This window comes from Cupriavidus sp. 05N38 (assembly GCF_056397345.1).
Map to the genome: position 1 here is coordinate 1 of NZ_JBFTNF010000043.1, position 56,812 is coordinate 56,812.

The 56,812-nt window shown below is 65.8% G+C and carries 51 protein-coding genes (1 of these 51 cut by a window edge); 19 read left to right on the top strand and 32 right to left on the bottom strand.

The genetic code is table 11. From position 1 onward, the window contains the following. From AC1DK4_RS26755 to AC1DK4_RS26770, 4 genes are all read left to right on the top strand, one after another. Positions 1-251 (top strand): glycine zipper family protein (locus tag AC1DK4_RS26755; RefSeq protein WP_477131880.1); only part of this gene is annotated, 251 nt, incomplete at its 5' end. 34 nt (positions 252-285) lie between these two features. Beyond that, the gene (locus tag AC1DK4_RS26760; RefSeq protein WP_441614454.1) at positions 286-1,998 is read left to right on the top strand and encodes a SulP family inorganic anion transporter; all 1,713 of its coding nucleotides are present in this window, start codon (positions 286-288) and stop codon (positions 1,996-1,998) included. 219 nt (positions 1,999-2,217) lie between these two features. Further along, on the top strand, positions 2,218-2,469 hold the full coding sequence (locus AC1DK4_RS26765; protein WP_441614452.1) for a hypothetical protein: 252 nt from the start codon (positions 2,218-2,220) through the stop codon (positions 2,467-2,469). A 153-nt stretch (positions 2,470-2,622) separates the two neighbouring features. Beyond that, positions 2,623-4,407, top strand: a complete 1,785-nt coding sequence (locus AC1DK4_RS26770; RefSeq protein ID WP_477131884.1) for a SulP family inorganic anion transporter — start codon at positions 2,623-2,625, stop codon at positions 4,405-4,407. Positions 4,408-4,553: 146 nt separating this feature from the next. On the opposite strand, the gene AC1DK4_RS26775 is transcribed toward AC1DK4_RS26770, so the two are convergent. The 9 genes from AC1DK4_RS26775 to AC1DK4_RS26815 form a co-directional block, all read right to left on the bottom strand. Continuing rightward, on the bottom strand, positions 4,554-4,772 hold the full coding sequence (locus AC1DK4_RS26775) for a YMGG-like glycine zipper-containing protein (RefSeq protein WP_441614450.1): 219 nt from the start codon (positions 4,770-4,772) through the stop codon (positions 4,554-4,556). Between the two features lie 9 nt (positions 4,773-4,781). Further along, positions 4,782-5,135: a hypothetical protein gene (locus AC1DK4_RS26780; RefSeq protein WP_441614739.1), complete on the bottom strand. Its 354-nt coding sequence runs from the start codon at positions 5,133-5,135 to the stop codon at positions 4,782-4,784. Positions 5,136-5,303: 168 nt separating this feature from the next. Continuing rightward, the gene (locus AC1DK4_RS26785) at positions 5,304-5,654 is read right to left on the bottom strand and encodes a hypothetical protein (protein ID WP_441614448.1); all 351 of its coding nucleotides are present in this window, start codon (positions 5,652-5,654) and stop codon (positions 5,304-5,306) included. Positions 5,655-5,853: 199 nt separating this feature from the next. Further along, positions 5,854-6,294 (bottom strand): ion channel, encoded by a 441-nt coding sequence (locus AC1DK4_RS26790; protein WP_441614447.1) that lies wholly within the window; start codon positions 6,292-6,294, stop codon positions 5,854-5,856. A 14-nt stretch (positions 6,295-6,308) separates the two neighbouring features. After that, the gene (locus AC1DK4_RS26795; protein ID WP_441614445.1) at positions 6,309-7,352 is read right to left on the bottom strand and encodes a DUF2955 domain-containing protein; all 1,044 of its coding nucleotides are present in this window, start codon (positions 7,350-7,352) and stop codon (positions 6,309-6,311) included. Further along, positions 7,342-8,550: an HlyD family secretion protein gene (locus AC1DK4_RS26800; RefSeq protein WP_441614443.1), complete on the bottom strand. Its 1,209-nt coding sequence runs from the start codon at positions 8,548-8,550 to the stop codon at positions 7,342-7,344. The genes AC1DK4_RS26795 and AC1DK4_RS26800 overlap by 11 nt, the downstream gene beginning before the upstream one ends. Beyond that, the gene (locus AC1DK4_RS26805) at positions 8,543-10,099 is read right to left on the bottom strand and encodes an efflux transporter outer membrane subunit (protein WP_441614441.1); all 1,557 of its coding nucleotides are present in this window, start codon (positions 10,097-10,099) and stop codon (positions 8,543-8,545) included. The genes AC1DK4_RS26800 and AC1DK4_RS26805 overlap by 8 nt, the downstream gene beginning before the upstream one ends. Next, on the bottom strand, positions 10,087-10,236 hold the full coding sequence (locus tag AC1DK4_RS26810) for a hypothetical protein (RefSeq protein WP_441614439.1): 150 nt from the start codon (positions 10,234-10,236) through the stop codon (positions 10,087-10,089). Before AC1DK4_RS26810 ends, AC1DK4_RS26805 begins: the two co-directional genes overlap by 13 nt. 231 nt (positions 10,237-10,467) lie before the next feature. Beyond that, a complete protein-coding gene (locus tag AC1DK4_RS26815; protein WP_441614437.1) occupies positions 10,468-11,526 on the bottom strand; it encodes an AraC family transcriptional regulator in 1,059 nt (352 codons plus the stop codon). A gap of 206 nt (positions 11,527-11,732) precedes the next feature. Between AC1DK4_RS26815 and AC1DK4_RS26820 the strand changes: the two genes are divergently transcribed. Genes AC1DK4_RS26820 through AC1DK4_RS26830 form a run of 3 tightly spaced genes read left to right on the top strand, consistent with a single transcriptional unit; the run spans position 11,733 to position 15,244 of the window. Further along, positions 11,733-12,713, top strand: a complete 981-nt coding sequence (locus AC1DK4_RS26820) for a quinone oxidoreductase family protein (protein ID WP_477131881.1) — start codon at positions 11,733-11,735, stop codon at positions 12,711-12,713. A gap of 12 nt (positions 12,714-12,725) precedes the next feature. Then, positions 12,726-13,574, top strand: a complete 849-nt coding sequence (locus AC1DK4_RS26825) for a TauD/TfdA dioxygenase family protein (RefSeq protein WP_441614433.1) — start codon at positions 12,726-12,728, stop codon at positions 13,572-13,574. Positions 13,575-13,597: 23 nt separating this feature from the next. After that, complete coding sequence (locus AC1DK4_RS26830) at positions 13,598-15,244, top strand: fatty acid--CoA ligase (RefSeq protein WP_441614431.1); 1,647 nt, start codon at positions 13,598-13,600, stop codon at positions 15,242-15,244. Positions 15,245-15,496: 252 nt separating this feature from the next. Here the strand turns inward: AC1DK4_RS26830 and AC1DK4_RS26835 are convergent, their stop codons facing one another. From AC1DK4_RS26835 to AC1DK4_RS26850, 4 genes are all read right to left on the bottom strand, one after another. After that, the gene (locus tag AC1DK4_RS26835; protein WP_441614430.1) at positions 15,497-16,474 is read right to left on the bottom strand and encodes a Bug family tripartite tricarboxylate transporter substrate binding protein; all 978 of its coding nucleotides are present in this window, start codon (positions 16,472-16,474) and stop codon (positions 15,497-15,499) included. 132 nt (positions 16,475-16,606) lie between these two features. Then, positions 16,607-17,305 carry a DsbA family oxidoreductase gene (locus AC1DK4_RS26840; RefSeq protein ID WP_441614428.1) on the bottom strand — a complete coding sequence of 233 codons (699 nt, stop codon included), beginning with the start codon at positions 17,303-17,305 and terminating at the stop codon, positions 16,607-16,609. Positions 17,306-17,366: 61 nt separating this feature from the next. Further along, entirely contained in the window at positions 17,367-17,570 is a 204-nt protein-coding gene (locus tag AC1DK4_RS26845) for a DUF1289 domain-containing protein (RefSeq protein ID WP_441614426.1), read from the bottom strand. An 85-nt stretch (positions 17,571-17,655) separates the two neighbouring features. Beyond that, complete coding sequence (locus AC1DK4_RS26850) at positions 17,656-18,711, bottom strand: beta-keto acid cleavage family enzyme (RefSeq protein WP_477131882.1); 1,056 nt, start codon at positions 18,709-18,711, stop codon at positions 17,656-17,658. Between the two features lie 833 nt (positions 18,712-19,544). Between AC1DK4_RS26850 and AC1DK4_RS26855 the strand changes: the two genes are divergently transcribed. Beyond that, entirely contained in the window at positions 19,545-20,648 is a 1,104-nt protein-coding gene (locus AC1DK4_RS26855; RefSeq protein ID WP_441614422.1) for an AI-2E family transporter, read from the top strand. 136 nt (positions 20,649-20,784) lie between these two features. Further along, positions 20,785-21,831: an AraC family transcriptional regulator gene (locus tag AC1DK4_RS26860; protein WP_441614420.1), complete on the top strand. Its 1,047-nt coding sequence runs from the start codon at positions 20,785-20,787 to the stop codon at positions 21,829-21,831. Here AC1DK4_RS26860 and AC1DK4_RS26865 read toward each other — a convergent pair. Then, complete coding sequence (locus AC1DK4_RS26865) at positions 21,813-22,223, bottom strand: hypothetical protein (RefSeq protein ID WP_441614418.1); 411 nt, start codon at positions 22,221-22,223, stop codon at positions 21,813-21,815. The genes AC1DK4_RS26860 and AC1DK4_RS26865 overlap by 19 nt on opposite strands. 104 nt (positions 22,224-22,327) lie before the next feature. Between AC1DK4_RS26865 and AC1DK4_RS26870 the strand changes: the two genes are divergently transcribed. The 4 genes from AC1DK4_RS26870 to phaZ all read left to right on the top strand — a co-directional run bounded on the left by AC1DK4_RS26870 (position 22,328) and on the right by phaZ (position 25,921). Next, a complete protein-coding gene (locus AC1DK4_RS26870; protein WP_441614737.1) occupies positions 22,328-22,792 on the top strand; it encodes a MaoC family dehydratase in 465 nt (154 codons plus the stop codon). 11 nt (positions 22,793-22,803) lie between these two features. Next, positions 22,804-24,522 (top strand): alpha/beta fold hydrolase, encoded by a 1,719-nt coding sequence (locus AC1DK4_RS26875; protein ID WP_441614416.1) that lies wholly within the window; start codon positions 22,804-22,806, stop codon positions 24,520-24,522. A 58-nt stretch (positions 24,523-24,580) separates the two neighbouring features. Beyond that, positions 24,581-25,006 (top strand): phasin family protein, encoded by a 426-nt coding sequence (locus tag AC1DK4_RS26880; protein WP_441643527.1) that lies wholly within the window; start codon positions 24,581-24,583, stop codon positions 25,004-25,006. 72 nt (positions 25,007-25,078) lie between these two features. Beyond that, a complete protein-coding gene (gene phaZ, locus AC1DK4_RS26885) occupies positions 25,079-25,921 on the top strand; it encodes a poly(3-hydroxyalkanoate) depolymerase (RefSeq protein ID WP_441643528.1) in 843 nt (280 codons plus the stop codon). Positions 25,922-26,239: 318 nt separating this feature from the next. Here phaZ and AC1DK4_RS26890 read toward each other — a convergent pair whose 3' ends face one another. The 11 genes from AC1DK4_RS26890 to AC1DK4_RS26940 all read right to left on the bottom strand — a co-directional run bounded on the left by AC1DK4_RS26890 (position 26,240) and on the right by AC1DK4_RS26940 (position 39,976). After that, positions 26,240-27,400, bottom strand: a complete 1,161-nt coding sequence (locus tag AC1DK4_RS26890; RefSeq protein ID WP_441614414.1) for a porin — start codon at positions 27,398-27,400, stop codon at positions 26,240-26,242. A 133-nt stretch (positions 27,401-27,533) separates the two neighbouring features. Next, a complete protein-coding gene (locus AC1DK4_RS26895) occupies positions 27,534-28,100 on the bottom strand; it encodes an RBBP9/YdeN family alpha/beta hydrolase (protein ID WP_441614412.1) in 567 nt (188 codons plus the stop codon). Between the two features lie 25 nt (positions 28,101-28,125). Further along, positions 28,126-29,457, bottom strand: coding sequence for an MFS transporter (locus AC1DK4_RS26900; protein ID WP_441614410.1), 1,332 nt, complete (start codon positions 29,455-29,457; stop codon positions 28,126-28,128). 584 nt (positions 29,458-30,041) lie between these two features. Further along, positions 30,042-31,658, bottom strand: coding sequence for a bifunctional aspartate transaminase/aspartate 4-decarboxylase (locus AC1DK4_RS26905; RefSeq protein WP_441614408.1), 1,617 nt, complete (start codon positions 31,656-31,658; stop codon positions 30,042-30,044). A gap of 62 nt (positions 31,659-31,720) precedes the next feature. Continuing rightward, on the bottom strand, positions 31,721-32,053 hold the full coding sequence (locus AC1DK4_RS26910) for a hypothetical protein (protein WP_441614406.1): 333 nt from the start codon (positions 32,051-32,053) through the stop codon (positions 31,721-31,723). 7 nt (positions 32,054-32,060) lie between these two features. After that, positions 32,061-33,749, bottom strand: coding sequence for an aspartate-alanine antiporter (gene aspT / locus AC1DK4_RS26915; RefSeq protein WP_441614404.1), 1,689 nt, complete (start codon positions 33,747-33,749; stop codon positions 32,061-32,063). Between the two features lie 104 nt (positions 33,750-33,853). Then, the gene (locus AC1DK4_RS26920) at positions 33,854-36,607 is read right to left on the bottom strand and encodes a decarboxylase (protein WP_441614403.1); all 2,754 of its coding nucleotides are present in this window, start codon (positions 36,605-36,607) and stop codon (positions 33,854-33,856) included. Positions 36,608-36,749: 142 nt separating this feature from the next. Next, positions 36,750-37,337, bottom strand: a complete 588-nt coding sequence (locus AC1DK4_RS26925; RefSeq protein WP_441614401.1) for a hypothetical protein — start codon at positions 37,335-37,337, stop codon at positions 36,750-36,752. A 56-nt stretch (positions 37,338-37,393) separates the two neighbouring features. After that, positions 37,394-37,537 (bottom strand): hypothetical protein, encoded by a 144-nt coding sequence (locus AC1DK4_RS26930; protein ID WP_441614399.1) that lies wholly within the window; start codon positions 37,535-37,537, stop codon positions 37,394-37,396. An 11-nt stretch (positions 37,538-37,548) separates the two neighbouring features. Next, entirely contained in the window at positions 37,549-38,466 is a 918-nt protein-coding gene (locus tag AC1DK4_RS26935; RefSeq protein ID WP_441614735.1) for a DUF2950 domain-containing protein, read from the bottom strand. Between the two features lie 16 nt (positions 38,467-38,482). Next, complete coding sequence (locus tag AC1DK4_RS26940) at positions 38,483-39,976, bottom strand: DUF3300 domain-containing protein (RefSeq protein ID WP_441614397.1); 1,494 nt, start codon at positions 39,974-39,976, stop codon at positions 38,483-38,485. A gap of 617 nt (positions 39,977-40,593) precedes the next feature. Between AC1DK4_RS26940 and AC1DK4_RS26945 the strand changes: the two genes are divergently transcribed. The 6 genes from AC1DK4_RS26945 (at position 40,594) to AC1DK4_RS26970 (ending at position 49,693) form a co-directional block, all read left to right on the top strand. Beyond that, on the top strand, positions 40,594-41,751 hold the full coding sequence (locus AC1DK4_RS26945) for a hypothetical protein (RefSeq protein ID WP_441614395.1): 1,158 nt from the start codon (positions 40,594-40,596) through the stop codon (positions 41,749-41,751). A gap of 601 nt (positions 41,752-42,352) precedes the next feature. Continuing rightward, entirely contained in the window at positions 42,353-44,701 is a 2,349-nt protein-coding gene (locus AC1DK4_RS26950) for a DUF3141 domain-containing protein (RefSeq protein WP_441643531.1), read from the top strand. Positions 44,702-44,751: 50 nt separating this feature from the next. Further along, on the top strand, positions 44,752-45,690 hold the full coding sequence (locus tag AC1DK4_RS26955) for a phosphate acetyltransferase (protein WP_477131883.1): 939 nt from the start codon (positions 44,752-44,754) through the stop codon (positions 45,688-45,690). A 4-nt stretch (positions 45,691-45,694) separates the two neighbouring features. Beyond that, positions 45,695-46,885: an acetate/propionate family kinase gene (locus tag AC1DK4_RS26960; RefSeq protein WP_441614391.1), complete on the top strand. Its 1,191-nt coding sequence runs from the start codon at positions 45,695-45,697 to the stop codon at positions 46,883-46,885. A gap of 162 nt (positions 46,886-47,047) precedes the next feature. Continuing rightward, positions 47,048-48,640, top strand: coding sequence for an aspartate:alanine exchanger family transporter (locus tag AC1DK4_RS26965; protein WP_441614389.1), 1,593 nt, complete (start codon positions 47,048-47,050; stop codon positions 48,638-48,640). A 60-nt stretch (positions 48,641-48,700) separates the two neighbouring features. Next, complete coding sequence (locus AC1DK4_RS26970; RefSeq protein WP_477116471.1) at positions 48,701-49,693, top strand: 2-hydroxyacid dehydrogenase; 993 nt, start codon at positions 48,701-48,703, stop codon at positions 49,691-49,693. Between the two features lie 63 nt (positions 49,694-49,756). On the opposite strand, the gene AC1DK4_RS26975 is transcribed toward AC1DK4_RS26970, so the two are convergent. From AC1DK4_RS26975 to AC1DK4_RS27005, 7 genes are all read right to left on the bottom strand, one after another. Beyond that, positions 49,757-50,953, bottom strand: coding sequence for an aminotransferase class V-fold PLP-dependent enzyme (locus AC1DK4_RS26975; RefSeq protein ID WP_441614386.1), 1,197 nt, complete (start codon positions 50,951-50,953; stop codon positions 49,757-49,759). A 27-nt stretch (positions 50,954-50,980) separates the two neighbouring features. Then, a complete protein-coding gene (locus AC1DK4_RS26980) occupies positions 50,981-51,454 on the bottom strand; it encodes a RidA family protein (protein ID WP_441614384.1) in 474 nt (157 codons plus the stop codon). 121 nt (positions 51,455-51,575) lie between these two features. After that, positions 51,576-52,496 carry a transcriptional regulator GcvA gene (gene gcvA, locus AC1DK4_RS26985; RefSeq protein WP_441614382.1) on the bottom strand — a complete coding sequence of 307 codons (921 nt, stop codon included), beginning with the start codon at positions 52,494-52,496 and terminating at the stop codon, positions 51,576-51,578. Positions 52,497-52,586: 90 nt separating this feature from the next. Beyond that, a complete protein-coding gene (pdxR, locus tag AC1DK4_RS26990; RefSeq protein ID WP_441614380.1) occupies positions 52,587-54,134 on the bottom strand; it encodes a MocR-like pyridoxine biosynthesis transcription factor PdxR in 1,548 nt (515 codons plus the stop codon). 149 nt (positions 54,135-54,283) lie between these two features. After that, a complete protein-coding gene (sorB, locus tag AC1DK4_RS26995) occupies positions 54,284-54,937 on the bottom strand; it encodes a SorB family sulfite dehydrogenase c-type cytochrome subunit (protein ID WP_441614378.1) in 654 nt (217 codons plus the stop codon). An 11-nt stretch (positions 54,938-54,948) separates the two neighbouring features. Then, positions 54,949-56,205: a SorA family sulfite dehydrogenase catalytic subunit gene (gene sorA, locus AC1DK4_RS27000; protein ID WP_441614376.1), complete on the bottom strand. Its 1,257-nt coding sequence runs from the start codon at positions 56,203-56,205 to the stop codon at positions 54,949-54,951. A 54-nt stretch (positions 56,206-56,259) separates the two neighbouring features. Further along, on the bottom strand, positions 56,260-56,812 hold the 3' portion of the coding sequence (locus tag AC1DK4_RS27005) for an NAD(P)/FAD-dependent oxidoreductase (RefSeq protein WP_441614374.1). The gene runs 887 nt beyond the window's last position; the window shows 553 of its 1,440 coding nt (coding positions 888-1,440); its start codon lies off the right edge, out of view; its stop codon occupies positions 56,260-56,262.

Sequence of the window (56,812 nt, forward strand, 5' to 3'; positions counted from 1 at the left end):
GCGGAGGGGAGCGCGTGCGGGGTGCGGCGCGCGGCGCGGCGGGTGGCGCGGCCATCGGGGCCATTGCGGGCGATGCCGGCAAGGGCGCGGCCGCGGGTGCTGCCGTCGGGACCATGGCCGGCGGGGCGCGGGCACGGCAGAACCAGCGCTCGGCCCAGGCCTCTGCGCAGTCCCAGAGTCAAGGCGCGATGGATACCTACTATCGGGCCTACGCGGCCTGCATGGAAGGGCGCGGCTATTCGATCAAGTAAGTAGCGATGTCCAGGGCGCGAAGGCAAGGTTCGCATGGAACATGAGTCATCGAAGCACTCGTCCGGCGGCTTTCCCTTGCCGGTGCCGGAGTGGATCCGCGAGTACCGCAAAGACTGGATCAAGCCGGATGTCGTGGCCGGCCTGACGGCGGGCGCAGTGGTGATTCCCAAGGCGCTGGCCTACGCGACCGTCGCCGGATTGCCGGTCGAGGTGGGGCTCTATACCGCGTTCCTGCCGATGGTGGTGTACGCGCTGCTCGGCACGTCGCGGCCGCTCAGCGTGAGTTCGACGGCAACGCTTGCCATCCTCGCGGCGACCGCGCTCGGGCGGGTGGCCCCTGGCGGCGACGCTGGCACCTTGCTGACCGCTTGCGCGACCCTGACCGTGCTGGTGGGCGTCATCCTCGTGCTGGCCGCGCTGCTGCGGCTCGGCTTTGTCGCCAACTTCATTTCCGACCCGGTGCTGACCGGATTCAAGGCGGGGATCGCGATCGTGATCGTGGTGGACCAGATCCCGAAGCTGCTGGGCATACATTTTACGAAGGGCACGTTTTTCCACAATGTGCTGGCCATCGGCACCGGGCTTGGGCACACGTCGGTGTACACCGTGGCGGTGGCGGCCGTCACCGTTGTCATGCTCCTGGCGATCGAGCGGGTGTTCCCGCGCGCGCCGGCCCCGCTGATTGCCGTGGCCGCCGGGATAGCGGGTGTTGGTCTGCTCGGCTTGCAAGGCCACGGGGTCGAAGTGGTCGGCCACGTACCCACCGGCTTGCCCACGCTTGTCATGCCGGACTTCGCTCTGGTTGCCGACCTCTGGCCCGCAGCGGCGGGCATCGCGCTGATGAGCTTTACCGAGTCGATCGCGGCAGGCCGCGCGTTTGCGCAGCGAGGCGAGCGCACGCCGACAGCAAACCGGGAACTGCTGGCGACGGGCCTGGCCAATGTCGCAGGCGCGTTATCGGGCGCCATGCCGGCCGGTGGCGGCACGTCGCAGACCGCGGTGAACCGGGTCGCCGGGGCGCGCACGCAGTTGTCGACGCTGGTGACCGCGGCCATGACCCTGGGCACGATGCTGCTGCTTGCGCCGTTTATCGGGAAGATGCCGCAAGCCACCCTCGCCGCGGTGGTGATCGTGTACTCGGTCGGCCTGATCCAGCCGGCGGAGTTCCGCGCGATCCTCGATGTGCGCCGCACCGAGTTCCTGTGGGCGCTGATCGCCATGGTCGGCGTCGTGCTGCTGGGCACGCTGCAAGGGATCGTCGTCGCCATTGTCGTCTCGCTCGTGGCGCTTGCCCATCAGGTGTCCGACCCTCCGCTCCATGTGCTCGGGCGCAAGCCGGGCACCAACGTGTTCCGGCCGGCCTGCGCCGAGCACCCGGAGGATGAAAGCTTCCCGGGCCTGCTGATGCTGCGGCCGGAAGGCCGTATCTTCTTCGCCAATGCCGAGCGGCTTGGCCAGAAGCTGCGCCTGCAGATCGTCGCCACGAAGCCGCAGGTCATCGCGCTGGATCTCGGTGCCGTGTTCGATCTCGAATACACGGCGCTCAAGATGCTGACGGAGGCGGAGGCGAGGTGGCGCGAGGACGGCGGGGCGTTGTGGCTGGTCGGGCTGAACCCGGGGGTGCTCGCACTGGTGCAGCGCGCGCCCCTGGGCGCTGCACTGGGGCGCGAACGGATGTTCTTCGATCTGGAGCAGGCAGTCGACAGCTATCAGGCCTCGGTCGTGGCGCAGGCCAGCCGGCCATGAAACCGCCACCGGGGCGCGGCAGGTGGAACGGCGTTGCATGAAGGATTCCTGCCTGGTGCTCCAGGCACCGTGAGCGTGGTGCTTCTCGATGCTCCTTTGATTCTCGTGAACCGGGCACTATATTAGCGCTTGGTTTGAGGCGCCGATGTGGCGAGGTGGCGGCAGGCTTCAATGCTGCCGCGATGAAGATAAACGAAGCGGGAGAGGATCATGGTAAAGATGGCAACATCCATCATGCTTGCGATGGCGTTCAGTGCTTCACCGGCTTGGGTCCACGCCGCTTCGGCCGCGGCCGCGCAAGGTCAAAATGACGAAATCGTGAAGATGCGCGAGGAAATCGCCGCCGCCAGGAAGGAATACAAGCGCAAGGTCGGCGAAGCGCAAAAGGTCTTCGACGAGCAGAAATCTGCCGCGGCCAAGGAGCGTGACACGGCGATCTCTGCCGCACGCGCCAAGGCCGGGCAGAAATGATTGGCAGGCCGGTTGGCCCGCCTGTTCCTGCGTTCAGGCGTTAGCGAGGACCGGCGCCAGGGAGCGCTCCGTTCCTGGCGGTGACGATGCCGTCGCCAAGATCCGGGTCGGACCCTTGCTGTGCCGTACAACAGGCTGAACAGCCGCGGCCTCATGAGCCCTCCGGATTCTCCACCCCCGCACCCCGAACCTGGCCGGATTCCGCGCCGGGTCACCGATCATGCCGGCTGGGGCCGGTGGCTGCCGGGACTGCGCACGCTCCGCGCGTACCAGGCGGCGTGGCTGCGGCACGATATCGTGGCGGGGCTCGTGCTCACCACGATGATGGTACCCGTGGGCATCGCCTACGCGGTGGCGTCGGGCCTGCCTGGCATCCATGGTCTCTATGCGACCATTGTTCCGCTGTTCGTCTATGCCTTGTTCGGGCCCAGCCGCATTCTGGTGCTGGGCCCGGATTCCTCGCTGGCCGCCGTCATCCTCGCTGTCATCCTGCCACTGTCCGGGGGCGATGCGCATCGCGCGGTCGCCCTTGCGGGCATGATGGCGGTCGTGTCGGGTGCGGTGTGTATCCTGGCCGGCATAGCGCGCCTTGGCTTCATCACCGAGCTTCTTTCCAAACCGATTCRCTATGGGTACATGAACGGAATCGCGCTGACGGTATTGATCAGCCAGTTGCCCAAGCTTTTCGGCTTTTCGATCAAGTCCGACGGACCGCTGAGAGATTCGTGGGCTATCACCACAGCGGTGATCGATGGAAAGACCAACTGGGTCGCGTTCATGGTCGGCGCATCCACCCTGGTGGTGATCCTGCTGCTCAAGGGAAACAAGCGCGTGCCGGCCATCCTGGTCGCCGTGGTGGGAGCGACCGTCGCCGTCGGCATGCTGGACCTTGCCGCGCGCTTCGGGGTGTCGGTCCTGGGTCCTCTTCCGCAAGGCCTGCCAGCATTCGCCATCCCGTGGATCACCACCGGCGATATCGTCCCCGTCCTGACCGGCGGTTTCGCCGTTGCCCTTGTCTCGTTCGCGGACACCAGCGTGCTCTCTCGTGTCTATGCGGCGCGGACTCGTACCTATGTCGACCCGAACCAGGAGATGGTGGGGCTCGGCGTCGCCAATCTGGCCGCCGGATTTTTTCAGGGCTTCGCCATCAGCAGCAGTTCGTCCCGTACGCCCGTGGCCGAGGCCGCCGGTGCCAGGACCCAGCTGTCCGGCGTAGTCGGCGCGCTTGCCGTTGCCCTGCTGCTGCTGGTGGCRCCGGACCTGCTGCAGGATCTGCCCACCAGCGCACTGGCCGCGGTGGTGATCGCATCGGCCATCGGGCTGATCGAGGTCGCCGACCTGCGACGGATCTATCGCATCCAGCGCTGGGAGTTCTGGCTATCGATCGTCTGTACGGTCGGCGTGGCTGTGCTGGGTGCGATTCAAGGCATTGGCCTGGCCATCGTGATTGCCGTCATCGAATTCCTCTGGGACGGCTGGCGCCCTTACTCTGCGGTGCTGGGTCGCGCCGAGGGCGTCAAGGGCTACCATGACATCAAGCGCTACCCCGAAGCGCGCCTGATCCCCGGCCTGGTCCTGTTTCGCTGGGATGCGCCCTTGTTCTTTGCCAACGCCGAACTGTTCCATGACCGCGTGCTGGATGCGGTGGCGGCATCGCCCACGCCGGTACGCTGGCTGGTCGTTTCGGCGGAGCCGGTCACCAGCGTGGACGTCACCTCCGCGGACATGCTTGCCGAGCTGGACGGAACCTTGCACGCGGCTGGCATCGAGCTGTGCGTGGCCGAGATGAAGGATCCCGTCAAGGACAAGCTGAAACGATTCGGGCTGTTCGCGCGGATAGGCGAGACGGCATTCTTCCCGACACTGGGCGCCGCCGTCAGCAGCTATCTCGCGACCTATCCCGTGGATTGGGTGGACCGGGAGGAGACCGATGGCTGAGTGGAGAGGCAAATCCTGGCACGCCTCGCTGGCTGGCGGGCATCGGGCCTGGCAGTCGGCGCGTTGAAGCCTGGACGACTGCTTCGGTGCGTCCATCTTCACCCCCCCCAGCCGGGTTGAGGTCCCCGAGGCTCGCTCTCTCAGCGCTATTTGCTTCCCTTGATATTGCCCGCGACGCCGCCGGCGACCGCACCTATGGCGGCCCCCGTCCAGCCACTGCCTCCCGCGATGGCCGCAATGCCTGCGCCCGCCAGGGCTCCCACGCCCGCGCCGGTCACCGTCCCTTGTTGCTGCGGCGTCATGTTCGTGCAGCCAACAACGCCGGCGAGGGCGAGCGTCACGCCAATTCGTTCGAGTCGTTTCATCTGATTCTCCTACTTGGTGCGCTGAAGCCCGGGCACAACCATTTCGAACCAAATCGTTTCGAGGACGGGTCGCTGCAACTGGTCCGGATGCGCGGCGTACCAGCGGTCGAGTCCTTCGCGCACCGTGTCGAGGGTCTGGCCCTTCAGCCCTTTCGCAAGGCGTGGGACGATGCTCTGGGAGTCGGTCGGCGGCTTGCCAGCCTGATAGGCGATATCGACCAGGGCCAGATTGGCGATACCGACGAGGTAAGCCTTTTTCATTTGTTCCGATGACTCGGTCCAATGCCTGCCGGTGACCAACGGGATGTCTTCCGCGCGGGGAGTACCCGATACCAGCGCCAGCGTCATGCATCCCACGGCCATCGCCACGCGTAATTTGTGTTTCATCGCCATCGCATTCTCCTCGGGAATCCGCGTTTTCATGGTACTCCGGAACACCGCAACATCCTTGACGCACATGGTCGAGACACGGTGTCGTGCTTCGCACGCGGCAAGGCAGTCCCACAAGGGCAGCCCCGCGTTGCCGCCTCGCTACGTGCAGTTGGCGCGGTAGGTCTCCTGCAATTGCTTGCGCGTCTGGTCGCGCTCGATCTTGGGAATGGTGCGCCCCTGCGCGTTTTGCGTGGCCGGGCCGGATGACTGGTAAGACCGCTGGCTCGAGGTGGCGTTGAATTGCTCCTTGAGCTCCTCGCACCTGGCGCGCCTGGCGTCATCCGGACTCAGTGCGTCGGCCGACGGAGGGCGATAGGGACTGGCGCCGCTCTGTACGGCCTCGGATATGGCATTGGCGGCACCCTGGCCCGGCGCGGGCTGGGCCAGGCCAGCGGTGGCAATTCCCAGCGCCATCAGGCTGGCCAGCATGGATTTCCGGGACATCCGCATACGCTCTCCATTGAGTGACGATGACGCTGGCGTGCTCGAACCGACTGGTCTGGCCCTGAGGTGCAGACCAGACTAAGCGTAGTCATGCCCGGACGTATGTCAAATCCGAAGGCGCGCGGTGTCGCGCAATGACTACTGGCGGCGCCCGCGTCTGCGGCGCCAACGCCAGTCCGGGCAGGCAGGGCCGGACCGCACCCGATCAAGGCGATCCGCCCTCGGTCTTGCCATACCTGATCACATCCAGCACCGCAGCCGTCATCAACGAGGTAGAGACACCGAACATCAGGATGCCGTTGGCCGCTTCCAGTGGCCCGAGCAGGCGCCAGCGTTCGGACATCACGATATCGCCATAGCCAAGGGTGGAGAAGTTGACCCCAGAGTGATACAGCGCCGTGGAGAAATCACGGAACTCGCCGAGCATCAGGAACAAGGTAGCCCATATGGCAATCTGCGCGATATTGCAGAGCAAGGTCAGCAGCATCACGCCAGACAGCAGCACGATATCCGCCCATAGGGATTCATGTCCTTGCCGGGTCCGCCTGAAGCGCGCATAACGGCGCAGGCAGATGGCAACGACGACGGCCTGCAGCGGCAGGCATAGCAACATGACGGGGGCTGCAGCCAGGAATTGGAGGAGCATGGTCGATATGTTGGTCAGGCGCCGCGCGGTCGATCGCGGCGGCGATGGTCGAGGAGCTGGAGCACCAGGCAGGCATACAGGGTGACGGCAATGAAAAGCCCCATCCGTATCGCAAAGGCCGTGTAGACGTCCTTGCCGGCACGGCTGTCCTGGACCGACTGGCCGAGCAGGATGATCAGGGTCACGAAGGTGTTCACCCAGAAGCCGGGCGGCTGGCGTGTCGGGCTGGTCGCATAGAGCTTGCGCCCCAGCAGCAGGCCGAACAGCAGCATCCACAGGTAAAACATCCACAGGTGCACGAACAGTTTGAGTGCGCACCAGAACAGGACCGCCAGCAGCCCGCCGAGCAAGGTGGATCCCAGCAGCTCGCGGGCGGCACCGTGAGCCTTGGTGGTGCAGCTTTGCCTGCCGAGGGTGACGGATTTCATGATGATCGGCATGTAGCTGTCCGGCGCGGTCAGTGCCAGCAGGAAGGCCGGCAACACCACCAGCGCGGCGCGCAGGGCCAGCCGGTCGGCGTCGCCGGCCGGCACGGCCGGGGCGGCGGGCCCGGGACGCCTGCGGGCGGGTTCGGGAAACAGCCAGTGACTGAGCGCCAGCACCAGCACGCCGAGCAGAAGCCCCTTGGCCAGGGCGCCGATGACCGTCAGGGCCAGCCCGAAATCAGCAAATCCGGCGGCGGAGATCATGGTGAGGCCAGCCACCAGGAAGGTGGCGACCAGGTTGTTTCCGCCGCGCAGGCCGAAGCGAAAGGCCAGGTAGAGGCATAGCGCGACCAGCAACACGCCGCTGAACGGGTAATAGCGCAGCACGGGGATGAGCAGCAGGCCGCTGCCGGTGGTGAGCGTCACCATCAGGGCCAGCCCCAACCCTGCCTTGAGCGGGAGCGGGCGGTCGAGCGTGGCGAGCAGGAACACGGCGAGCACCGGCGCGACCATGGGGATGGAAAAGTCCAGGCCGAAGCTGATTGCCAGGCATAACGCCGTGCCGCTGGCCAGGCGCAGCGGACCCCGGGACGGCGGCGCGGCTACGTTGGCATGAACGCAATCAGTAGACATAGGAAAGCCAGCTCATCAAGCGCAGGAACAGGCGGCCGGGCGGATGGAGCGGATTGCCCTCGCCGGGAAAGGCCATGACTTCGGCCTGCCCGCCCACGCGGATGCCCCGAAGCGCGGCCAGTTGGCCGGGCGCGAACTCGACAACCACCGGGAAGCGCTGGGCCGGGCGCAGCCAGTCGCGGCTGTTCTGTACTGTCGGCAGGCTGCCGGGCGGGGTGCTCTGGCCCGTGCTGATGCCGTAGCCGATGCTGCGCACGCGGCCTTCGAAGACCCTGCCTGGAAAGGCATCGAGCACGATGCCAACCGGTGTGCCGACGTCGACGTGGCCCAGGTTGTTTTCGGTCAGGTCCGCGCTCACCCACACATCGTGGATGGCGATCAGTGTCATGACTGGCGCGCCGGCCGCGGCATACAGCCCGGCTTCGGTGCGCAGATCCGTGATCAGGCCGGCGGTGCGCGCACGTACCTGGGTATTGGCCAGGTCCAGTTCGGCTTTTTCCAGGGCCGTGGCGGCGCTGCGCAGCTTGGCGTTCTCTTCCTCGCTGCCGCCCTGCAGTTCTTTCGCGCGCTCCACTTCGGCGCGGGCCGCGGCGACCTGGCCCGCGGCCTGTTCGTGGGTGGCGCGGGCCACCTCCAGGCGGCGCAGCGAGACGGTACCCTGGTCCTCGCTGTAGAGGCGTTCGAGGCGCTCGCTGTCCTGGCGTGCCTTGGTTTCGTTGGCGATGGCGGCGCGCAGGGATGCCCGCGCCGAATCGATGCCGGCAGTGTTGGCGCCGATCTGGCGGCGCGTGGATTCGAGGTCGGCACGGGCGCGGTCTACCGCGATCCGGTAGTGCACCGGATCGACTTCAAACAGTAGCGCGCCGGCCGCGACATCCTGGTTGTTGCGCACATGCACGCGCGTCACCCGCCCGGACACTTCCGCGGCGACCGGTACCACGAAGGCTTGCACCCGGGCCTGCTGGGTGTAAGGGGTAAACCGGTCGGCCAGCAGATACCAGGCCAGGCTCAGCACAATCAGGCCGATGACAAGCCTGAGCGCCTTCCTGCCGGGGTCGGCCTGTGGTTGTGTGCTGGCCGGCGTATTGGACGACGACGCGGCCGACGCATCGGCTGGCGCATTGGCTGGCGCATCGGCTGGCGCACTGGCCGGCACTTCGGGCGGGGTGGATGCCAGGGGTCGCTGGGTATCACTCATCGGAGTCGGGCCTCTGCGAGGGGAGCTTCGCGCTGGTGTGCTGGCGGTCCGCCTCATCCAGCAGATCGCCCCAGTCGGTCCGTTGCCGCATTTGTTCGCGGGTGGCCGGGTCGACCAGCGGTTGCCCGCTGTACCAGCCCCCGCCCAGTGCCTTGTAGAGGGCAATCAGGTCGCTCACGGCATTGCTGCGGTTGACCAGGTAGGCGTCCTGCTGGGCAAACAGCGCGCGCTGGGCATCCAGCACGCGCTGGAAGTCCGAGTAGCCCTCGCGGAAAAGCGCGCTGGCCAGCGTCAGCGAGCGGTCGGCGGCCAGCGACGCCTCGCGCAGGATGTCCTCGCGCTCCAGTGCCCTGACCAGGCTGCTGGCGGCATCGTCGGCTTCGCGCGCCGCCTGCCGCACGCTGTCCTGGTAGGCGACAATCAGTTGCTGCAGACGCGCATCCTGCACGCGCACATTGTTCTTGATGCGGCCATAGTCGAACACGTTCCAGCGCAGGCTGGGACCACCGATCAGGGCGAGGTTATTCGGCGTGCCCGCCAGAGAGCTGGCGGACCAGGAGATGCTGCCGAGCAGCGACAGCGAAGGATAGAGATCTGCCTTCGCCACGCCGATGAGCGCCGATTGCGCCGCGACCTGCAGTTCGGCGGCGCGGATATCCGGACGGCGCAGCAGCAGATTGGCTGGCACGTCTTGCAGTACCGCGCGGTCAATCAGCGGGATCACTCCCTCCCTCTGCGCCAGCTCCGGCAGTTCAGGCAACTGCCCGGGGGGGCGGCCGATCAGGATAGCCAGGGCATTGCGGGTAAGCACGATCTGGTTTTCCAGTTCGGGGATGCTGCTCAGGGTGCCAAGGTACTGCGTCTTGGCCTGCTGGAGATCCAGCTCATCACTTTCGCCGCCCTTGAACAGGCGCTCGGTGATCTCATAGCTGCGCTTCTGCAGGCGGGCGTTCTCGCGGGCGATGCGCAGGCGCGCTTCGGCGGTGCGCAGGGCGAAGTAGGTCTCGGCCATCTGCGCATGCAGCAAGACCAGCACGTCCTCATGGTTGGCCATGGCGGCGAAATAAGCGGCATCGGCCGACTCGATGGCGCGGCTGAAGCGTCCCCAGAAATCCAGCTCCCAGCCGATGTCGAAGCCCGCGCTGTACTGCCAGAAGCGGCTATTCTGGGCGTTGCGGCCGCCGGACTGCCGGCGATCCATGTACAGGGCGTCGGCACTGACCTGTTGGCGTTGCGGATAGCGCCCGCTCAGGGCAATGCCCAACTGGGCGCGGGCTTCCAGCACGCGCAGCCCGGCAATCCTCAAGCCGGCATTGTGCGCATCGGCTTCGGCGATCAGGCGTTCCAGGGTCGGGTCGGCGAAGACCTGCCACCACTGCCGCAAATCGGGTTGCAACCGTTGCTCGCTGGCCTGTCCGACAGCCGGGCTGTTCCACTGGCTGGTCCAGTTCTCGCGCTGCGCCTGGAAGTCCGGACCCACGCGCGCGCAGCCGCTCAACGCGAGCAGGCCGGCCAACAGTGCGCGCCGTGGACGGATCAGGGCCGGCATATGGCGCACGCGCCCGCATCAGGCCTGCTTGTCTTCGCCATGCGTGCATCGACGCCGGGTCCAGGCGGCAGGGGCTGGAACACGTCATCGGCGTTGTCGGCAATGCCGGCAACGAAGACACAGATGTAGAAGACCATGGCACCCGTCTCCCCTGACGATCCTGGTGACCTGCGCAACTTCGGGAAAGCCGTCTACGTATTTAAGGAGCGCATTCTGCCGCGCGGGTCTTCGCCAGCGTCCCGCAAGTCCGGGGCGCGCCGCTGGCGGGATGCCGCTTGACCCACTTGCTCGAATATAGCTGAAGCGTGGCGTCTTACCGGTCCGGGATGCAAGAAGGCAACACGCCGACTGTGCTCAATGGAACACAGCTATGGGGGATCGCTCTGCGTCACCTCTGTGGCTGCGCCTTCGCTTTGCCTGGATGCCGGCGTGCTGGCGGCATGCCTGCGGCGCCAGGCCACCGGCGATTCACCGAACTGGGCGGAGAACCAGCGCGTGAACGAGCTAGCGCAGCCGTAGCCGAGCAGTTCGGACACCCGCAGCAGGGAATACTGCGGGTTCCCCACATAGCGTCGTGCCAGCTGGCTACGGACTTCATTGAGGATGTCCGTGAAGGTCTCGCCCGCTTCATCAAGCTGGCGCTGCATGGTTCGCAGGCTCAGGCCCAGGCCTTGGGCGACGCCCTCGCAGGTGGCGCGGCCCATCGGCAACATCAGGTAGACGGCATTGCGCACGTCACGGCCGATGGACGGCTCATTGACGCGAGGCAGCATCTCGACGAAGCGCTGCGCATGGCGAGCCATGGCCGGATCCCCGGTTGGATTCGGCGCGTCCAGGTCTGCCGCCAGGCAGACGATGCCGTTGAACTCGCTGTCGAACTCCAGCGGGCAGCCGAACAGCCTCCGGTGGACACCCAGGTCGGCGGGTGCCGGGTGCGTGAAGTTGACGCTGTGCGGTCGCCAGTGCGGGCCCAGCAGCGCCCTGCACATGCGGAAAACCACGCCGATGGCAAGTTCGGTGGCCTGCCGCGAGGGCGCGTTCAGCACGAGTTCCTGCCGGATGATGACGGCCTTGCCAGCGTTCTCCAGCACGATTGCCACCGACTCGTTGACCAGGTGCCGGTAGCGGATGGTGGTAACCAGCGCATCCCGCAGCGTGGGTTGCTGGCTGATCAGCAGGCTCATCACGCCAAAGTCCGACAACTGGCGCGATTCGGCCATGCGCAGGCCGAAGGTCGGGCAATCGGCCGCCAGCGCGGCGGACTCCAGCAGCGTGGCACAGGCATTGACGGGAATGCGCTGGTCCGGATCGGCCAGCAGCATACGGCTCAGTTTCGCCGCGCGCAGCAGCGACTGCGGGTTGATGCCAAGGTCTCCTGCCACTTCAAAGAAGTTGGTCAGTGCAGCCGCACGCACCAGCGTCTCCAATTCAGTCTCCTCTTTGCTCTTTTGCCTGCTCCGGGTTTGCCCTTGGCGGGTTGCCCGTCTTGTCTTCGCAAGCCGGATGATAGGCGCGCGTGGCATGAAATGCAAAGTCCGCGGGGGCAAATGCAAAGCGCCGCGGCCAGCCAGGGCCTACATTCTCTGCATGCGCGGCGCACTCTGCGCCGCAGCGACAGATCAAGGAGATAAGCATGGCAAAGGTAGTCCGCATGTACGAGGCCGGAGCGCCGGAAGTTCTTCGCTACGAGGACATGGAAGTCGGCGATCCCGGCCCCGGCCAGGTGCGCATCCGCCACGTGGCGGCCGGCMTGAACTACGCCGACACCTATTTCCGCAATGGCACTTACCCGGTACCGCTGCCCGCGGGCATGGGCGTGGAAGCCGCCGGCGTGGTGCAGGCCATTGGCCCGGGCGTGACCAACGTGGCCGTCGGCGATCGCGTGACCTACACCGGTTTCATCAACACGCTGGGTGCCTACAGCACCGAGCGGCTGGTGCCGGCCGCGCCGCTGATCCGCCTGCCGGAAACCATCGGCTTCGAGACCGCCGCGGCCATGACCATGCGCGGCCTGACCTCGGCCTACCTGATGCGCCGGATCCATCCCTTCAAGGCGGGCGACACCATCCTGCTGCATGCCGCGGCCGGCGGCGTCGGGTTGATCGTTTCGCAATGGGCCAAGCTGCTGGGCCTGACCGTGATCGGCACCGTCTCCACCGAAGCCAAGGCCGAAGTGGCCCGCGCCCACGGCTGCGACCACATCATCAACTACAGCCATGAGGACGTGGCAAAGCGGGTGCGCGAACTGACCGACGGCGTGGGTGTGTCCGTGGTGTTCGACAGCGTGGGCAAGACGACCTTCATGGCGTCGCTGGATTCGCTCAAGCGCCGCGGCACCATGGTGTGCGTCGGCACGGCCTCGGGCCCGATCCCGCCGTTCGACCCCGTGCTGCTGGCCATGAAGGGGTCCGTGTTCCTGACCCGGCCGGCACTGGCCGACTACATTTTCGATCCGGCGGAGAAGACGGCACTGGCCTCGGAACTGTTCGATCACGTCGGCGCCGGCCGTATCAAGATCGAAATCAACCAGCGCTACGCCCTGGAGGATGCGGTGCAGGCCCATCGTGACCTGGAATCGCGCAAGACGACGGGCTCGTCGATCTTCGTCATCTGAGGAGGGATGCACATGCAAGTCCATCAACTCACCTGCGCACTGGGCGCGGAACTGGCCGGTGTCAATCTTGCCGACGCCGTTGGCGACGCTGGCCTGTTCGCCGAAATCCGCTCACTGCTGCTCAAGCATCGCGTGCTGTTCCTGCGCAACCAGCATTTCAGCCGTGATGAGCATGTCGCCTTTGCGCGCCGCTTTGGCGAGCTCGAGGATCACCCCGTTGCCGGCAGCGATCCCGAGCACCCGGGCCTGGTGCGCATCTACAAGACCCCGGACCAGCCCAACGACCGTTACGAGAACGCCTGGCATTCGGATACCACCTGGCGCGAAGCGCCGCAGTTCGGCGCCGTGCTGCGCTGCGTGGAGTGCCCGCCGGTGGGCGGCGACACCATGTGGGCAAACATGGCGCTTGCCTATGAAAGGCTCCCGGCGCACATCAAGGAGCAGATTGCCGACCTTCGTGCGCGCCACAGCATCGAGGCCTCCTTCGGCGCGGCCATGCCGATCGAAAAGCGGCTGTCGCTCAAGGCCCAGTTTCCCGATGCGGAGCACCCGGTGGTGCGCACGCACCCGGAGACCGGCGAAAAGATCCTCTACGTGAATGCCTTCACCACGCATTTCACCAACTACCACACGGCCGCCCGCGTACGTTTTGGCCAGGACGCCAATCCCGGCGCGGCCGATCTGCTGCGCTACCTCGTCAGCCAGGCATATGTCCCTGAGTACCAGGTGCGCTGGCGCTGGCAACCCGACAGCGTGGCCATCTGGGACAACAGTGCTACCCAGCACTATGCGGTGATGGACTATGCGCCGTGCCACCGCAAGATGGAGCGCGCGGGTATCATCGGCAGCAAGCCGTTCTGAGCGCGCGTGGAGGCAACACAATCATGCAAGACAACCTGGTTATTCCCACGCAGTCCGCGTACGCCTACCCGCTGCTGGTCAAGCAGCTGCTGATCAATTCCCTGAGTCTCCATGGCGACCAGGAAATCAGCTACCGCGGCCAGATGCGCTACACCTTCCGCGATTTCCGCCGCCGCATCGGCCAGCTGGCCTCGGCGCTGACCTCGCTCGGCGCCGGGCACGGCACCACGGTCGCGGTGATGGACTGGGACAGCCATCGCTACCTGGAATGCTACTTCGGCGTGCCGATGATGGGCGCGACGCTGTTTACGGTAAACGTGCGGCTTTCGCCCCAGCAGATCCTGTACACGCTGAACGACGCCGGCGCGGACGTCATCCTGTTTCACCCCGACTTCGCGCCGGTGCTCGAAGAGATCCGCGGGCAGCTCACAGGCAACCCGCGCCTGGTCCTGATGGCGGACGGCGAGGCCGCACCGGCGCTGACGCTGCCGCTGGCGGGCGAGTACGAGGCCCTGGTGGATGCGGCCTCGCCCGATTTCGCCTTCCCGGATTTCGACGAGAACACCAAGGCCGCCACCTTCTACACCACCGGCACCACCGGCGACCCCAAGGGCGTCTGCTACAGCCACCGCGACATCGTGCTGCACACGCTGGCAACCTCTGCGAGCCTGTGCTCGCCCCGCGAGGGCCAGCGCATGCACCGCGAGGATGTCTACATGCCGATCACGCCGATGTTCCACGTGCTGGCATGGGGCATCCCGTACATCGCCGTCATGCTGGGCCTGCGCACCGTGTTGCCGGGCCGCTACGCGCCCGACATGCTGCTGAAGCTGCGTGAGACGGAGAAGGTCACCTTCTCGCACTGCGTGCCGACCATCTTGCAGATGCTGCTGCAGTCCTCGCAGGACGGCGCCCAGGATCTTTCGGGCTGGAAGATCATCATCGGTGGCTCGGCGCTGCCGCCGGTCCTGTGCGAAGCGGCACTGGCGCGAGGCATCGACATCTTCGCCGGCTATGGCATGTCGGAGACCGGCCCGATCGTCTCGCTGGCCCAGTTGCCGCCAGGGTGCAAGCCGAGCGACCGTGCGGAAGAAGTCCGCATGCGCTGCTCGACAGGCCGCCCGGTGACGCTGGTGGACTACCGTATCGTCAGCGAAGACATGCAGGACCTGCCGCGCGACGGCAAGAGCCGCGGCGAGATCGTGCTGCGCGCACCGTTCCTGACCAAGGGCTATTTCGGGAAGCCGGCAGCCTCGGAGGAACTGTGGGCGGGCGGCTACCTGCATACCCAGGATGTCGCGGTGATGGGCGCGGACGGCTTCGTGCAGATCGTGGACCGCATCAAGGACGTGATCAAGACGGGCGGAGAATGGGTTTCCTCCATCGAGGTGGAGCACCTGATCACGGAGATACCCGGCGTGCTGGAGTGCGCGGTGATTGGTGTGCCGGATGCCAAGTGGGGCGAACGCCCGATGGCCTTCGTGGTGCGCGAGGCAGGGGCGGAAGTGGGCCCCGCGCAGATCCGCGATCAGCTGATGGGGCACGTGGCGTCCCGCCGCATCAGCAAGTACGCGGTGCCCGAGGCGGAACGCATCGTCTTTGTCGAGGCGATCCCGAAGACCAGCGTAGGCAAGATCAATAAAAAGCAGCTGCGTGAAAAAGCGGTCTGAAGGGAAGTAAGGGAAGTAAGGGAAGTAAGGGAAGTAAGGGAAGTAAGTGAAGTAAGGAAAACTATGCGCCAGTCCTCAGGCGGGGGCTGGCGCTTTTTCTTGCCGGAAGGGCGAGCCGCGCGAAATGCGCAGCAACCACCTCCATCGTTCCCGCTACCCGGCGAAGGACCATCCTTGCCACCACGACAGGCGCAAAGCAAAGCGCCTCCCGAAGGAGGCGCGTCGTACAAGCGAGCCGGAGGGCTGCCGCAGTCAGGGCTGGATATTGAAGGCCTTCACAATCCCCGCATTGCGCTCGAACTCTTCATGCAGCGACTGGCTGAGCTGCGGCAGCGTCTGCGCAGCCATCGGCTCATAGCTCAGGGCCTGCATCCGTTCCTGCAGCTTTGGCGTGGCGGCCGCCTTGTAGGTGGCTGCCTGGATCTTTTGCGCCATCTCGGCCGGAACGCGGGCCGAGGCAATCACGCCCACCCAGTTGCTGAACTCCACATCCGGATAACCCAGTTCGGCGAAGGTGGGCACTTGCGGCAGCAGTGGCGAGCGGCTCTTGGAGGCAACCGCATAGGCCTGCAGTTTGCCGGCCTTGATCATCGGCAACGACGTCACCATGCCGTCGTACATGAGCGGGATCTGGCCGCCCATCACCTGGACCAGCGCCGGCCCGGAGCCCGCAAAAGGCACATGCTGCAGGTCCAGCCCGGCCTTCTGGTTCATGATCACGCCGGCATAGTGAGACGCCGTGCCGGCGCTGTAGGAGGCAAAGCTCAGCTTGCCGGGGTTGGCATGCACGTAGCCGACCAGGCTCTTGAAGTCCCTGGCAGGCAGGGATGGCGCGCCAACCAGCAGCAGGCGCGATCTTGCGACCGCGGCCAGCGGCTGGATGTCCTTCATGGTGTTGTACGGCGTCTTGAGCACATGCGGCACTTCGGTCAGCACGTTGGTGGCCGTCACCATGATGGTCTGGCCGTCGGGTGGCGCCGCCAGCAAGGCGTTGATGGCGATGCCGCCGCCGGCGCCTGGCTTGTTGTCGACCACCACGGGCTGGCCCAGGTCCGCCGAGAGCTGGTCGGCCAGCAGGCGGGCGATCACGTCCATGGTGCCGCCGGCCGGGGCCGGCACCAGCATGCGCACAGGCTTGTTGGTCCACGCCATCGCCGCCGGCACGGACAGGGCCAGCACGGCGGCTACGGCGGCGTGGCGCACGCGAAAGAGGGCGGGGCGGTTGGGCATGTCTGTCTCCGTTATGGATATGGGATATGGAATATGGAAAGCCGTGCCAGTCTTCCCTTGTCGGGGGCGGTACACGGGATCATGCGGGAAAGCGAGGCGCCGGCGGATGAAATTCCGCCTTCGCGAAGGGGTTCAGGTGGCAGCCAGGGTGGCGCGTTGCTTCGCGCGCGCCAGCGCCCGCAGCATGGCTTCCAGCAACGCGTCGGGAAGCCGCGAGCCAGACACGCTGTGGGTGCCGTTGAAGACAAAGTGCGGAACGCCGAGCCCGCTGCGCAAGGGCGGATCCGCCGGGGCGTGCAGTGACGGCAGCCAGTCCAGGTCATGGTGCCCGGGGGCAGCGCCCTGGTCCGGCATGCGGATGCCGCATTCTGTCGCGGCCTGTCGCAGCACGACGGGATCACCGATGTTCGCCGCGCGGATGAAGTAGCGCGTGAACAGGTTATCGATCAGGGCGGATGCCGCTTCGGCACCTGCCTGCTGCCTGGCAAGGCGTACCAGGCGATGGGCCAGCAAGGTGTTCGGGAAGATCTCGATACGGTCCAGCGCCAGCGTGAGGCCGGCCTCGCGCGCGGCGGCACGGACCTGCGCCTGCCGTGACGCCACGGCCTCGGGGCTGCCCAGGCGGTTCACGTAGAAATCACGGTAGGGCAAGCCGGCCGGAGGCGTGGCGGGGATCAGCGGGTAGGAGCGCCATTCCACGTGCACGGTAACGTCCGGGCGCTCACGCCCGAGCAGGCCAATGGCGTTTTCCAGGTGCTTTTTTCCGATCAGGCACCAGGGGCAGATCAGGTCGAAATAGGCCTCGACCGAGAGCGTGGACGGATTGTTCATGGCGGCGGCTTGATGACGCCGGCCGGCGTGCCCGATGCAGGCCGCGGCAGGCAGTTCAGGATCAGGGGGTGGGCAAGGCCTGCCCGCTGCGCCAGGGCAGGCGCGCCGGCAGCAAGGCCATCACTTCGGCGCGCTGGGCTTCGGTCATCCGCTCCCAGCAGCCGATTTCCAGCGGCGTCCTGCCGCAACCCTGGCAGTGCCTGCCCGCATGGTCCATGCGGCAGATGTTGATGCACGGATTCGCGACGGATGGGGACGGGTTCATGATTTCGATGAGGCTAGGTGGGGCGCGCCGGGCGCGGGCAACGGACTGGCCGCAGGCTTTGCGCCTGCGGCCAGTGCTTCGCGCGTCAGGCCGCGCGCAGGGGCAGGTTCTTCTGGCCGGCCTTGCGGTTCGGCGCCATGCCGTGGGCGGCCAGGGTTTCCTCGGCGCTGTCGTACCAGGTGCCGATGCGATAGATCTCGCGGGCTTCCTTGCCCGAGGCGATCTCGCGGCCCAGCTCCTTGGCCACGCGCACGCATTGCTCGATCTGCTGCACCGAGGTCATGCGGTTGCCGTGCTGGTCGATGATGGTGTCTTCGATGCCGCAACGCGGATGCAGGCCCATGCTCATGGCCATCATGTTGAACGGCAGCACGTTCTTCAGCAGCGATTCCGCGGTCAGGGTGCAACCGTCCGGCGCGCGGTGGACGAAGTTGAAGAAGTTGAACGGGTTGGGGCCGTCAAAGCCGCCGCCGATGCCGATCCAGGTCAGGTTCAGCGGGCCCTTGTAGAGGCCGGCGCGCACCATGCGCTCCAGCGTTTCCATGGCGTGGATGCCGGTGAGCTGGAAGTGCGGCTGGATCCCGGAGGCGCTCAGGCGGCGCAGGTGCTCTTCCACCCAGCCCGGGCCGGCCGGCACCGTCATTTCGCGGTAGGCCTGCTGGTAGGCCGGGTGCTCGAGCGACGTACCCTTCAGGTATGCGGGGTACAGCAACTCCATGATGTTCATCTGCGTGGTGTTGATCGCCACGGTCACCTGGTCCGGCTTCGGGTCCAGGTCAGCCAGCATGTGGCGGGTGTCGTCCGACAGCCACTTGGCGGCCTGGCCGTCGTCTTCCGGCGCGAAGGAGATCGAGCCGCCCACCTGGATGATCATGTCGGGCACCGCGGCGCGCACGCCGGCGATCAGTTCGTTGAACTTGGACAGGCGCTTGGAGCCCTTGCCGTCCAGTTCGCGCACGTGCAGGTGCAGCACGGTGGCGCCGGCGTTGTAGCAATCGACGGCCTTCTGGACCTGTTCTTCCATCGTCACCGGAATGTCATCCGGGAAATCCGCCGGCATCCACTCGGGACCGTACGGGGCCACGGTGATGACTACTTTGTCCATGTTTTYGGGGTGCAGGGAATCGTCGAGGAATTGCATGAGTGTGCTCCTGGTATCTGGTGTCTGCCGGCGCTGCTGCGCAGCGGCGGAACTGATTCATATGAAATGGCCTTCGGTAACGGAAGTATCGGACAACGGCCGGGAACAATTTGACAATATGGGACACTCAATTTACATCTCGGGACAGTCAGGGAAAACGCGATATCCGCTGGCCTGCTCCCCTTCGCCGTGCCAGTCTTGCCCGCTACTTCCGGGCCACTTCAGTGAAATCGTGCCAGCCGGAGAATCTCGCGACCGGCGAGGTGTTTGCGATAGCGTGAAGCACAACCGCGCCGCGTTCGAACAGCCATTCCACGATGTCGCGCCGGCGCATCGCACCACTGGTGACTACGGCACGAACGCCGTTGACCGCGCCAGAGCGCGTTCATTTCTTTAATCGCGAATTCTCACGTGATCGCCCCGCCGACGTGGCATCGAACCGGGAGCAAGCCTTGGCGAGCGGCACGGACCCGGACCGCGGCTACCACAAGGGGGCGCCGGTAAGCGGCGCCATGGGGCCGTGGCTATGTCTTTGGGGCGTACCCTTCGAGGTTGTCCCTGCTTTCCTGCTGGCCTAGACTGGAATTCACCGAATATAGGACCTATCTTTAACATCGTCTGGCGAACGCACTGGCATCAGGATTGAGCGTGGCGTGCGTTGCGTGGATGGACATCACCGTAGTCCGGGCGTCATGCCTCGATCCGTCGTGGCTCCCCGGTGCACGAACCTGGACGTATCGGGCTGCCTGGACATGCCCCGGCGGCGCGGACAAGAAGCCGTGGCACGGCTTACCCATGCGATACCTTTGCAGCGACCTGCAAGGAGACAGCGGATGTTGCCCACGCCCATTTCCGAGAAGGCCCTGTCCCGTGGCTTGCTCGATGTACTGATCCGTGCCGGGATGATCGCCGTTCTGGCGATCTTCTGCTTCCAGATATTCCGCCCGTTCCTGAATCTCATCGTCTGGTCACTGATCCTGGCGGTCACCCTTTATCCGCTGCAGATAAGCCTCAGGCGCAAGCTCGGCAACAAAGACGGCCGCACCGCCACGCTGATCGTCCTGGTTGCCATCGGCATCATCATGGTTCCCACCTACATGCTGGGCACGACCATGGCCGATTCGGTGAGCCATGCCATGGACATCGTCAAGAGCGGGAAATTCCATATTCCGCCGCCGGCCGAGTCGGTCGCGGGCTGGCCGGTGGTGGGGGAGCGACTCTATGCCCTCTGGCAGCACGCCGCCACCGACCTGACCGGTCTGTTGCAGAAGGTCGCGCCTCAGCTCAAGGACGTCAGCCTCGCGCTGCTGGGCATGCTTGCAGGCCTCGGCGAGGGTTTCCTGATCTTTGTCTTCGCCCTGATCATCGCGGGCATTTTCATGGCGCATGGCGAGCAGGGTAGCCGCAGCGCCGTGCAGATTGCCTCGCGCATCTTCGGCCCGGACCGGGGCTCGCGCATCGCCGTGCTGTGCACCGCCACCATTCGCGCGGTAGCCCAGGGCGTGGTAGGCATTGCCTTCGTTCAGATGCTGCTGATTGGCGTGGCCTTCGTGATCAAGGGTATTCCCGCCGCCGGCCTGCTGGCCCTGGCGGTGCTGCTGCTCGCGACCATGCAGTTGCCGGTCACGCTGATTACCATCCCCGTGATCCTCTACGTTTTTTCCACCGAGGGTCCCACCGTGGCCGCCATTACCTTCTCCGTCTATGTCTTCATCGCGGGCCTGGTCGACAACGTGCTCAAGCCCCTGCTGCTGGGCCGCGGCGTCGACGCGCCGATGGCGGTGGTGCTGATCGGCGCGCTGGGCGGCATGGTTACCGGCGGCATCATCGGCCTGTTTATTGGCCCGGTGGTGCTCGCGGTGGGCTACCAGCTGTTCTGGCAATGGGTCGAGGACCAGCCGCATACCGGCGAGCCGGGCGACCAGAAGCCGGTCTGAGGCGGCCAGGCACGCCCATTTCGCCCTGGATTGGTCTCGTGGCTCGCGCGGTGTCGCGCAATGGCGGGCGTGGTGCAGCGGGCAGGCGAAGGCCTGGCACCGGGCCACGCTCTCATTGCAGCGCACCTGTGCCAGAATGTACCGTCACCATCCCCGACCGGCATTCACTGCCTGCGCCCCCCATTTGACAGGCCTGTCCGCTACCGTCCCCATTTCCGTCGTCAACGCCTTCCTGTCGGGCGCGGATCCGGCCGCTATCGGGCGGCTTGCCGAGCAGTCCGGGATCGCGCACGAGCTGCTGCGCGAACCCGGCGCACGGGTGACCCAGGAACAGTTCGCCACGCTCTATCGCAGGCTGGCGATGGAACTCGACGATGAAATGCCGGGCATTTTCAGCCGCCCACTGCGCAACGGCGTGCTGAAGTTTCTCGGTCTCAGCCTGCTCGACGCGCCAAGGCTGGAGGTGGCGCTGCATCGCTTTGGCCAGTTCCTCCATCTGGTCCTGGACGAATTCCGCCTGGCGTCGCGGCGCGAAGGCGCGGCTGGATATGTCGAGCTGGTGGCGAACCCGGCTGGCCCCGGCGTCAGCGTGATTGGCTGCGAACTGATGCTGAAACTGGTGCATGGAATGGCCTCGTGGCTCATCCGCCAGCGGATCCCGCTCAACGGTGCGGAGTTCGCTTTTCCGATTCCGCCGCAGAGCAGCGATCACCTCTACCTGTTTCCGGGCCCGGTGCGCTTTGACTGCGCGCACACGCAGATCAGCTTCGATGCGGCTTACCTTGACCTGCCGGTCAGGCAACGCAAGCCGGACCTCGAGACATTTCTCGCGCGCGCGCCCGAAGACTGGATTTTCGTCGCCTTCGCTGAGCAGCTGACCTGTCACCGCGTGCGTCAGCACCTGGCCGAATGCCTGCCCGCGTCGCCCACCGTCGACGCTGTCGCGCAGGCGCTCCACCACTCGGTGCGCACCTTGTGCCGGCGCCTGTCGGCCGAGGGCACGACGTTCCAGGCCATCAAGGATGAGGTGCGGCGCGATATTGCGATCCAGCGCCTGACGCGCTCCGAAGACACCATCGCCGAAATTGCCTACGACGTAGGCTTCGACAATCCCACCGCCTTCCATCGCGCCTTCCGGCACTGGACTGGCAGCACGCCAAACGCCTACCGCCGCACCCTCTGACCCGCCCATTGCCGGCCACTTTCGGTCACTTTCTCGGTCACTTTCTCGGCCACTTTCTCGGCCACTTTCTCGGCCACTGTCGGCCACTGTCGGCCATTGGCGCCGATTGGCAAGGCTGGCCGTCGACTGACAAATCCTGCCACCTCGGGAGGCGCTAGCGGCATCTGGCGCCCGGGCGCCGCGCATTGCGGCTGAAAACGGCGGGATTTGTCAGTGAAAGGGCCGGTTCCGGTAATCGCCTTCGCGCTGCCCGATATTACGATCACCCCATCGATGTCGCAGTGCAGCAAACCAACCAGCCGCGGGCGCACATCGCTGCAGTTGAGATGCACGGCGAAGACGAGGCGTTCTACGGCGCCAGGGTCGCAACCGCAGAATTCCTTGCCGGCCATGTCCTGGCGCCTGGCGCGCCCCGCGGGCATGGATTCGTGGCCCCGAAACGATGCAACGTTCTGACGAAGTCAGGGCAGATTTAGAGAAGGTGGAGAGAGACAACATGGCAATCGATGGTTACAGCATGGCGACGCTTGGCGCGTTCGTCGGCCAGGAGTTGGGCGTATCGGAGTGGGTCGAAGTGGATCAGGCGCGCATTGATGCATTTGCGGACTGCACGGAAGACCGCCAGTGGATTCACGTGGACGTGGACCGGGCGGGCCGGGAGAGCCCCTTTGGCGGCACCGTCGCGCACGGCTTCCTCACGCTCTCCCTGCTGGGCGGCCAGATCACCCGCATGGGTATCGTCCCCGGCGATGCCAAGGCCGCGGTGAACTGCGGGCTGGAGAAGACGCGCTTCCTGGCGCCGGTGAAGGCGGGTGCCCGCGTGCGCAATCGCGTGAGGCTGCTGGCGGCGGAGGACAAAGGCGAGGGCCGCGTCATGCTGCGCACGGAAAACACGATGGAGATCGAAGGCCAGGCCAAGCCGGCCCTGGTCGCCGAATCGCTGGCACTGCTGGTTGCCTGAGGAGAGATGCGATGACAACGACGAAAGCGCGCACAAGCAAAGCCAGGAAGCCGGCGAAGGTCACCCCGCAGGTCCTGCCCGACAACGGCGGCCTGGCTGTGGCCAGCCCCAATCCTTTCGTGGGCTTGCGCCCGGAGGACCTGGTCTCCACCGCCCAGCAGATCGGCGCGCAATGCGTCCAGGAGCCCGCGCTGCTGCTGGAACAGCAGACGCAGCTGGCGCATGACCTGCTGAGCGTGCTGGACGGCACGGCTTCTCCCCCGCCAGCGCGCGACCGTCGATTCGCGGATTCGGAATGGCACGACAACCCGCTGTACCGTATGCCGTTGCAGGGCTATCTTGCCTGGCGCGATGCCATGACCGGCTTTGTCAGCCGCTCCGTCATGGACGCGCGCAGCAAGGAGAGGGCGCAGTTCTTCACGTCGCTCGTGTTCGACGCGCTGGCGCCGACCAATACGGTGCTGGGCAACCCGGCTGCGCTGAGGGAGACGTTCGAGTCGGGCGGTCTCAGCCTGCTGTCCGGCATGACCAACCTGCTGACCGACACCCTGACCAACCAGGGCATGCCGTCCCAGGTCGACAAGAGCGCGTTTCGTGTTGGCCGGGACCTGGCGACGACGCCGGGCACGGTGGTCTTTCGCAATGAAGTGCTCGAACTGATCCAGTACACACCAGTCACGGCCAAGGTGCACGCGCGCCCGCAGCTCATCGTGCCGCCGCAGGTCAACAAGTTCTATGTGTTCGACCTCGCTCCGGGCAAGAGCATCGTCGAGTACCTGCTCAAGCAGGAATTCCAGGTCTTCATGGTGAGCTGGCGCAACCCGACCGTGGCGCAGCGTGAATGGGACCTCGACACCTACGTGACGGCGCTGATCGAAGCCATCCATGCGATCCGCGATATCACCGGTAGCGACGATGTGAACCTGCATGGCGCCTGCGCCGGCGCGATGACGATGGCGGCGCTGATGGGCTATTGCGCCAGCCGTGGCGAGAAACTGGTGAATGCCGCCACGCTGATGGTGTCCGTCTTCGGCCTGGACGAGCAGTCACAGCTCGGCCTGTTCGCCACGCCGGAAGCTGTCACGATGGCACGGCAAAGCAGCCGGGCCAGCGGCGTGCTCGACGGCGAGGAACTGGGGCGGGTGTTCGCATGGATGCGGCCCAACGATCTGGTGTGGAACTACTGGGTGAACAACTACCTGCTGGGCAAGGCTCCGCCGGCGTTCGACGTCCTGTACTGGAACAACGACACCACGCGACTGCCGGCGGGGTTTCACTGCCAGTTGCTCGACATCCTCTCTGACAACCTGCTCGCGACGCCAGGGGCGCTGAATGTGCTGGGCGCCCCCATCGACCTGTCCGAGGTCGAGTGCGACAAATTCGTGGTGGCCGGTGTAACCGACCATATCACCCCGTGGCAGGGCGTGTTCCGGTCGGCGCGCGCCTTCGGCGGACAGACCGAATTCGTTCTCAGTTCGAGCGGCCACATTCAAAGCCTGATCAACCCGCCCGGCAACCCGAAGGCGAAGTTCTTCGCGAACAGCGACAGTACGACCGATCCCGAGGCCTGGCTGGCCGGCGCCGAATCCACGCCCGATTCGTGGTGGAGCCACTGGAGCCAGTGGCTGAAGCAGCGGTCCGGGCCGAAGTGCAAGGCACCCGCGGCGCCGGGTAACGCACGCCATGCGCCGTGCGGCGCAGCGCCCGGACGCTATGTGATGGAAGCCTGACGCGCGGCACGCCGCAGTCCATGAGTTTTTTAACGCAACCTGAATGGAGACCATGACAATGGAATCGACCAACACCGCGAACACGTTCGCCCCGCACAAGAAGCTGCTCGAATTCGTCAAGCAGAACCGCCTCAACCCGGTGGCGATCCTGGAGTCCCGTCGCAAGGACATCGAGGCGCTGGCCAGCGTCAATCTCACGGTGCTGTCGGGCCTGCAGTCGCTGGTCCGCCTGCAGGCGGAGTACCTGTGCGGGACCGCGGCCGATCTGCAGTCGCTCGGCACGACGAAGCAGGCCGATGGCGCCGAGGCCTCCGCGGTCCGCGTGACCGAGCTGCTGCCGCGCACCGTGAACAAGGCGGTGAGCGGCCTGCGCGGCCTGACCGACACCGTGTACAAGACACAGGCCGACAGCTTCGCCGTGGTCGGCAAGCGCCTCGCGGAGAACGTGGAAGAAGTGAAGGGCATCCTGCGCCCCAGGCAGTAAGCCTCGCCGGGCACGGCCTCGCAAGGCCGTGCCATCCCGCCCGTTTCAGGGAAGTGCCTCCAGGATGACTTGATGACAATAGACGGTGCCAGCGTTGAATCTGGCCACAAGATGCAAATCCGGACCGTAGACCTGGATGGACAGGTGCTTCGGGTCGGCGTGCGGCCCGGCAGCGATGCCGGGCCGCCGCTGCTTATTTTCAACGGCATCGGCGCCAACCTCGAACTCGTCGAGCCGTTCGTGGACGCGCTCGACGGTACCGAAGTGATCATCTTCGACGTGCCCGGCGCGGGCGGTTCCCCCGCGCCCTTGCTTCCCTATCGCCTTTCCAGCCTGTGCGTGATCGCCGACAAGCTCCTCAGCCATCTCGGCTACGAAGGACAGGTCGATACGCTCGGTGTCTCCTGGGGCGGGGCGCTTGCGCAGGAGTTCGCGCATCTCTATCCGCAGCGTTGCCGGCGCCTTGTGCTGGCGGCGACCTCGCCGGGCGTGATCATGGTGCCGGGAAGCGTGTCGGTCCTCTCGAAGATGATCGGGGTACGCCGCTACTCTGATCCGGACTACCTGCGCCGCGTGGGCGCCGATATCTATGGCGGCGCCTTCCGCGACGACCCCGGCTTGCTGGAAGAGCACGGCCGCCATATGCAACCGCCGCGCGGCCGCGGCTATGTCTACCAGTTGCTGGCGGCCTGGGGATGGAGCAGCCTGTTGTGGCTCGGTGCCCTGGAACAGCCCACGCTGGTCATGCACGGCTCCGACGACCCGATCGTGCCCCTGGTCAATGCCAGGATCCTTGCTTCGCGCATTCGCCAGGCCGGACTCCATGTATTCGAGGACGGCCACCTCTTCCTCCTGACACGCGTCGGTGAAGCGGCACAGGTGGTGCTGCGCTTCCTGCGTCAGCCTCAAGCCTGACGCCGCGGGTGCCCGGCTTCCCGGGCGCCCCTTTGAAGGGGCCGCTGCCTGCGCTGCCCCTTGTCCGCCGCACGAAAGAAGCGCCTTCGGGCCGCGCGTGCCGTGCCGCCCCTCCCGATCCTGCAATGCCATGACAAAGCCCGCGATCCCGCAATCCCGCGCGATGCCCGAAAAAAACGGCCGCACAGGGTGATCCCCTGGCGGCCGTAACGAGCACCATTCGTGCGGGCTGGCGTGGCGATGGCGGGCCGGATGCCGGCCCGCCATTTTCCGCCATCGCCCGCCATTTCCAGTCATTTCCCGCCGGATGCGGTCCGGTCAGAACTTGTGGCGCAGGCCTACGGCCGCGCCGATCATCGTGCTCTGCCCGTTGGCCAGCGCATAGCTGTTGCCCAGTGAAAGGCTGTTGGCGTAGGTGGTAGCCAGCGATTCGAGCATCAGGCCGGCGTTCTTGGCGAACGCGGTGGTCACGTAGACGTCGGTACGCTTGGACAGCGAATAGTTCGCGACGAAGGCGATCTGCCAGGGGTTGGCTGTCTGCGTACTGCCGAACAGGCTCTTGACGTCGTCGTAGTTGTACTCGAGCGTGAGCCCCACGGCAGGCGTGACCTGGTAGTTCGCCCCGATCCAGTAATAGTCGTCGCGCTGGATCACGGAGCCTGCCGCATTCTTGTTCTGGCCCCAGCGATACCCGCCCATGAACCTGGCCGTGCCGTAGGTGTAGCTTGCGCCGACCACGGCCTTCTTCAGCGTGCCGCTGCCGGTGCCGATGGTCGGATTCCACTGGTCGTAGCCGAGGGTGACGCCAAACGGGCCGGCCTCGTACGCCGCGGCGGCACCGTAGGCGGTGTCGCGCCGGAACTGGCCCGGCACTTCGCCGTTGCCGCCGATGGGCGTCGCCACGCCGACTGTCGCGGGCAGGGCCACGCCCGTGCCGAACGACCAGTGGGCCAGCGCCTTCACCGGACCGAACTGGCCGGTGTACTTGACGGTGTTGTCCTCGCGGAAATTGGCGCCCGACTGCAGAACGACCGGCTCGTACTGCGTGGCATAAGCGGTCGGCGAGTAGTTGGCGAGCGCCTCGAAGATCGAGGTGTACTGGCGGCCAAGCGTGAACTGGCCAAAACTGCTTTGCACGCCCACGAAGGCCTGGCGGCCGAACAGGCGGCCGCTCTGCAGCGCATTGCCGGTATCCAGGCTGAAGCCGCTTTCCAGGACGAACACTGCCTTGAGGCCACCGCCAAGGTCTTCGACGCCGCGCAGGCCCCAGCGCGAGCCGGACAGTCCGCCCGAATCCATGCGGTAGACGTCATTGGACGGGCCGCGATTGAACTGGTTGGCCGCCGTGGGTACCGCGCCGACGTGGTTGACGTATTCGATGTTGGCGTCGACGACGCCATAGAGTGTGACGCTGGACTGCGCATATGCGCCCCCTGAGCACACCAGCAGCGATGCGATGGCAATGTTCTTCAATTTCATTTGGTCTCCTCTTCTTTCTTTCACCGGGTTACGGCGTCCGATTTTTCCGTTGACAGACGGATTTGCTTTGGGTGCTACTTTCTCTTGCGGCCACGTTCGAACGCGAGCGCCGGAGCGTGACCTATCTTCCACTCTAGCTGGCAGGCGTCAACGCCGCCAGCAATTCCGTGGCGCGTGGCCACGGCCCGTATCCGGCGGCGGGATTGAGGTGACCCACGTGGCCAAGGTCAACCAGCCGGCTGCCCCACGCGCGGGCCATCCCGGCGACCCGTTCGAACTTCGCCAGCGGATCATTGCGGCTCGCCCCGACGATGCTGGGGAAGGGCAGGAGCTGCGCTGGCGTAGGCAGCCAGCCGTTCTGTGCCAGGGCCGCCGGATCCGGGTACCCCGGTGGCAGCGGGTGATCGAAGTCCGGTGGCGCCGCCAGCAGCGCAGCCTGGATCGGACGCTGGTGCTGCGCGGCCCAGTGCACGGTGATGATCACGCCTGCGCTGTGGGCCACCAGGACCACCGGCCCGTCGATCTCGGCAATCGCTGCGTCCAGCTCCGCGACGCGCGCCGCGCAGCTCAGCTTGTCGTGTTCCAGCGGGGGCACCGAGCGGGCATTCGGCAGTTGCGCCTGGAGCAGCGTCTGCCAGTGTTCCGGCACATGGTCGCGCAGACCAGGCACCATCAGGATTGTGGTGTTGGGGTCAATCATTATGAAAGGGTGGGGGGTGGAGAGGTCAGGGCCGCGCCTGCGCGGCGCGCTGGCTTTGAATGCGACGCAGGTCGTTGGCGTAGTACTTGCGCCCGATCGCGAATGCCAAGGTGGCGCACAGCCCGGCCAGCGGAATGATCTGCAGGGCGCCGAGCAGACCGATCCTGTCGGCGATGACGCCCGTCACAAAAGGCCCGGGTGCCAGGCCCAGCAGGTTGTTGGCCAGCGTGAGCGTGGCGAAGGCTGTCGCGTGAATGCTTGGATGCGTCAGGTTGGCCACCACGGCGCTTGCCGGTCCGGCCGTACCGCCGACCAGCAACATGCCGGCACAGATCAGGACCATTTGCGCCGCGCCGGGGGGCGTGTGGAAGGCGGCCAGGAGCAGTGCGCAGCTGGTGGTGCTGTAGGCAATGGCCATCAGCCACTTGCGGGTGGGGGCGTTGCGGGCAACCCAGTCGGTCAGCGCGCCGCAGACAATCATGCCGGCGCCGGCGGCCAGCACGAAGGCGGCGGCCGTCAGGCTTGCGCGGTCCGTGGCCATGCCGTAGTAGCGCGACAGGTAGCTTGGCATCCACGCAAGCAGCGCACCTGTGACGAGCAACTGCATGGCGCTGCCGACATAGGCACAAAGAATCGAAGGCGCCGAAAACAGGGCGGAAACCAGGGGCCGCAATGCCAGGCGCTTGGGTGCCGCCTCGTCGCCCTTGTCCTCGCCGATCAGTTCGCGCTGCGCCTTCAGGCGCGGCTCGGTCACCACGACGCGAAACAGTGCGACCAGCACCAGGCCGAAGATGGCCATGCTGGCAAACGCCCAGCGCCACCCGAGGTGGGCGGAGAGGGCGCCGCCCAGTGCCATCCCCAAAACCGACCCGAACGGGCCGCCCGCGATGAACGCGGCGCTCAGGCTGGATCGCAGGCGACGGGGGAACACCGACAGCACCATGGCAATGCCCACGCTGCCGTAGGCGGCTTCGCCGATGCCCACGCACATGCGGGCGATGAACATCTCGCCGAAGTTTGTCGCCACCGCGCAGCCGAGCGTGGCGAGGCTCCACAGGGCCGCCATCAGCGTGAGGCTCTTGACGCGGCCCCAGCGGTCGGCCAGGACCGACAGCGGCAAGGTCAGCACGCCCACCATCAGCGCAACAACGCCGCCGAGTGCCCCCAGCTCTGTGTCGGTCAGTGCCCATTCGTTCTTCAGCAGCGGAAATACTGCATTGAGCACCTGGCGGGACATGTAGTCTGACAGCAGCAGGCCAAAGCCCAGTGCGAAGACCACCCACGAGTAGGGATGCGTCCCGGCTGGCCTGACCGGATTTACTGCCATGATGGAATGTGTGGAACGTTGTCCAAGCATAAATGCCTCTGATGGAAGACTTTGACTGCACTCCCGGCGGTCTGGGCCGGTGAGTCGACGCTTCCTTCCACGGCACCTGCCAGCGTCCGGTCGCAACTGATGACAAGTATCTAGGATCAGTTGCACACGGTTTGATGATCCGGGACATCAATTTTGCATCCTGGGACAGTCAGGGAAAACCTGAGGCGCTTGGCTCGGGCCTTACGCAAGCGGATGGACTGTGCGTTCTCGCTACCGCATTCGGCGACCCGTCTCATGTGCCTGCCGCTGCCTCGCGGCGCAAACCGGGGATGCCTGCTACGAAGTTGACGGGCGGGTTGCCGGCGTACCGGGCTGCGCCGCCGTCGGGAGTTGCCTCCGGGTGTTCGCTGGTCGTTGCATGACCGCACGACCGGGCTGCCGGTTCTTTGCGGGGCACCGCGGGCGACATGGCCGAATGGATGATGTGCCGGATGCAACCCGTCGGCTCGTGCGACACCCGTGCCAGCTCACCATGTCCGCGCCGCGGCCGTTCCCGGCAGCCCGGCCGACATGGCCGGCACCGGGGGGGCCGCGGCGCTATCAACGTCATCCGGCCGGTCTGTCTACTTCTTCTTGCCCTTCTCCGCCTTCCCGCCGGACTTCCTGTAGCGCTCCAGGTACTCGTCGCGCAGCTTGCGAACGCAACGACCGATCTTCACATAGTCTTCCTGGTTCAGGTTGGCCAGCGAAACCCGTCCCGATGGGTGGCGCGTACCGAATCCCTTTCCGGGCAGCAGCACCACGCCGGCTTCCTCGGCTAGCCGGAACAACAATTCGTGCGGCTCGACGGTATCAAGCAGCCATTTGACGAAATCCTCGCCGACTTCCCTGCTTTGCTGCTCGACATCGAGCAGCGTGTAATAGTCGACGACGTTCGAATCCACCGGCTCGGGGGCGACGCCCATTCCGCGATACAAGGCGGCCTTGCGGCTGCGGATCAGCCGCTTCATGGCGTCCTTGTAGTTGTCCGACGAATCCATCAGGGAGAACAGGGAGAACAGCACCATCTGCACTTGTTGCGGAGTGGAGAGGCCCGCCGTGTGATTGAGCGCCACGGTGCGGCTGTCGGCCACGATACGATCGATAAACAGCAACTTGTCGGGTTCCGTGGTGATGGAGGCATAGCGGTGGTTCAGCTCCTGGCGTTCCGCCTTCGGCAATTCCGCTATCTTCTCGTCGAACAGATTCGACTTGTGGGTGGCGATGACGCCCAGTCGCCAGCCGGTCGCGCCAAAGTATTTCGAGAAGGAGTACACCAGGATGGTGTTCTTTGGGCACATGGCAAACAGCGACACGAAGTTGTCGGCAAAGGTGCCATACACGTCGTCGGTCAGGATGATCAGATCCGGCCGCTCCTTGACGATGGAAGCGAGATACTCAAGACCCTCGTCGCTCATTCGGACGGAAGGCGGATTGCTCGGGTTCACCAGGAAAAAAGCCTTTACGTCCGGATCGCGCAGCTTGTCCAGTTCCTTCTTGGGGTATTGCCAGCCAGCCGCCGGATCGGCGTCGATCGTGAGCTCGGTCAGGTCATATTCCTTCAGCTCCGGAATTTCGATATATGGCGTGAATATGGGCATGCCCAATGCAATCTTGTCACCCGCCTTAAGTAGCCGGTTGGCCCGCATCGAATTGAACAGATATGTCATGGCGGCAGTACCGCCCTCGACCGCGTACAAGTCGAAATCGCCCAGGAAGGGATGCGCGCCGATCATTTCCTTGCGCAGGTATTGCTTGACGATTTTTTCGCTGATCCTGAGCATCCGGTCCGGCACCGGATAGTTGCAGGCCAGGATGCCTTCGCACATTTCATAGAGGAAGTCGCCCCCATCCAGGCCGAGCTGGTCTCGCACGAACGAGACGGCGCCGGTCAGGAACTTCACTCCCGGCGTGTCGCGGTGATATCGCGCGAAGAGATCGAAGCGCTCCTCGATACCAGCCCTGCGCGGAAAACCCCCGACACCTTCCGAAAGGTAAGAGAAGGACCGTTCGGATTCGGTCATGGCAAACAGGCCAAGCTGCCAGAAGCCATGGCGCGGAACGGTTGCAAGGAAATTGGGGTTGCCGCGTCCGGCGTTGAGCATCAACCGGTTCGAGACGCTTCCAGCCAGCTTGATCAATTCGTCCTTGAGTTCAAAAGGCGAGAGATTCGCTAACTTCGACGGATCTGGCTTGCTCATGGCGCATTCCTCCAAAAATGGTACGTGGCAAAAAAGACTTGCGAATCGATGCAAACGCGGGATCAGCGGCCCATCCGGCGGTCGTAGCTGCGCGAGACGCGGTCGAGTAGTCCGGGATCGCGCGCATCGCTGGCGTTGAACTGCACCCGCACGCTGCCGTCGGGCTGTTGCCGCACGCTGGCGCTCACACTGGTGCCATCGCGCAGGCCCGCGACCGTCCCGCTTGCCTGGTCCTGCACGTTGATCGCCACACCCTGTTCACGCAAGGCGTCCGCCGCCGCGAAGAACGAGCGGTCGTAGTTCGCGGGCGCGGTGGTGGCCGGATAGCCATAGTAGGTACAACCCGAGACGGACAGGATGGCGCCGATCGTCAGGGTCGCGAGCAGGTTCTTCATGGTGCGCTCACGCGAGAATCATGATCATCACCATGCCCCATATCGTCAGGAACGTATTGCCTACGGCGTAGGTGACGGTGTAGCCAAGACCCGGAACCTGGCTCTGTGCCGCTTCGCAGATCATGCCCAGTGCAGCCGTGGTGGTCCGCGCGCCAGCGCACGCGCCGAGCAGGATGGCGGGATGAAAGCGGAACACGAACTTGGCGAGCAGCATGCCAATGATCAGCGGCACCGCCGTTGCAAAGATGCCCCAAAGGAAAAGACTGATCCCAAGCTTTTGCAGGCCGGCGACAAAGCCGGGGCCGGCGGAGATTCCCACCACGGCGATGAAGACATTGAGCCCGACGGAGTTCATGAACCAGACGGTCGGCTCCGGGATGCGGCCAAAGGTCGGATGTATGGCTCTGTACCACCCGAAGATAATGCCGGCGATCAGCGCGCCACCCGCCGTGGATAGGGTGATCGGAACCCCCGCTATCTTCAGGACGACCGCGCCGATCAGCGCGCCAACCGTGATCGCGAGTGACATGAATGCCACGTCCGTGACCGACGTGGGCCGATCGATATAGCCAAGTTGCTTCGCGGTCGCGTTGATATCCTGTGTGCGACCGACCACCGTGATCACGTCGCCCCGATAGAGCTTCGTCTTGGGCAGCACCGGGATCACGGTTTCGGTCGGCCCGCGCTTGATCTTCTTGAGGAACACGCCGCGCGCGCCCGGCCAGCGGGCCAGGTCCTGCAAAGGACGACCATCGACTTCCTTGTTGGTGACGTAGATATCGACGCCCTCGGTGCGGACATCGAGCAGTTCCGCGTCTTCGACCTCCCGTCCGCTTGGGCCGAGGCGCTCGATCAGCTGATTGCGCTTTCCGCCGATCGCGACAACGTCGCCGGCCTCGAGCCTGGTACTGAGGTCCACCTCCATGATCTTGCCGCCGCGGCGAATGCGTTCGACAAAGGCTCGCACGCCCTCCTGGGTTCCCGCCTCGAGCTCGCCCACCGACCTGCCGATATAAGGGCTGTTTGGCGCCAGGGCATAGGCGCGCAATTCGAATTCATGCCATTCCGTGCCGGCTTCACCCGGCGCTCCGGCGCCCAGTTCTCTTTCGTAGTCCTTGCACGCGGCTACCAGATCAATGCCCAGAAGCTTCGGGCCGATCTGCGCCAGGATGATCGCCGAGCCGACAGTGCCGAAGATATAGGTAACGGCGTATGCGATCGGCATGCTGTCGAGTAGTTGTTTTGCCTCGTCGGGTGGCAAGCCAAGGCGATTGATCGCGTCGGTGGCGAGGCCCATCGATGCGGAGATCGTTTGCGATCCGGCAAAAAGCCCCGCGGCGGAGCCCAGGTCGTATCCGGCCATCAGCGCCGCGCCGACGGCGGAGGCCAGGCACAACAGACACATGACCAAGGCGAAGATGGCTTGTGGCACCCCATCCTTGGCGATGCCGCGTACGAACTGCGGACCTACGCCATAGCCGACGGCGAACAGAAACATCAGGAAGAAGACGGACTTCACGTTGGGGGAAATCTTCACGCCGAGGATGCCAATGACAATCGACACAAGCAGCGTCGAGGTGACGGCGCCCAGGCTGAAGCCCTTGAAGCTTTTCCCGCCAATCCAGTATCCGATCCCCAGCGCAAGGAAAATGGCGATTTCCGGATAGGCTCTGAGCGTTGTCACGAACCAGGACATGGCGTTTCTCCCGCTTTTTTTTCGATAGGTTAAGTCACACGTTTCCGCTTCAGTCCATCCAGTGCTTCCTGCGGATCACGGATAGGATGCAAGCGCGCGTCGGGTCAGCGTGCCTTGTTCAGGGCGTCCAGGGCTTCCGGCTTAAGCAGCTCGAGGCCGCGCGCCGCGTTGAATCCGTGGATCTCCTTCACATCCAGCTTGCGCATGAAGGCAATGGTTTCCGGCGTAATCACCTGCCCGGGGACCATGATGGGGAAGCCGGGAGGGTAGGGGATCACGAACTTGGCGGACACCAGCTCGGGGCCATTCTTCAGTCGCTCGTCGATGCGGGGGTCGTTCAGGCGGATGCACTCGCAAGCCTGCGGGTCATAGGCCAGGTAGTAGGCGGCACGCATGTCACCTTCCGACGTTGCGCTCTCGCTGTTCTCGCGCAGCGCGTTGTGGAAGCGGCTGAAGTTCGGCAGTTCCGGCACGTCCTCCACCAATCCCTTCACGCGAGCCTGGAAACTGGCGCGCGCGGCTTCGTCGCCCTCGTCCAGTTCGCGATCCAGCGCGCGGGAAATATCGGCAAGCGCCTTGATCAGGTGCGCCATGTCGCTGCGGGTATTGTTGATATTGATCTGCACCAGCACGCTGTTGCGCGAGGTCTTGTTGATCTGGATGTCGTAGCTTTCGGCCAGGAGCCCCTTGAAACGGGTGCCGTCGTACCCCGCGTTGCCGCAAAGCAGCGTGATACGGGTCGGATCGAGGAAGAACTCGTCGGTGCGCAAGGCTTGTGTGGCATCCGCGATGGTGCTGCCTGGCATGCCGTAATCGGCAAATCCGGTGACGCGATACTCCGCCGGAATCATTTCCGCCGGCGTGGCGGCGTGGAAGTACTTCGAGATCAACGGATGATTGTTGATCTCCTTGCGGATCTCGATGGCCAGTTGTATGGCGCGCTGCACCAGCTCGTAGCCTTCTAGTTCCATCTGCCGTCTGGCCAGGTCGATGGACGCAATGATCTGCAGGTTCGGGGAGGTCGAGGTGTGCGTGAAGAACGCTTCCTTGAACTGCGGCTCGACTGTGTGGAATTGCTGGTCGGCCACGACAATGATCGAACCCTGGCGCAGGGCCGACATCGACTTGTGGATTGACTCCGTCTGGTAGACCCGTATCCTGACCTGGTCCGGGTCAGGCAGCAATGGGATGTCGAGCAGCCGCGGATCGGTGTCGCCGATGCCATCGATCGATTGTCTGAACGCCTCGTACTTGTCGCGATAGGCCGCGTCATGCATCAGTTCGCGCAACCTGGCGGCGCCGCCCATCGCGGTGCGCATGCGCAGCAATGGCGAGAAGCGCGCAAAGCCGAACCATGCCTCGTCCCACAGGAAGACCAGGTCGGGCTTGATGGCAAGGCATTCCAGCATGGTCCGTTCCACGTTGGCGATATGGCCGTCGAACGTGCAGTTGGTAAGCACCAGCATCTTGGCCCGGTGGAGCTTGCCTTCGGCCTTGAGCGCCAGCAGGGCCTGCTTGATGGGGCGGATCGCAAGGCTGCCGTACATCGAGTATTGCGTGAGCGGGTATGCATCGATGTAGAGCGGCTGCGCGCCAGCCAGCACAATGCCGTAGTGGTGCGACTTGTGGCAGTCGCGGTCGATCAGGACGATGTCGCCCGGGGTGAGCAGCGCCTGGTGAACGATCTTGTTGGCGGTCGAGGTGCCATTCGTGACAAAGAAGGAGCGGTCGCCGCCGAAGGCGCGCGCGGCCTTGTCCTGGGCCAGCTTGATATTGCCGGTCGGCTCCAGCAGGCTGTCCAGCCCGCCGGTGGTGGCGCATGATTCCGCGAGAAAGAGGTTGGCGCCATAGAATTCACCCATGTCGCGGATCCAGTTCGACTTGAAAATCGACTTTCCGCGCGCGATCGGCAAGGCGTGAAAGGTTCCAACCGGACGCGCCGCGTAGTCCTTCAGGTTGTCGAAGTACGGCGTTTCGTAGCGATCCTTGATGCCATCGAGAATGGCCAGATGGATTTCCATCGTTTCTTCCGCGCCGTAGAAGATCCGGCGCAGTGGCGCGGCCTCCTCGGAGCCGGCGAGGTGACCGACGTCGCGGTCGGTGGACAGGAACATGTCGAGCTCAGGGCGCAGGCCGCGGAGCAGGCGCGCAAGCGCCGTACCCGAGTCCTCCATGGCCGCTCCGGTCCCCGTCGGGGTATTGCGCACGATGATGTCTCGCAACACCGGCGACGTGTATTGCGAGGTAAAGCCAAAGCCATCGACGATCACCACCGACTGCAGGTTGCAATTGAAGATTGCCGCAAGCAGCGCATCTTCGAAACTGCCAACCACGACCGTTTCATAAATGAAATGATCGTCATTGCGCCGCAGCCTGCGAAATGTCTCCCGCAAGTCGGGCCAGGTCGAGCGCTCGCCGGCGGCCACCAGCAACACCTCGAAATACGGCTTGCGGCTCTGTCCGTGGCCGATCGATGGTGGCAGGATATCCGGGAGGTGCGACTCGCCTTCGTCCTCGGCGATCCAGGCCTCTCTGTCATCCCGGTAGCTATTGGAAAGCAGGGCGCCGCTGATACGTTGCACAAGGCGTTCGAGGCCGACCCAATCGCCTTTGTCGAGGCGCTCTTTCACCTGTGCGGTCAGGTTCGGTCCAGGGTATGCGTTCAGTTCCTCGATGGGACGTATTTCTTCCAGCACCGCACTGGCTTGCTGGCGCAATTCGTCGGTGTCTTGCGCCCGCCGGGCGGCCAGGGTCCGGGCGATGCGGTTCAGGATGCGCCAGCGGTCGATACGCGCTTCCCAGGCCGAGAAGAACTGATTGAGCTCGAACCCGGGTGCCATTGCTTCAGTCGCAGCCATGTCGTGTCTCCGTCGCGAAAATGGACTTCCTCGAAGCAGGTGGCGGCATCCGGCAACACGTCATGGCTGCCGGGACGGGGTGTGGCCGCCACGGCAAACGCTGCCAGGATGAACGCCCGGGAACGCCGGTCCTGCCGTGCCGCTACTTGGCGGCGGCCGGCTCCACGGACACCGCCAGGGCCTCCGTATAGACCGCCTGGACCCGGTCTCCCTTCTTGATATTCTTGAGCCGTTCCGGATCGTCAACCATCAGGTCGACGGTGCGTCCCTTTGGCCCCTTCAGGGTGACGGTCTTGGCCGCGGTGTTCACCGCAACCACATCGGCCGTGGCCGTCACTTCCCGGCCAATCGTGCCACCGGGCTTTGCGCCCGGCGCGGAGCGGTCAGAAATCTCGCGCTCGTGCAGGGAGAGCGGACCGCTGCCCTTCTTCAGGCTCAGGCTCAAGGCCTCGCGGTATTCGACGGACACGACATCGCCAACCTTCAGCTGGTCAAAGTTCCTGGCTTCCTCGCCTACCACCAGGTCCACGACCTTGCCGTCGCTCCTCTTTAGTGAAACCGTTCGCGTCGGCGCGTCGATCTTGGTGATCTTGGCGGTCGTCTTGGCCGTAGCCGTGGCACTCGTCTGCCCGGGGGCCTGCGTGACATCCATTTTCGTTTCGGGCTGTGCCCGGACCGATGCGGTAGCTGCCATCAGCATGGCCATGGCCAATAGTGTCTTTCCTTTCATGCTGTTCTCCCTTCCGTGTTTTTGCGAATCGCCCCACGATCCCGGCGGGCGGTGTGCTAATTGAAGCGCTCCTGCAGCACCGGCGCGCCGGCCTTGCTGCCTTTCCAGAAACCGGTCTTGTCGGATGCAGGAAACCCGTAGCTGGCCAGGAAGGCGCCTGTTTCCTTATCGTCGGCATCGGCGCCGATACTTGCAGGCATCGGGATGGATATCACGGGGTCACCTCTTTCCAGCCCGGGCCCGGGTCATAGGACCTTGTCGCCAGCGCCTTGTCCTGGCCGTTCGGGCCAAGGTCGCTTTCGAAGACCCGCCCGTCATGGCTGACCATGAAGCTCTTGATCCCTGTATCCCCGTAGCGAACCGGCCACGCGATCACCGCGAATCCGCCGAAGAGCTTGCCATTGACGACATAGTCATACTTGCCGCCCGGGGCATGGCTGCCCTGCGAGGTAAGCAGCTTGTAGTGATAGCCGTAGTAGCCGCCCTGGGCCTTGCTGCGCATGCCTGCCTCGAGGAACGCAGGTCCCAGCGGGCTTTGCGGTTCACCGGGCTTGGTTGGCCAATACAGGCCATCGCGCTTGCCGGGCGTGCTGACGAGCTTCATGGCATACACCGATATGCCCTGTGCCTGCTGGCTCATCTGCGCGTACTCGTTCTGCGCATCGCAAACGGCGAGCAAGGTCTGCATCACCGCCAGCTCGTTACGGCCGATGCGGCGCACACGCATTTCCTCGGCGCCGGCGCGGATATCGAAATGCCATCCCTTGGCGTTCTTCACCAGTGGTATGGGCAAGGTCCAGCCATCGTTGCCGGCCGTAATCCGGGCGCGGTCTTTCCCTTCCGGGCGAATGGCATGCGACTGGCTCCAGGCCTCAAGGAAGCGGTAGCGAATGTCTGCGCCGACCGGCGGGATCAGGTCGTGATAGTTGGCGCCAAACAGGGACTTCATCGCATCATCGTCGCTGGTGGCCACTGCGTCGCCAAGGGCGTTCATCGCAGCCTCGGGAGAGCTGAAATCCTTCTGCGCATGGGCCGGGGCCATACCCCAGGCAAGCAGCGCCAGCACCATGGCGATGGCACTGCCCCAGGCGCAAGACCGGGAGCGGGGAAGTCGTTGTGTCGAGTCCATGATCGCTTCCCCCAGGTTAGCGCCTACCGCCGCCACGGCCACCACCTCCGAATCCGCCACCACCACGGCCACCACCACCACCACCACCACCACCACTGAATCCACCGCCGCCACCGCCACCGCCACTGAATCCGCCACCGCCACCTCTGGCCGCGCCGCCTTGGTGTTGTCCGGCAGCCTGCGTGCTGGAGCGGCCCCGGTCGAAGTCACGCTGGGCCGAGGCGCCACCCCCGCCTACGCCCTGGAAGGCGTTATCGCGACCGCCGCCCGCGCCGCCTCCGATTCCGCCACCGCCCCCGGCACGATCCGACACGCCGGCACGATTGCCGGCACCACCGCGATCGCCGGCACCGCCACGGTCGCCGGCACCACCGCGGTCGCCGACACCGCCACGATCGCCGGCACCACCGCGGTCGCCGGCACCGCCACGGTCACCGGCACCACCGCGGTCGCCGACACCACCACGGTCACCGGCACCACCGCGGTCGCCACGCCCCTGGCGGTCGGCCACGGACGCCCGGTCAGACGCGCCCCGACCGCCATCCCGGCCACGATAATCGTCGCGCCTGTCGGCACCGGCCCCGCTCCTGCCGCCGAACTTCTCGCGCGAAGCGTTATCCCGGTATGCCACGCCTTTCCGATGCGCGGCGTCGTGCTGCCATTTTCCGCCGCCCTGCACCTTGGTGCGGTCGAAGTTGCGGTCGATATTGGCGGCCTTGTTGACGTTGATGTTCACGTCGCCGCCACCCCAGTTGCAGTTGCCGAAGATGGCCCCGGCGGCGGCCAGGCCGACGCCCCATGCAAAGCCGGTGGCCAGTGCGGCACCCGGATAGTAGGCAGGATAGGGTGGCCAGTAGTACGGCGGATAGGCGGGGGCGCTCCAGGCGCCGTAGACAACGGTCGGATTGTAGGAAGGCACGTAAATGACCTGCGGGTCCGCCGGCTCGATCCGCACGACCGTCTGGCTGGCGGGCTGTCCCTGCGCCGGCGCCGCCGCAGCCGGCGCCGCGGCCGGCTCCACGATCACCTTCTGCTGCTCGTTCGACTTGAGGTTGCCCGATTGCTGCGCCCGCGCCCGCAGACGCTGCACCGCCGCCAGCACGTCTTTCTCCTGGGCGAGGAAAGCGTCGCCCAGCTTTTGCGTCCAGTCGAGCTTGTCGTTCATCGGCTCGAGAGCCTGCGGAAAGGCAACCAGCGACTTCACGCTGACATCCCATGACTGGTTCTCTACCGCCTTGAGCGCGGCGTCGCCTTTTACTTTCGGGTTGGCCTTGACCCAGCGTGCGGCCTGCACGATCTCGAGCGGATACGTCGATGCCATCAGGACCTGGGACAGCACGGAATCGGGGTAGAGCGCGATGGGCGCGACCAGTGCCTCGAGTTCTTCCGGCTTGAAGGCGGCCGGCTGGTCCGATGCGGCTTGCGCATGAGCGTTGAAGGAAATCATCGTCAGAGCGGCGAACAGCCATGCGCCGGCATGACGGAACAAACACCTCAGCCAAAGGTTCATCCCCAATCCTCCCAGGGCCCGGTTTAGCCGGACACCCTATCGGACTTCGTGCCCCAGCTCCGCGCTCGCTCAGGGACACGGCAATGTCCGGCAAGCGCACCGGCGAACGTTCCCGCCCGGATCTGGAGAGCCGTATTCTTGGGTCCGGTGGCTATGTAGCCTGGGCTGCTCCGGAACCAGGGCGAGACAAGCTCCGGCTTCCCTCGAAGCCCGCGCCACAAGTCAGAGGGAAACCGGACGGACATTTGTGTTCTGTAGGTCCTTTGTGCCCACTCTAGGCGCAACCGTCACGCACGCCACCATGAAATTTTTCAGAAGTCGAAATAAGAAGAATCCATCCAGAATGATTGTGCTCGATCAAGCCCATGACGGCGTCTTGTCGCGGTAGCGCAGCAAGAGACAGGGCCCGCCCGCACAGCTTGTCGTCACCGGGCCGGCAAGCTGGCTTCGGCCTTGGCTGGGGCGGATTCAACGGGCAAGGCCGGAACCTGAAGACTCGCCGGGCCCCTCGACGGATATTCAGCGATGCATCAAGGCCCCCGGCAGCCGATAATGGGCCATGAACCACTGCGGGCGGAGCCGCGGTATCCGAGGTATTCGAGGGCACAGGGGGAGTCATGAAGACGAGGCTGGCGCTTTGTTTCGTGGTGATAGCCGTTCTCTTGTCAGCGGGGGCGGCCGCCGCCGACTTCGGTAGCAAGGCCGGTCCCGAGCCCGCCAATATCGATCAGATTGCCGACCTCCTTCGCGAGGATCCCTATGACCTGGAATTGCTGATCAGTTTCGGCACCTCCAAGGGCGGATCGGCCGGCCATTTCGCGCTGGCGATCCGGGACGACGCGCGTGGCGACGATCTGGTCTACTCGGCCAACTTCTATGCCGACCGTACGCGCAAGCACGAAAGTGGCTACTACACCACGGACCTGATGGTTGCCATCCCGAAGAAGGAATACCTGTTCAAGACTGTCTCCTCGGTCGGGGAGACGGCCTCGTTTGGCCTCGACTTCGGCGAGATCTACAAACGCTCGGTTATCGGCGTGCGCGTGCACGGCGTACCGGCCAGCGACAAGGAGGCCCTGGCGGCTTACTTCGGACGCATCAATGACGACTATCACCAGCGGGCCAGGGATACCGAGTATCACAGCGGCGAGGTCAAGTACGACTACTTGCGCCTCAACTGCGCCAAGACCATCGGCGCCGCATTCAAGTTTGGCGCTGGCTACAAGGACCTGGAAGTGACCAGCGCCAGGTTTCTGTCCGGACGGCGGGTGGTGGCGGCCGCCAGGGCCAACGTCCCYACCGAGATGGCGATGAAGCTGATCAAGGAGTGGGGCAAGCGCCAGTACGGCATGGAGGTGGTGCTGTACAAGAAGTACGGCGGCTCGACCTATGTGGATCCGCACGAGGAGGAGAAGGTGGCCTTCAAAGACCTGCCCAATCGCTTCCCCTCGGTCTTGTCCCTGGACTTCCGCAGGGAGGAGGGCGCCTACCAGGACTTCGACAACCTCTTCGCCATGTATCTCCTCTACAATCTGGGCAAATACAGCGTGCGGGTGAGCGAACAGACGATGCTGCTCGAGATCGAAAAGGAGAAGCGCCCGATGGCTTATCCCGAGGCAGTCGAGCTTGCCACCCAGAGCGCCAGGTCGGACAGCGAGAATTTCCGTCGCCATATCCGGTTCCAGCCGCGCGGTACAAAGATCGGGGAGACTCCGGACAACACGCATCTCTACAATTTCACTGACGATGGCGGCGGGAAAACGCCCACGGATTGAAGTCGGGCGGACTTGCTGGCGCACCACATGGAGCGCCCGTTTCGCGTCGTCGAGCGCCAGCTCGGTCATCCCGAGCTGCGCCACCGTGGATCGGTGAAGAACACACGGCGCCGGCATCCCGGCCCAAGGAACTGAAGCGGGGCAACCTAGCGATCGGCGGCAACCCTTCCTATACTCCACCAGCCGGCCACATCGTGGCTTTTTATTTCAGGCGGCATCCCGCCTTTGACACAGGCCTTCCAGCAGAATCGGCGCTTCCATGGCGGCGTGGTTTTGTAGATGTGTCTTATGCACCCCAATGTCGTGGCCCCGCAGGCTCGCCAGGACGTATTCCTGTCACAAGGCAGCCATTTCTTTGCGACGAGTCAATGTGTCGGCGGGTGGAGCGAAGAAGATAGAGACACAAGCAGCAAGTGGTTGGCGTTTTCGCTTTGCCGCACGTCCGATGGCGCGAGCCGCTCATGCGAGCCCTGCAGCGTCGCAGGAACAGGCGCTCTGCCGGCGGCGGGTTTTAGCTTGGACGAACGAGATGCACTGCGCCGGTTGCCCGGAGAGTACTGGGACCCGGATGCCCGAAGGACTCGCTGTCGAGGTCAATACCATGGATGCCGGAAAGCAACTTGAGCATGCCCATGAGATCGGAATCAAGACCGGTCTGGTGCTCCAGAAACGCATCAAGAACGCGCAAGCGGCCTTGGGTCGTCGGGTAAGGTCCGCCTATGGCGATGGCGATGGCGATGGCAGTGGGGATGGCGCGGTGGCCGCCGCCAGGCTGATGGCCGGCGCCGATCCCTTGAGTTGTTACGCATACGGGGGGGATGCGGCGCAGCGCGCCATTCTCTTCTGGGACACGCTGCGCCAGCGCGGCAATCAGTTTGTCGAGAACGCGGTGCAGGGCCTGAAGCCGGTGCTGCACTTCGACTACGAATTCGTCCTCGACGGCCGCCAGTTCGCGCGGCCGGTGAACTATGCGCTGCTGCGCATCACGCCTCCCGAGGGCGTGCAGGTCGGCGAGGACCGCCGCCCCTACCTGATCATCGACCCCCGCGCCGGTCATGGTCCCGGCATCGGGGGCTTCAAGGACGATTCGCAGGTGGGCGTCGCATTGCGTGCGGGTCATCCGGTCTACTTCGTTATTTTCTTCCGCGATCCCGAACCGGGCCAGACCTTGCTCGACGTCTGCGAAGCGGAGCAGGTGTTCGTGAGGAAGGTCCGTGCGTTGCATCCGGACAGCCCCAAGCCGGCCATCATCGGCAATTGCCAGGGTGGCTGGGCGGCCATGATGCTGGCCGCGTCCGACCCGGACGACACCGGCCCCATCGTGATCAACGGTGCGCCGATGTCGTACTGGAGCGGAGCCTGGAGCGAGGACGAGGGAGATAACCCGATGCGCTATGCAGGGGGGCTGCTGGGCGGGACCTGGCTGTCCTCTTTCACCGCGGATCTCGGCAACGGCAAGTTCGATGGCGCCCATCTGGTGCAGAACTTCGAGAACCTGAATCCCGCCAACAGCCTGTGGGACAAATACTTCAACCTCTACAACAAGGCTGACACGGAACCGCCGCGCTTCCTGGAGTTCGAGCGCTGGTGGGGTGGCTACTACCTGATGAACCGCGAGGAGATCGAGTGGATCACCCGCAATCTGTTTGTCGGTAACAAGCTGTGGTCCGGCGATGTGAAGGGCGCGGGCGGCAAGGGTTTCGACCTGCGTGCCATCAAATCCCCCATCGTGCTGTTCGCCTCGATGGGGGACAACATCACCCCGCCGCAGCAGGCATTCAACTGGGTCGTGGATTTGTATGAGAGCACCGAGCAGATCAAGGCGCTAGGCCAGGTCATCGTCGGCATGGTTCACCAGAATATCGGTCACCTGGGCATCTTCGTTTCCGGGAAGGTTGCGCAAAAGGAGCACGCGCAGATCGTTTCGGTACTCAAGAGCATCGAGTTGCTGCCGCCCGGGCTGTATGGCATGGTCATTACCGAGCGCGCGCAAAAAGGAGAAAACGGCGAGGTCGAATATGACGTCGAGTTCCGCGAGCATCGCCTCGAAGACGTCGCTGCGCGTCTCAATCGCTTCCAGCGTGCCGACGAGAAGCCGTTCGAGGCGGTGGCTGCGCTGTCCGATTTCAACCAGCGCGCCTATGAACTGTTCGCGCAACCGTTCGTGCAGGCAATGTCCAGCGATATGTCCGCACGGCTATTGCGGGAGTTTCACCCGCTGCGCGTGCAGAACTGGGCGCTGTCGGATATGAATCCCTGGCTTGCCTGGCTGGGCCCCGCCGCCGACGCCGTCAGGGCAAACCGGCAGGCCATGGAGCCCGACCATCCGCTGCGCCAGCGCGAGCAGGCCGGGGCCGAGGTCGTCAGTGCGGCGCTCGATGGCTACAGGGCCATGCGCGACGCCATGACGGAGGCGTCCTTCTTCGGCATCTACGCCAATATGTTCTCGCTGTATTTTGGCGACAAGGGGTCTGCCCGGACCGCGCCGGCCGCGGCTGTCGATCCGGCGGCATTGCCGGAGGTCACGGCGGCCCTGGCCGCGGTGGCCAGCGGCGGCTATGTGGAGGCGCTCAGCCGGGTGGGTTTGCTGCTGATGCGCCACGGGGAGCCGCTGCCGCTCTCGCGCCTGGAGATGCGCAAGGAGATGGTCGCCGACTATGCGGAATACCTGCCCGAACTGGCGCCCCACGAATGGCGCAAGATTCGCGGCCAGCAGGAGATCACCGTGCGGTATGCACCGGAGCAGGCCCTGGAGACGCTGCCGGTCCTGCTCCAGGATCCCGCCGACCGCGAACGGCTGCTGGCGCTGCTCGACAAGCTGTCGGCAGACGCGCGCGTGCTTGGCAGCAAGCCCACGGCCGAGCAGGTGGCGATGCTCGCGCGCATCCGGACAACCCTGGCAGGCAAGCCAGAGCGCGCGCGCCGCGCGGCCACCCTTGCGCGTGCCTGAGGGCGCYGGGATACAGCTTGCCACGGCCGTTGACAGCAGGAGGATTGCGGGTGGACACCAAGCACGAGAAGTACCAGCGGCTGATCGATTTTTGCAGGTCCATCCCGCCAACGCCGACGGCGGTGGTGCATCCGTGTGACCGGAGCTCGCTGGAGGCCGCGGTAGAAGCCGCGGAGCTGGGGCTGATCGCCCCCGCACTGGTAGGCCCCCGCGCGCGCATCGAGGAAACGGCCAGGGCCAGCGGTATCGACATCAGCCTGTACCCGATCGTCGATGCGCCCTTCAGCCAGGCGGCCGCCGCCGCTGCCGTGCAACTGGTGCGCGAAGGCAAGGCCGAGGCCTTGATGAAGGGCAGCCTGCACACCGATGAACTGATGGCGGCCGTGGTCAGGGGCGACACCGGCTTGCGCACTGCCCGGCGTGTCAGTCACTGCTTTGTGATGGACGTGCCGGGGCACGAGGAAGCCCTGATCATCACCGACGCGGCTGTCAACATTGCGCCCACGCTCGCCGAGAAGGCCGACATCCTCCAGAACGCCATCGATCTGGCCCATGCGCTGCAATTCAAGGAAGTAAGGGTGGCGATCCTGTCGGCGATGGAGACCGTCAATCCGAAGGTCCCGTCCACCATCGAGGCTGCCGCGCTGTGCAAGATGGTAGACCGCCACCAGATCACCGGCGCGATCGTCGACGGCCCGCTGGCGCTCGACAACGCCATCGACATGGAGGCCGCGCGCATCAAGCAGATCGATTCGCCGGTCGCGGGTCGCGCCAATGTGTTGCTGGTGCCCGACCTGGAGGCCGGCAACATGCTTGCCAAGAGCCTGTCCTTTCTCGCTGGCGCCGATGCGGCCGGCGTCGTGCTCGGCGCGCGGRTGCCCATCATTCTCACCAGCAGGGCAGACTCCGTGTCGACCCGGCTGGCATCCTGCGCGGTTGCCGCGCTGGTGGCAAAGGCGCGCCGCGAGGCGGGAAAGACAATGGGGTGACGCTGTGGCCGACTTGATACTGGTACTCAACGCAGGCTCGTCGAGCATCAAGTTCAGTGCGTTCGGTGCGCACGGCGACGAGCCGGAACTGGTGCTGCGCGGCAGTCTCGACGGGATCTACACCTCGCCCGCCTTTCGCGCCACCAATGCGTCCGGCGCGGAGGTGGAGAGCAAGCACTGGGGCGACGGGAATGAACTGGGGCATGGCGGGGCCATCGCATTCCTCGCGGATTTCCTGCGCGGGCACGGCGAAGGCCATCATCTGGTCGCGGTGGGGCACCGCGTGGTGCACGGCGGGATGCAGTTCACGCAGGCAACCAGGGCCACTCCCGAGGTGGTCTCGGCGCTCGAGGCCCTGAGCCCGCTGGCGCCTTTGCACCAGCCGCACAACCTCAAGCCGATCCGCATTCTCGCGCAGCGGCGACCGGAACTGCTGCAAGTGGTTTGTTTCGACACCGCGTTTCACCGGGCGCAGCCGGAAGTGGCGCAGGCATTCGCGCTCCCTGCCTCGGTCACGCGGCACGGCGTGCGGCGCTACGGCTTTCACGGGCTGTCTTACGAATACATCGCCAGCGTCCTGCCGGCGGTCGACGCTGGCGCCGCGGCGGGCCGGACGGTGGTGGCCCATCTGGGCAACGGCAGCAGCATGTGCGCGCTGGTGGCTGGCCGGAGTGTCGCCAGCACGATGGGATTCACCGCGGTGGACGGGCTGCCCATGGGCACGCGCTGCGGCAATCTGGATCCCGGTGTCATCCTTTACCTGATGGATGAGCTCGGCATGGATGCGCGTGCCATCGAAGACCTGATCTACCGCCAGTCCGGGCTGCTCGGCGTTTCGGGCGTCTCCAGCGACATGCGCGCGCTGCTCGCCAGCGATGCGCCGCTCGCCCGCTTCGCCATCGAGCTCTATACGTACCGGATCGGGCGGGAGCTGGGCTCGCTTGCCGCCGCGGCGCAAGGCCTGGACGCGCTGGTGTTTACCGCGGGCGTCGGCGAGCATGCGGCGCTGATTCGCGAGCAGGTCTGCCGGCAGGCGGCCTGGCTTGGCGTTGCCCTGGATAACGCGGCGAACGCCGCGGGCGGGCCGAGGATCAGCACGGCCTCCGGCAAGGTGTCCGTGTGGGTCATCCCGACCAACGAGGAACTGATGATCGCAAGGCATACCAGGTCGCTGATCGACGTGATGCCGCACTGAATGCCGTTCCGCCCTCCGCCACCGGGCGCGAAACGATGGCCAGGTTTACCTGCCGAGCGAATCTCACCCGATTGAGGGAATCCGGGTCGCGCGCGACGGCTTGAGCTGATCCGTGCGCGCGCCGATGCGCGGATCCTCTGTTCCGACAAGAAGGAGCCGGCCATGGATGCAGTCAGGACGCTGTTCGAGACCCAGCCGCTGTTCACTTTGTTCCTCACCGTGGCCCTGGGTTACGTTGTCGGCGAGATCAATGTAAAGGGGGTCTCGCTTGGATCGGGGGCCGTGCTGTTCGTCGGATTGGCGATTGGGGGATTTGCGCCGAAAGCGGCGCCACCCGCACTCATCGGGACTCTCGGCCTGCTGCTGTTCCTCTATGGCATTGGTATCCAGTACGGCGGCCAGTTTTTCGCGGGCCTGAGCAGTGCTCGAGGACTGAAGGCCAATGCCGCCGCCGCCCTGGGCGTGGTCGGCGCCGGATTCGTGTCGCTGGCGCTGGTGCCCTTGTTCGGTGTCAAGCTGGATGAATCGCTGGGGATGTTCGCGGGTTCAGGCACCAGCACGGCGACCTTGCAGGCGATCATTGCGGTCATGAAGAACGACGGCGCCGCGGTTGGCTACAGCGTGGCCTATCCCTTCGGCGTGGCCGGTCCGATCCTGGCCCTTTATGTCCTTGGCGCGGTGCTCAAGGTAAAGATCGAGCCGCCGCCGGAAAAGGTCATCGAAACGGCGGAGATTTCCCTGATGAACCGAGAGTTCATCGGCCTGAAGCTCGCCGAACTGAAGGCGCGCCTGCCCGCCGGGATGGCAATTGCCGCGGTGCGCCGCGAACACCATAACCAGTTGCCCAGCGAGGACCTGGTCCTGCGGGCCGACGATGTCCTGCTGGCGACCGCCACCGACCCGGCGGTGCTCCAGCACGCAGCCGCGCTCCTGGGCGAGTTGCAGCCGGGGCGGATGAGCAGCCACCGGGAGGATCTCGACTATGCCCGCGTGTTTGCATCGAGCCGCGCGGTGGTCGGGCTGGCGCTGCGCGACATCCGCTTTCCCGAGGGGGTTGTCTGCTCGATCGTGCAGTTGCGCAGGGGCGATGCCGACATGCTGCCTGGCCCCGGCCTCGTCCTCGAGGTCGGCGACCGCGTCGGCCTGCTGGTGAATCGTGCCCACGTAAAAGCGATGCGCAAGTTCTTCGGTGACTCCATCAAGGGCACCGCCGAGCTGAGTTTCATCTCGATCGGCATCGGTGCGGCGGTGGGGCTGCTCGCTGGCATGATCCCGCTGCCGATTCCGGGCGCCGGCAAGCTGAGCCTCGGGCTGGCCGCGCTGCTGCTGGTCGCGCTTTATCTTGGCAAGATCCGCCGGTCCGGGCCGTTCGTGTGGACCATGCCCTTGTCGGCCAATCTGGTTCTGCGCAATTTCGGCCTGACCATCTTTCTGGCGCAGGTGGGCATCGCCTCGGGGCCGAAGTTCTTTGCCACCATCAGCGTGACGGGGATCTCCTTCCTGCTTTACAGCATTGCCATCGTGCTGGCGCTGGTGCTGATCACGGCGTTGATCTGCCTGTGGGTTTTCAAGTTGCCGTTCGACATCACCGTGGGCGTCATTTCCGGCGCGACCGGGAATCCGGCGATCCTGGCCTTTGCCAATCGTGTGGCCCCCACGGACCAGCCCGACCTCGGCTGTGCCATGATTTTTCCTTCGATGACGATTGCAAAGATCCTGTTCGTGCAGATCGTCGGGGCATTGGCCGGGGGCTAGCCTCGCCAGGTCGTCACGTTCCCCGGAACAGCGAACCTCCATCCTCCTGGGAGACACGCGATGAAAATTGCCGTATTCAGCGCCAAGCCCTACGACCGCGAGTATCTCGATGCGGCCAACGCCGCCGAGGGGCATCAGCTCAAGTACTTCGATGACCTGCTGGATATGGACACGGTCGGCCTTGCCGCGGGCTGCGACGCGGTCTGTATCTTCGTGAACGACACGGCGGATGCCGCGGTGCTCGATGCGCTCAAGCGTGGCGGAACGAGCCTGGTCGCACTGCGCTGCACCGGATTCAACAACGTTGATCTGAAGGCCGCGCAAGGGCTTGGCATGAAGGTGGTACGCGTGGTCAATTACTCGCCCAACGCGGTCGCCGAGCATGCCGTTGCCCTGCTGCTGGCGGTCAACCGCAAGATCCACCCGGCCTACAACCGCACGCGGGACTTCAATTTTTCCCTCGACGGGCTGATGGGGTTCGATTTCTGCGGCAAGACCGTCGCCGTGGTCGGCACCGGCAAGATCGGCCGTGTGTTCGCCAGGATCATGATCGGTTTCGGATGCGAGGTCATCGGCTACGATGCCTTCCCCTCGCCCGAGTTCGAGGCCCTGGGGGCTCGCTATGCCGTTCCGGGCGAGATCGGCATCAGCGCCGATATCATTTCCCTGCACTGTCCGCTGACCCCGCAGACGTATCACATCATCAATGCCGACTCGCTGGCCCGCGCAAAGCGCGGCGCGTTGCTGGTCAATACCAGCCGTGGCGGGCTGGTCGATACCGAGGCCGCGATCGAGGCGCTGAAGAGCGGGCAGCTGGGCGGGCTGGCCCTCGACGTGTACGAGCAGGAGGCCGATCTGTTCTTCCGCGATCTCTCCGGCACCATCATTTCGGACGACGTGGTGCAGCGCCTGGTCTCTTTTCCCAACGTCATCGTGACCGGCCACCAGGCCTTCTTCACGCGGGAAGCCATGACGACGATCTGCGAGACGACCTTGCGCAACGTGACCGAATTCGCGTCGGGCCAGGCGCTGAGCAATGAAATCAAGGCCTGACATGACGCCCGGCTCCGGTCTTGCATAGCCGGTTCCTGCCGGGCTACCGGGCTTGCGGGCTAGCTAGCGGGCCAGCGCGCGCAGCGCTTCGATCAACTTGTCGATCTCCGCCTCGGTGGTGAGGTAGCTGACCGAAGCGCGCGCAACCTCGCTGAGCCCCCGCGCGTTCATGTCCAGCGGCGTATAGGCAATGCCATTGCTGCCGATCGTCACGCCGCGCTGCGCGAGGCTGCGTTGCACGTCTGCCGCGCCATGGCCGGCCAGGTTGAAGGCCACCAGTCCGGAGCGCTCGCGGCCCTGGTCCAGCACCGTCACGCCGGGGATCGCCGCCAGTTGCGCGCGCAGTGCCTGCGCGGTGGCGTCGATGCGCGCGCGGATGGGCCCGAGGCCGATTTCCAGGGCTTCCTGCAAGGCATTGGCCAGCCCGCAGTGCATTGCCTTCGCGGCTTCGGCCGACTCGAAGCGGGCGGCGTCGCCGCGCAGCACGGGCTCGCCGTCCGCGCCCAGCGGCGCCGAGTGTGTGTCGACGAAGGCGGGCGTGAGCCGGGGCAGGAAGTCCTTGCGCACGTACAGCAGCCCGGTGCCGCGCGGGCCGCGCAGCGCCTTGCGGCCTGCGCCGGTCAGCACGTCGCAGCCCAGCTCGGCCACGTCGATGGGCAGCTGGCCTACGGCCTGCGCGGCATCGATGAAGTACGGGATGCCATGGCGGCGTGTCACCTGGCCGATGGCCGCGGCGGGATTGATCAGGCCGCCATTGGCCGGCAGCCAGGTCAGCGAGACCAGCCGCACGCGCTCATCGAGCATGGCCTCCAGCGCCCGCGGATCGACCGCGCCGCTGTGGTCGGACGGAATCACCTCGATCGTCGCCCCCGCGCGCTGCGCGCCCAGGCGCATGGCCGCGAGGTTGCCGCCCCATTCGTGGCGCGCGACCAGGATGCGGTCGCCGGGCCGCCACGACGGCAGCGCGGCGAATGCCGCGCCCCAGCCGGGCGAGTTGCCGGTGGTCAGGGCGATCTCGGCGGGCTCGGCGTTGACCAGCTGCGCGGCGAGGGAGCGCGCGCGTGCCGTCTGCGCGCGCGCGGCCACGCCGGCTTCCATCGGCCCGGCCGTGGCTTCGCGCAAGAGCTGGGCCTGTATCGCCTCCAGCGTGGCGGCGGACGGCAGCGAGGCGCCGGCATGGTTGAAATGCGTGGTGGTGCGGGTGCCGGGCGCGCGGGCGCGCAGCGCCTCCACGGCGGCGGGTGTGAGGGGAGCAGGCATGGGACCTCCGGAGGCGCGCGACAGGGTTCAGGGCTGGGCCAGCAGGATCACGGCCTCGACTTCCACGGCCACGCCGCTGGGCAGGGCCGCCACGCCGACCGCGCTGCGCGCATGGCGGCCGGCTTCGCCGAAAACCTGCACCATCAGGTCCGAGGCACCGTTGGCGACGGCGCTCTGGCGGTGGAAGTCAGGCGTGCTGGCGACAAACACGCCCAGGCGCAGCACGCGCGCCACGCGGTCCAGCCGGTCGCCGGTGGCGGCGGCGATCTGCGACAGCAGGCCCAGCGCGCACAGGCGCGCGGCCTGCACGCCGTCGTCCTCGGCGATATTGTCGCCGAGGCGGCCGAGATAGGCCGGCTGGCCGTCCCTGCGCGAGATCTGGCCGGAGACGTAGAGCACATTGCCCTCCAGCACGAACGGCACGTAGTTGGCGGCGGGCGCGGCCGCCGGTTCCAGGGTGAGGCCGAGATCGGCCACGCGGGCGCCGAGGGATTGGGTCATGTCGGGGATGCCTGGTTAGCCCGGCTGGCGCAGCTTCGGCCGGCCGGGACGGGAAAGCCTCATCCTACGGGCAGCGGGAGCCTGTGACAAACCAGTTCTTGCGCACCATGCATGAGCAGGGCTAATGCATGGCGCCTGCCGGATCTTGCGCCACGGCCTCCATCAGCCAGGCGCGGAAGGCCTGCGCGGCCTCGCCCGGCGTGCCGCGCGGCATGACCAGCCACCAGCCGATGCGGGGGTCGTCCAGCATGGTGCCGGGCAGCGCCTGGACCAGCTTGCCGCTGGCCAGCTGCGGGGCGATCAGGCGGTGGCGGCCCATCGCCAGGCCCTGCCCGGCCAGCGCCGCCTCCACCACGATGTTGTAGTCGTGCAGTTGCACGGTCTGCGCCTGCCTCAGGTCCAGGCCGAAGCGATGCGCCCACGCGTTCCACTCGAACGGTTGCTTCGCATGCGAGGCCAGCAGCGGGTAGCGCAGCAGGTCCTGCGGCTGGCGCGGGCGGGCGGGACCGGCGATCAGTGCGGGCGCGCATACCACCGACAGGCGCTCGGACATCAGCAGCTGCGCGCGCACGCCGGGCCATGCGCCCTGGCCATAGCGGATCGCCATGTCCACCTCGCCGCCGGCGACGTCGGCCAGCGCGATATCGGGACGCAGATGCAGGTCGATGTCGGGACGGGCCGCGGTGAACGCCGGCAGCCGCGGCGCCAGCCAGCGGGTGGCAAACGACGCCAGCAGCCCGACGCTCAGCGCGGTACGCGCGGCGGCGGGGGCGCGAACCTGCTCGGTGCCAAGGCGCAGCAGCTCGAACGCCGCGTGTACCTGCGCGTAGTAGGCCTGGCCGGCCTCGGTCAGCGCCACGGCCCGCGTGCGGCGCTCGAACAGCGCCACGCCCAGGTCGGCCTCCAGCCGCTGGATATGGTGGCTGACGGCGCTTTGCGTCACGAACAGTTCTTGCGCGGCCTGGCTGAAGCTCAGCCGCCGCGCGGCGGCTTCGAAGGCCCGCAATGACAGGAGGGGCGGCAGGGATCGCGTGGAACGCATGAGCTGGATCGATGGCTGGGGCAGGGCGTCATGCTACTCCTTGCCCGCCGTGTGCGTGCCGGCGGCAGGGCCGCACGGCCAGGGGCCGCATCAGCGCCCGGCCGGGCCCGCCGCCTGGCCGACCAGCTGCCCGAGCAGCTTGACGCCCTCTTCGATGCGCTCGTCGGCAATGGCGGTGTAGCCCATGCGGAAATGCGGGGAGGGCGCATCGGTGGAGAAGAACACGTCACCTGGCTCGATGATGACCCCGTGCGCCAGCGCGGTCGCGGCCAGCTTGCGGGCGTCGAGCCCCGGCGGGCCTTCCACCCAGAACGACGAAGCGCCGGGCGAGTTGTGCGCGCGCGCCTGCGGCAGGTGGCGTGCCAGCATCTCGCGCAGGATTCCGGCGCGGCGCTGGAAGATCGGCGCCACGCGGCGCAGCAGCGCATCGTGGTGGCCCAGAGAGATGAACAGCGCGGTGGCGCGCTGGTTGTTGGCGGGCGGATGGCGCAGCATGAAGCGCCGCAGCGCGCGCGCCTGCCGGATCACGGCGGCGGGGGCGACGATATAGCCGAGCCGGATGCCGGGCACGAACGACTTCGACAGGCTGCCCACGTAGATGACGCGGCCGTCGCGGTCCAGGCTCTTGAGCGCGGGGACGGGCTGGGTCAGCGCCGGGTTCTCGGTATCGTAGTCATCCTCGATCAGCACCACGTCGTGGCGGCGCGCCTCGCGCAGCAGCGTCTCGCGCCGCTCCAGCGGCATGGTGACGGTGGTGGGGCACTGGTAGCTGGGCGTGATGAAGGCGTAGTCGCATTGCGCCAGCGCGGCATCCGGACACAGGCCGGACTCGTCCACCGGCAGCGGCACCACTTCGCGCGCGCGCATGCCGAAGATGTGGCGCGCGTCGTTGTAGCCCGGCTCCTCCAGCCCGACCCGCGCGCCCTGCATCAGCAGGTCGGCCAGCAGGTAGAGCGCGTTTTGCGCGCCCATCGTAACCATGATCTCGTCCGGGTTGGCCCACACGCCGCGCCGGGGCAGGATGTGCTTCTGCAACTGCTCGATCAGCAGCGGATCGTCCCGGTCGATCAGGTCCGAGGCCCAGCCGCGGATCTCCAGCACGGCCAGCGCCATGCGCGAGCATTCGCGCCAGTCGGCGGTGGGGAACAAGGCGGGATCGAACTGGCCGTAGATGAAGGGGTAGGGATAGTTCTGCCACTCGCTGGGCTTGACGATGGCGCGCCTGCCGGTCATGTCCGGCAGGCGCGCGGTCCAGTCGGGGCCGCCGCCCTGGGCGCCGTCCGCGGTCTCGCCCGCGCAGGCGCCGTTGGCGCCGGTGGACGCCGCCTGCGACGATGCCGTTGCCGGCCTGGCCGCGCTGGGCAGTTGCTCCACCACGAAGTAGCCGCGCCGCGGGCGGGTCTCCAGGAAGTGTTCCTCGACCAGTTGCTGGAAGGCCAGGATCACCGTATTGCGCGCGATGCCGAGGGTGGCCGCCAGTTCGCGGCTGGAGGGAAGGGCGCTGCCTTCCGGCAACTGCCGGGCCAGGATGGCCGACACCAGCCGCTGGCGCAACTGCGCCTGCAGGCTGACGCCGGAATCGGGAGATAGCTGCAACAGCCGGTTCCAGAAAGTGTTCGCCTTGCCCATGCTTGCCATGCCGCTTGCGCTCCCGCTCCTGCCTGAGTTGTCGTGACCGTCGTGACGAGCGGCAGATTATGGGCGATGCCGCGCCCCGGCGATATGCGGGTTGCCCGCAGGCCGGCGGGCGGCGTGCAAGAAGCGATGGCGTGGCCGCTGCGCTCCCCTCAACGGCCGAGGATCCACTGCGCCAGGCTCTGCAGGTCCTCCTTGGCCAGGCCCGGGTAGGGCGGCATCGGAACCTGGCCCCACTTGCCCGCGCCGCCGGCGGCAATGTTCTGCGCCACCAGCGCCGCGGCGCCGGGCTGGTTCGCGTACTTTGCCGCCACGTCCCTGAACGCCGGTCCTACGATCTTCTTGTCGACGGCATGGCAGGCGCTGCAGTTGTTGGCCGCCATCAGGGCCAGGGGATCGTGACTGCCGGCGGTGGCGACGGCAGCCGGTGCCGCGGCCCCTGCGCCTTGCGGCGCCGCCGTGCCCGCGTAGGCCGTGCGCTCCGCCCCGTATGTCTTGCTGAGGTAGTCGACCATGGCCGGAATGTCTTCATCCGGGAAGGGCGCGCCGAAGGGCTTCTTCATCTTCTTGACGGTGGCATCCCAGTAGCCGCGCGGCGACGACGGCGGCTGCGTCTGCACGTACTGCGCGGAGTGGCAGGTCATGCAGTTCTGCTGCACCAGCCGGTAGCCGGGCAATTCGCTCGGCGTGTAGCGCGCCGTCTCGGGCGGCAGGGTGATCTCCAGCGCGTGCGCGGCCGGCACGCCGGCGAGGCAGCCCAGCGCCAGCATGAAGCCGGCACGGCGCCCGGGTTTGACGAGTTGCATGGCTGCCTCCTTCATGCCGCCACCACGCGGGTGGTTTCCACCACGTTGCGCATATAGCCGGCCGGGTTCCACAGGGCGGCAAGCGGCTGGCTCTGCCCGATGCGATTGCTGGCGCGTACCTTCAGCTCGTACTCGCCCTTCTTCGGCGGCGTGAACGTCGCGGTCCATTCGCGAAAGGAGTAGCGGCCCAGGTCCTTGCCCAGTTGCGCCGCGCGCCAGGTGCGGCCGCCGTCGGTGGACAAGGCGACCTCGTCCACGCCAAAGCCGCCGTCGAACGCGATGCCGCGCAGCACGGTCTGGCGCCCGGCATGCAGCCTGGCGCCATCGGCCAGGCTGGTGATGAAGGAGCGCACGTTGAAGCGGTTGATCGGCACCGTGCGGGCGGGCGCGGTGCCGGGCGCCACGCAGGCGCAGGCGTTGTCGGGGATGCGGTAGGCGGCGGTCATCCAGAAGCCGTCGAACGGCTTGTCGAGCACCTGGATGTTGGCCAGGTGCTTGACCCAGTAGGTGCCGTAGTGGCCGGGCACGACCAGCCGCAGCGGGTAGCCGTTGAGCATGGGCAGGTCCGCGCCGTTCATGGCCCATGCGAGCATCACCTCGCCGTCGAGCGCGTGGTCGATGGCCAGCGCCTTGACGAAGTCCGGGCCGCCTTCCAGCGGTGGGCGGTCCATGCCGTCGAAGCTCACCTGCAAGGCGCCGGCCTGCACTCCGGCCTTCTCCAGCAATACCTTGAGCGGGATGCCGGTCCAGCGCGCGTTGCCCATGGCGCCGTTGCCCAGCTGGCCGCCGTTGGCGCGCGGCGAAAAGAAGCCGCGGCTGTTGCCCGAGCACTGGTTGACCGCCACCAGGTCCACCGGGGTGGACAGGCGCTTGATCTCGTCGAGCGAGAGTTCCAGCGGCGTGTTGACCTTGCCGCCTACGCGCAGGCGGTAAGCCTGCGGGTCGATGCTGGTGGGGATGCCGCTCCAGTGGTAGCGCACGAAGAAGGCGTCGTTGGGCGTGATCGCGCCGTCGTTGAACACGGCAAAGGGCGTTTCGAGCTGCGGCGGCCGGCTGGTGAGCAGGATCAGCGGCCGCTTCTGGGGAAAGGCGATGAGCTCGCGCTCGCCATTCTCGAACGGCATCTCGACCCGCGCACCGGCAGCGCCGGCCGCCAGCGCTTCGAGCGCGGGATGGGTCAGCGCCGCGCCTGCGCCCAGCGCGCCGAGGGCGCGCAGCGCGCCGCGGCGGCCTGGCCGGGATGGTGCGGGATGGTGCTTTTGGTCCATGCCTGTCTCCTCGTCTTCTTATGGTCTTGGGTCTTGGTGCCAGCCCGTGATCGGCTAGATCACTTCATCCTTCATGTGATACCAGCGATACAGGAACCACTGCCCGAAGCGGCGGAACGGCGCGAACGCCTGCGCCTCCACCATCTCGCGCACATTCGGGAACGGCAGCGCCGAGCGGAAGATCGGCAGCTCCGGCCCGGCGCTCTTGCCCGCGATCAGCGCCGCCATGCGCTTGCCCGCCTGCGCGGAGTACATCACGCCATTGCCGCCGTAGCCCATTGCGTAATAGATGGTCTGGGCCGGGTCGGGCTGGAAGATGCGCGGCATCATGTCGTGGCTGACATCCACCCAGCCCCACCAAGAATAGTCGATCTGGATGCCTTCGAGCGCGGGGAACTTGCGGTGCAGGTCGCTGACCAGCTTGTCCTTGTATTTGTGCTGCGGTGCATCGTTGCCGGTGATGGCGCTGCGGCTGCCGATCTGCAGGCGCCCGTCCGGCATCAGCCGGTAGTAGTGCCGCAGGATGCGGGTATCGGTGATGACCTGGGTCGTGCGGAAATTGCACGCGGCGCGCTCCGAGGGCGTCAGCGGGCGGGTGACGATGGAG

Bases quoted from the DNA above. Each gene is read 5' to 3' on its own strand.
- AC1DK4_RS26760 (WP_441614454.1), top strand. From the start codon at position 286: ATGGAACATGAGTCATCGAAGCACTCGTCCGGCGGCTTTCCCTTGCCG.
- AC1DK4_RS26790 (WP_441614447.1), bottom strand. From the start codon at position 6,294: ATGCTCCTCCAATTCCTGGCTGCAGCCCCCGTCATGTTGCTATGCCTG.
- AC1DK4_RS26940 (WP_441614397.1), bottom strand. From the start codon at position 39,976: ATGAACCTTTGGCTGAGGTGTTTGTTCCGTCATGCCGGCGCATGGCTG.
- AC1DK4_RS26865 (WP_441614418.1), bottom strand. From the start codon at position 22,223: ATGGCCGGCAAGGAATTCTGCGGTTGCGACCCTGGCGCCGTAGAACGC.
- sorA (WP_441614376.1), bottom strand. From the start codon at position 56,205: ATGGACCAAAAGCACCATCCCGCACCATCCCGGCCAGGCCGCCGCGGC.
- AC1DK4_RS26765 (WP_441614452.1), top strand. From the start codon at position 2,218: ATGGCAACATCCATCATGCTTGCGATGGCGTTCAGTGCTTCACCGGCT.
- AC1DK4_RS26910 (WP_441614406.1), bottom strand. From the start codon at position 32,053: ATGAAGAACCTGCTCGCGACCCTGACGATCGGCGCCATCCTGTCCGTC.
- pdxR (WP_441614380.1), bottom strand. From the start codon at position 54,134: ATGGCAAGCATGGGCAAGGCGAACACTTTCTGGAACCGGCTGTTGCAG.
- AC1DK4_RS26890 (WP_441614414.1), bottom strand. From the start codon at position 27,400: ATGAAATTGAAGAACATTGCCATCGCATCGCTGCTGGTGTGCTCAGGG.
- aspT (WP_441614404.1), bottom strand. From the start codon at position 33,749: ATGTCCTGGTTCGTGACAACGCTCAGAGCCTATCCGGAAATCGCCATT.
- AC1DK4_RS26935 (WP_441614735.1), bottom strand. From the start codon at position 38,466: ATGGACTCGACACAACGACTTCCCCGCTCCCGGTCTTGCGCCTGGGGC.
- AC1DK4_RS26840 (WP_441614428.1), bottom strand. From the start codon at position 17,305: ATGAACAATCCGTCCACGCTCTCGGTCGAGGCCTATTTCGACCTGATC.
- AC1DK4_RS26980 (WP_441614384.1), bottom strand. From the start codon at position 51,454: ATGACCCAATCCCTCGGCGCCCGCGTGGCCGATCTCGGCCTCACCCTG.
- AC1DK4_RS26825 (WP_441614433.1), top strand. From the start codon at position 12,726: ATGCAAGTCCATCAACTCACCTGCGCACTGGGCGCGGAACTGGCCGGT.
- AC1DK4_RS26795 (WP_441614445.1), bottom strand. From the start codon at position 7,352: ATGTCTACTGATTGCGTTCATGCCAACGTAGCCGCGCCGCCGTCCCGG.
- AC1DK4_RS26855 (WP_441614422.1), top strand. From the start codon at position 19,545: ATGTTGCCCACGCCCATTTCCGAGAAGGCCCTGTCCCGTGGCTTGCTC.
- AC1DK4_RS26880 (WP_441643527.1), top strand. From the start codon at position 24,581: ATGGAATCGACCAACACCGCGAACACGTTCGCCCCGCACAAGAAGCTG.
- AC1DK4_RS26830 (WP_441614431.1), top strand. From the start codon at position 13,598: ATGCAAGACAACCTGGTTATTCCCACGCAGTCCGCGTACGCCTACCCG.
- phaZ (WP_441643528.1), top strand. From the start codon at position 25,079: ATGACAATAGACGGTGCCAGCGTTGAATCTGGCCACAAGATGCAAATC.
- AC1DK4_RS26970 (WP_477116471.1), top strand. From the start codon at position 48,701: ATGAAAATTGCCGTATTCAGCGCCAAGCCCTACGACCGCGAGTATCTC.
- AC1DK4_RS26785 (WP_441614448.1), bottom strand. From the start codon at position 5,654: ATGCGGATGTCCCGGAAATCCATGCTGGCCAGCCTGATGGCGCTGGGA.
- AC1DK4_RS26805 (WP_441614441.1), bottom strand. From the start codon at position 10,099: ATGCCGGCCCTGATCCGTCCACGGCGCGCACTGTTGGCCGGCCTGCTC.
- AC1DK4_RS26870 (WP_441614737.1), top strand. From the start codon at position 22,328: ATGGCAATCGATGGTTACAGCATGGCGACGCTTGGCGCGTTCGTCGGC.
- gcvA (WP_441614382.1), bottom strand. From the start codon at position 52,496: ATGCGTTCCACGCGATCCCTGCCGCCCCTCCTGTCATTGCGGGCCTTC.
- sorB (WP_441614378.1), bottom strand. From the start codon at position 54,937: ATGCAACTCGTCAAACCCGGGCGCCGTGCCGGCTTCATGCTGGCGCTG.
- AC1DK4_RS26775 (WP_441614450.1), bottom strand. From the start codon at position 4,772: ATGAAACGACTCGAACGAATTGGCGTGACGCTCGCCCTCGCCGGCGTT.
- AC1DK4_RS26900 (WP_441614410.1), bottom strand. From the start codon at position 29,457: ATGCTTGGACAACGTTCCACACATTCCATCATGGCAGTAAATCCGGTC.
- AC1DK4_RS26950 (WP_441643531.1), top strand. From the start codon at position 42,353: ATGGATGCCGGAAAGCAACTTGAGCATGCCCATGAGATCGGAATCAAG.
- AC1DK4_RS26800 (WP_441614443.1), bottom strand. From the start codon at position 8,550: ATGAGTGATACCCAGCGACCCCTGGCATCCACCCCGCCCGAAGTGCCG.
- AC1DK4_RS26925 (WP_441614401.1), bottom strand. From the start codon at position 37,337: ATGAAAGGAAAGACACTATTGGCCATGGCCATGCTGATGGCAGCTACC.
- AC1DK4_RS26895 (WP_441614412.1), bottom strand. From the start codon at position 28,100: ATGATTGACCCCAACACCACAATCCTGATGGTGCCTGGTCTGCGCGAC.
- AC1DK4_RS26860 (WP_441614420.1), top strand. From the start codon at position 20,785: ATGTACCGTCACCATCCCCGACCGGCATTCACTGCCTGCGCCCCCCAT.
- AC1DK4_RS26930 (WP_441614399.1), bottom strand. From the start codon at position 37,537: ATGCCTGCAAGTATCGGCGCCGATGCCGACGATAAGGAAACAGGCGCC.
- AC1DK4_RS26965 (WP_441614389.1), top strand. From the start codon at position 47,048: ATGGATGCAGTCAGGACGCTGTTCGAGACCCAGCCGCTGTTCACTTTG.
- AC1DK4_RS26975 (WP_441614386.1), bottom strand. From the start codon at position 50,953: ATGCCTGCTCCCCTCACACCCGCCGCCGTGGAGGCGCTGCGCGCCCGC.
- AC1DK4_RS26810 (WP_441614439.1), bottom strand. From the start codon at position 10,236: ATGGTCTTCTACATCTGTGTCTTCGTTGCCGGCATTGCCGACAACGCC.
- AC1DK4_RS26905 (WP_441614408.1), bottom strand. From the start codon at position 31,658: ATGAGCAAGCCAGATCCGTCGAAGTTAGCGAATCTCTCGCCTTTTGAA.
- AC1DK4_RS26835 (WP_441614430.1), bottom strand. From the start codon at position 16,474: ATGCCCAACCGCCCCGCCCTCTTTCGCGTGCGCCACGCCGCCGTAGCC.
- AC1DK4_RS26780 (WP_441614739.1), bottom strand. From the start codon at position 5,135: ATGGCCGTGGGATGCATGACGCTGGCGCTGGTATCGGGTACTCCCCGC.
- AC1DK4_RS26875 (WP_441614416.1), top strand. From the start codon at position 22,804: ATGACAACGACGAAAGCGCGCACAAGCAAAGCCAGGAAGCCGGCGAAG.
- AC1DK4_RS26920 (WP_441614403.1), bottom strand. From the start codon at position 36,607: ATGGCTGCGACTGAAGCAATGGCACCCGGGTTCGAGCTCAATCAGTTC.
- AC1DK4_RS26845 (WP_441614426.1), bottom strand. From the start codon at position 17,570: ATGAACCCGTCCCCATCCGTCGCGAATCCGTGCATCAACATCTGCCGC.